Annotated in this window: 49 protein-coding genes, 1 rRNA gene and 1 pseudogene; 23 read left to right on the forward strand and 28 right to left on the reverse strand. The window is 35.6% G+C overall.

Features of this window, described 5'->3' with window-relative positions:
- A 16S ribosomal RNA gene (locus HNR53_RS17905) occupies positions 1-74 on the reverse strand; the annotation flags it as partial.
- 712 nt (positions 75-786) lie between these two features.
- Here HNR53_RS17905 and HNR53_RS17910 point away from each other — a divergent pair.
- Positions 787-2,202: a PQQ-dependent sugar dehydrogenase gene (locus HNR53_RS17910; RefSeq protein ID WP_184528543.1), complete on the forward strand. Its 1,416-nt coding sequence runs from the start codon at positions 787-789 to the stop codon at positions 2,200-2,202.
- Between the two features lie 131 nt (positions 2,203-2,333).
- Here HNR53_RS17910 and HNR53_RS17915 read toward each other — a convergent pair whose 3' ends face one another.
- The 6 genes from HNR53_RS17915 to HNR53_RS17940 all read right to left on the reverse strand — a co-directional run bounded on the left by HNR53_RS17915 (position 2,334) and on the right by HNR53_RS17940 (position 10,501).
- Positions 2,334-2,924, reverse strand: coding sequence for a cyclodeaminase/cyclohydrolase family protein (locus tag HNR53_RS17915; protein ID WP_184528545.1), 591 nt, complete (start codon positions 2,922-2,924; stop codon positions 2,334-2,336).
- A gap of 57 nt (positions 2,925-2,981) precedes the next feature.
- On the reverse strand, positions 2,982-3,938 hold the full coding sequence (locus HNR53_RS17920; protein ID WP_184528666.1) for a tRNA dihydrouridine synthase: 957 nt from the start codon (positions 3,936-3,938) through the stop codon (positions 2,982-2,984).
- Positions 3,939-4,092: 154 nt separating this feature from the next.
- Positions 4,093-6,384, reverse strand: coding sequence for an ATP-binding cassette domain-containing protein (locus tag HNR53_RS17925; RefSeq protein WP_184528547.1), 2,292 nt, complete (start codon positions 6,382-6,384; stop codon positions 4,093-4,095).
- 220 nt (positions 6,385-6,604) lie between these two features.
- Positions 6,605-8,575, reverse strand: coding sequence for an oxidoreductase (locus tag HNR53_RS17930; RefSeq protein ID WP_184528549.1), 1,971 nt, complete (start codon positions 8,573-8,575; stop codon positions 6,605-6,607).
- A 253-nt stretch (positions 8,576-8,828) separates the two neighbouring features.
- The gene (locus HNR53_RS17935; RefSeq protein ID WP_184528551.1) at positions 8,829-10,136 is read right to left on the reverse strand and encodes an ammonium transporter; all 1,308 of its coding nucleotides are present in this window, start codon (positions 10,134-10,136) and stop codon (positions 8,829-8,831) included.
- 5 nt (positions 10,137-10,141) lie between these two features.
- Complete coding sequence (locus HNR53_RS17940) at positions 10,142-10,501, reverse strand: P-II family nitrogen regulator (RefSeq protein WP_184528553.1); 360 nt, start codon at positions 10,499-10,501, stop codon at positions 10,142-10,144.
- Positions 10,502-10,880: 379 nt separating this feature from the next.
- On the opposite strand from HNR53_RS17940, the gene HNR53_RS17945 reads away from it, so the two are divergent.
- The 3 genes from HNR53_RS17945 to HNR53_RS17955 all read left to right on the forward strand — a co-directional run bounded on the left by HNR53_RS17945 (position 10,881) and on the right by HNR53_RS17955 (position 15,013).
- On the forward strand, positions 10,881-12,950 hold the full coding sequence (locus tag HNR53_RS17945; RefSeq protein ID WP_184528555.1) for a carbon starvation CstA family protein: 2,070 nt from the start codon (positions 10,881-10,883) through the stop codon (positions 12,948-12,950).
- 4 nt (positions 12,951-12,954) lie between these two features.
- Complete coding sequence (locus HNR53_RS17950) at positions 12,955-13,155, forward strand: YbdD/YjiX family protein (protein WP_184528557.1); 201 nt, start codon at positions 12,955-12,957, stop codon at positions 13,153-13,155.
- 304 nt (positions 13,156-13,459) lie between these two features.
- Positions 13,460-15,013, forward strand: a complete 1,554-nt coding sequence (locus HNR53_RS17955) for an ABC-F family ATP-binding cassette domain-containing protein (protein WP_184528560.1) — start codon at positions 13,460-13,462, stop codon at positions 15,011-15,013.
- 69 nt (positions 15,014-15,082) lie between these two features.
- Here the strand turns inward: HNR53_RS17955 and HNR53_RS17960 are convergent, their stop codons facing one another.
- From HNR53_RS17960 to HNR53_RS17980, 5 genes are all read right to left on the reverse strand, one after another.
- Positions 15,083-16,672, reverse strand: a complete 1,590-nt coding sequence (locus HNR53_RS17960) for an NAD(P)/FAD-dependent oxidoreductase (RefSeq protein WP_184528562.1) — start codon at positions 16,670-16,672, stop codon at positions 15,083-15,085.
- A gap of 474 nt (positions 16,673-17,146) precedes the next feature.
- A complete protein-coding gene (locus HNR53_RS17965) occupies positions 17,147-18,544 on the reverse strand; it encodes an MFS transporter (protein WP_221452382.1) in 1,398 nt (465 codons plus the stop codon).
- Between the two features lie 256 nt (positions 18,545-18,800).
- Positions 18,801-20,702: an aryl-sulfate sulfotransferase gene (locus tag HNR53_RS17970; protein ID WP_221452383.1), complete on the reverse strand. Its 1,902-nt coding sequence runs from the start codon at positions 20,700-20,702 to the stop codon at positions 18,801-18,803.
- On the reverse strand, positions 20,699-21,010 hold the full coding sequence (locus HNR53_RS17975; RefSeq protein WP_184528563.1) for a thioredoxin family protein: 312 nt from the start codon (positions 21,008-21,010) through the stop codon (positions 20,699-20,701). Before HNR53_RS17975 ends, HNR53_RS17970 begins: the two co-directional genes overlap by 4 nt.
- A gap of 17 nt (positions 21,011-21,027) precedes the next feature.
- Positions 21,028-21,966: an NAD(P)/FAD-dependent oxidoreductase gene (locus tag HNR53_RS17980; RefSeq protein WP_184528565.1), complete on the reverse strand. Its 939-nt coding sequence runs from the start codon at positions 21,964-21,966 to the stop codon at positions 21,028-21,030.
- 701 nt (positions 21,967-22,667) lie between these two features.
- On the opposite strand from HNR53_RS17980, the gene HNR53_RS17985 reads away from it, so the two are divergent.
- Genes HNR53_RS17985 through HNR53_RS18000 form a run of 4 tightly spaced genes read left to right on the forward strand, consistent with a single transcriptional unit; the run spans position 22,668 to position 25,369 of the window.
- Positions 22,668-23,054: a GntR family transcriptional regulator gene (locus HNR53_RS17985; RefSeq protein ID WP_246439667.1), complete on the forward strand. Its 387-nt coding sequence runs from the start codon at positions 22,668-22,670 to the stop codon at positions 23,052-23,054.
- The gene (locus HNR53_RS17990) at positions 23,051-23,959 is read left to right on the forward strand and encodes an ATP-binding cassette domain-containing protein (RefSeq protein ID WP_184528566.1); all 909 of its coding nucleotides are present in this window, start codon (positions 23,051-23,053) and stop codon (positions 23,957-23,959) included. Before HNR53_RS17985 ends, HNR53_RS17990 begins: the two co-directional genes overlap by 4 nt.
- A complete protein-coding gene (locus HNR53_RS17995) occupies positions 23,940-24,680 on the forward strand; it encodes a hypothetical protein (protein WP_184528568.1) in 741 nt (246 codons plus the stop codon). The genes HNR53_RS17990 and HNR53_RS17995 overlap by 20 nt, the downstream gene beginning before the upstream one ends.
- A complete protein-coding gene (locus HNR53_RS18000; RefSeq protein ID WP_184528570.1) occupies positions 24,677-25,369 on the forward strand; it encodes a hypothetical protein in 693 nt (230 codons plus the stop codon). Before HNR53_RS17995 ends, HNR53_RS18000 begins: the two co-directional genes overlap by 4 nt.
- Before the next feature lie 201 nt (positions 25,370-25,570).
- Here HNR53_RS18000 and HNR53_RS18005 read toward each other — a convergent pair whose 3' ends face one another.
- The gene (locus HNR53_RS18005; protein WP_184528572.1) at positions 25,571-26,920 is read right to left on the reverse strand and encodes a serine hydrolase domain-containing protein; all 1,350 of its coding nucleotides are present in this window, start codon (positions 26,918-26,920) and stop codon (positions 25,571-25,573) included.
- A 394-nt stretch (positions 26,921-27,314) separates the two neighbouring features.
- Between HNR53_RS18005 and gloB the strand changes: the two genes are divergently transcribed.
- Positions 27,315-28,016, forward strand: coding sequence for a hydroxyacylglutathione hydrolase (gene gloB / locus HNR53_RS18010; protein ID WP_184528574.1), 702 nt, complete (start codon positions 27,315-27,317; stop codon positions 28,014-28,016).
- A gap of 394 nt (positions 28,017-28,410) precedes the next feature.
- Here gloB and HNR53_RS18015 read toward each other — a convergent pair whose 3' ends face one another.
- The 3 genes and pseudogenes from HNR53_RS18015 to HNR53_RS18025 form a co-directional block, all read right to left on the reverse strand.
- Positions 28,411-31,332 carry a DEAD/DEAH box helicase gene (locus tag HNR53_RS18015; RefSeq protein WP_221452384.1) on the reverse strand — a complete coding sequence of 974 codons (2,922 nt, stop codon included), beginning with the start codon at positions 31,330-31,332 and terminating at the stop codon, positions 28,411-28,413.
- Between the two features lie 339 nt (positions 31,333-31,671).
- Positions 31,672-31,758, reverse strand: a pseudogene (locus tag HNR53_RS23710) (SEC-C metal-binding domain-containing protein); the annotation flags it as partial.
- Positions 31,759-34,348: 2,590 nt separating this feature from the next.
- Positions 34,349-36,547 (reverse strand): hypothetical protein, encoded by a 2,199-nt coding sequence (locus HNR53_RS18025; protein WP_184528577.1) that lies wholly within the window; start codon positions 36,545-36,547, stop codon positions 34,349-34,351.
- Between the two features lie 232 nt (positions 36,548-36,779).
- On the opposite strand from HNR53_RS18025, the gene HNR53_RS18030 reads away from it, so the two are divergent.
- The gene (locus HNR53_RS18030) at positions 36,780-37,529 is read left to right on the forward strand and encodes a helix-turn-helix domain-containing protein (RefSeq protein ID WP_184528579.1); all 750 of its coding nucleotides are present in this window, start codon (positions 36,780-36,782) and stop codon (positions 37,527-37,529) included.
- Positions 37,530-37,708: 179 nt separating this feature from the next.
- Here HNR53_RS18030 and HNR53_RS18035 read toward each other — a convergent pair whose 3' ends face one another.
- From HNR53_RS18035 to HNR53_RS18050, 4 genes are all read right to left on the reverse strand, one after another.
- Positions 37,709-39,466 carry an NUMOD1 domain-containing DNA-binding protein gene (locus tag HNR53_RS18035; protein ID WP_184528581.1) on the reverse strand — a complete coding sequence of 586 codons (1,758 nt, stop codon included), beginning with the start codon at positions 39,464-39,466 and terminating at the stop codon, positions 37,709-37,711.
- A 298-nt stretch (positions 39,467-39,764) separates the two neighbouring features.
- A complete protein-coding gene (locus HNR53_RS18040; RefSeq protein ID WP_246439669.1) occupies positions 39,765-40,085 on the reverse strand; it encodes a hypothetical protein in 321 nt (106 codons plus the stop codon).
- Between the two features lie 22 nt (positions 40,086-40,107).
- On the reverse strand, positions 40,108-40,317 hold the full coding sequence (locus tag HNR53_RS18045) for a helix-turn-helix domain-containing protein (protein WP_184528583.1): 210 nt from the start codon (positions 40,315-40,317) through the stop codon (positions 40,108-40,110).
- A 136-nt stretch (positions 40,318-40,453) separates the two neighbouring features.
- The gene (locus tag HNR53_RS18050; protein ID WP_184528585.1) at positions 40,454-40,666 is read right to left on the reverse strand and encodes a helix-turn-helix transcriptional regulator; all 213 of its coding nucleotides are present in this window, start codon (positions 40,664-40,666) and stop codon (positions 40,454-40,456) included.
- A gap of 607 nt (positions 40,667-41,273) precedes the next feature.
- On the opposite strand from HNR53_RS18050, the gene HNR53_RS18055 reads away from it, so the two are divergent.
- The 5 genes from HNR53_RS18055 (at position 41,274) to HNR53_RS18075 (ending at position 46,945) form a co-directional block, all read left to right on the forward strand.
- A complete protein-coding gene (locus HNR53_RS18055) occupies positions 41,274-43,130 on the forward strand; it encodes a YfjI family protein (RefSeq protein WP_184528587.1) in 1,857 nt (618 codons plus the stop codon).
- Positions 43,131-43,565 (forward strand): hypothetical protein, encoded by a 435-nt coding sequence (locus tag HNR53_RS18060; RefSeq protein ID WP_184528589.1) that lies wholly within the window; start codon positions 43,131-43,133, stop codon positions 43,563-43,565.
- A gap of 80 nt (positions 43,566-43,645) precedes the next feature.
- On the forward strand, positions 43,646-44,875 hold the full coding sequence (locus HNR53_RS18065) for a DUF3987 domain-containing protein (RefSeq protein ID WP_184528591.1): 1,230 nt from the start codon (positions 43,646-43,648) through the stop codon (positions 44,873-44,875).
- A gap of 206 nt (positions 44,876-45,081) precedes the next feature.
- Positions 45,082-45,573 (forward strand): hypothetical protein, encoded by a 492-nt coding sequence (locus HNR53_RS18070; protein ID WP_184528593.1) that lies wholly within the window; start codon positions 45,082-45,084, stop codon positions 45,571-45,573.
- A 373-nt stretch (positions 45,574-45,946) separates the two neighbouring features.
- Positions 45,947-46,945, forward strand: coding sequence for a replication-relaxation family protein (locus HNR53_RS18075; RefSeq protein ID WP_184528595.1), 999 nt, complete (start codon positions 45,947-45,949; stop codon positions 46,943-46,945).
- A 517-nt stretch (positions 46,946-47,462) separates the two neighbouring features.
- Here the strand turns inward: HNR53_RS18075 and HNR53_RS18080 are convergent.
- Complete coding sequence (locus HNR53_RS18080; protein ID WP_184528678.1) at positions 47,463-47,717, reverse strand: hypothetical protein; 255 nt, start codon at positions 47,715-47,717, stop codon at positions 47,463-47,465.
- A gap of 294 nt (positions 47,718-48,011) precedes the next feature.
- Positions 48,012-48,437, reverse strand: coding sequence for a hypothetical protein (locus HNR53_RS18085; protein WP_184528597.1), 426 nt, complete (start codon positions 48,435-48,437; stop codon positions 48,012-48,014).
- Between the two features lie 430 nt (positions 48,438-48,867).
- On the opposite strand from HNR53_RS18085, the gene HNR53_RS18090 reads away from it, so the two are divergent.
- The 8 genes from HNR53_RS18090 to HNR53_RS18125 all read left to right on the forward strand — a co-directional run bounded on the left by HNR53_RS18090 (position 48,868) and on the right by HNR53_RS18125 (position 51,669).
- Positions 48,868-49,341, forward strand: coding sequence for a hypothetical protein (locus tag HNR53_RS18090; protein WP_184528599.1), 474 nt, complete (start codon positions 48,868-48,870; stop codon positions 49,339-49,341).
- A 113-nt stretch (positions 49,342-49,454) separates the two neighbouring features.
- Positions 49,455-49,655 carry a hypothetical protein gene (locus tag HNR53_RS18095; protein WP_184528601.1) on the forward strand — a complete coding sequence of 67 codons (201 nt, stop codon included), beginning with the start codon at positions 49,455-49,457 and terminating at the stop codon, positions 49,653-49,655.
- Complete coding sequence (locus HNR53_RS18100; protein ID WP_184528603.1) at positions 49,652-49,846, forward strand: hypothetical protein; 195 nt, start codon at positions 49,652-49,654, stop codon at positions 49,844-49,846. The genes HNR53_RS18095 and HNR53_RS18100 overlap by 4 nt, the downstream gene beginning before the upstream one ends.
- Positions 49,847-49,916: 70 nt before the next feature.
- The gene (locus tag HNR53_RS18105; protein WP_184528605.1) at positions 49,917-50,126 is read left to right on the forward strand and encodes a hypothetical protein; all 210 of its coding nucleotides are present in this window, start codon (positions 49,917-49,919) and stop codon (positions 50,124-50,126) included.
- A 28-nt stretch (positions 50,127-50,154) separates the two neighbouring features.
- A complete protein-coding gene (locus HNR53_RS18110; RefSeq protein WP_184528608.1) occupies positions 50,155-50,295 on the forward strand; it encodes a hypothetical protein in 141 nt (46 codons plus the stop codon).
- Between the two features lie 307 nt (positions 50,296-50,602).
- On the forward strand, positions 50,603-50,740 hold the full coding sequence (locus HNR53_RS18115; protein ID WP_184528610.1) for a hypothetical protein: 138 nt from the start codon (positions 50,603-50,605) through the stop codon (positions 50,738-50,740).
- Between the two features lie 25 nt (positions 50,741-50,765).
- The gene (locus tag HNR53_RS18120) at positions 50,766-51,041 is read left to right on the forward strand and encodes a hypothetical protein (protein WP_184528612.1); all 276 of its coding nucleotides are present in this window, start codon (positions 50,766-50,768) and stop codon (positions 51,039-51,041) included.
- 328 nt (positions 51,042-51,369) lie between these two features.
- Positions 51,370-51,669, forward strand: coding sequence for a nucleotidyltransferase family protein (locus HNR53_RS18125; RefSeq protein ID WP_184528614.1), 300 nt, complete (start codon positions 51,370-51,372; stop codon positions 51,667-51,669).
- 335 nt (positions 51,670-52,004) lie between these two features.
- Here the strand turns inward: HNR53_RS18125 and HNR53_RS18130 are convergent, their stop codons facing one another.
- From HNR53_RS18130 to HNR53_RS18155, 6 genes are all read right to left on the reverse strand, one after another.
- Complete coding sequence (locus HNR53_RS18130) at positions 52,005-52,574, reverse strand: TIR domain-containing protein (protein WP_184528616.1); 570 nt, start codon at positions 52,572-52,574, stop codon at positions 52,005-52,007.
- Positions 52,564-53,400 (reverse strand): macro domain-containing protein, encoded by an 837-nt coding sequence (locus tag HNR53_RS18135; RefSeq protein ID WP_184528618.1) that lies wholly within the window; start codon positions 53,398-53,400, stop codon positions 52,564-52,566. Before HNR53_RS18135 ends, HNR53_RS18130 begins: the two co-directional genes overlap by 11 nt.
- A 452-nt stretch (positions 53,401-53,852) precedes the next feature.
- Complete coding sequence (locus tag HNR53_RS18140) at positions 53,853-54,728, reverse strand: hypothetical protein (RefSeq protein WP_184528620.1); 876 nt, start codon at positions 54,726-54,728, stop codon at positions 53,853-53,855.
- A gap of 29 nt (positions 54,729-54,757) precedes the next feature.
- A complete protein-coding gene (locus tag HNR53_RS18145) occupies positions 54,758-55,978 on the reverse strand; it encodes a hypothetical protein (RefSeq protein ID WP_184528623.1) in 1,221 nt (406 codons plus the stop codon).
- A gap of 626 nt (positions 55,979-56,604) precedes the next feature.
- A complete protein-coding gene (locus tag HNR53_RS18150; protein WP_184528625.1) occupies positions 56,605-56,823 on the reverse strand; it encodes a DUF7695 domain-containing protein in 219 nt (72 codons plus the stop codon).
- A gap of 512 nt (positions 56,824-57,335) precedes the next feature.
- Positions 57,336-57,503: a hypothetical protein gene (locus HNR53_RS18155; protein WP_184528627.1), complete on the reverse strand. Its 168-nt coding sequence runs from the start codon at positions 57,501-57,503 to the stop codon at positions 57,336-57,338.
- Between the last annotated feature and the right edge of the window lie 168 nt (positions 57,504-57,671).

The following is a 57,671-nucleotide window of genomic DNA, read 5'->3' on the forward strand; positions in this document are numbered from 1 at the left end:
AAAGTCCGCTCGACTTGCATGTATTAGGCACGCCGCCAGCGTTCGTCCTGAGCCAGGATCAAACTCTCCAAAAAAGTGTTTGATTTGCTCATGTTGTGTTACAAAAATAAAACTTACGTTGACGTTTCTGCTTTGTTTAGTTTTCAAAGAACAATTATCTGCTGAATTCTTATAGCGACAAAACGAATTGTATCATTCCGTTTCGGCGAAGTCAACTGTTAAGAAGTAATTTCTTAAATCGTTTCGCATCAGCGACGTTTACTAATATAACATCCAGATTCACAGAAGTCAACTTCTTTTTAAAAGTTTTTTCTGTATTAATCCCTATTCTCTATATTAAAGAAGAACTTCAAACTTAATTTCTAACTATCTTCTTAAAGGAAAAGGGAAATTAATAGTATCATCACACTTAATAGAAAGCAACTCTTTTTGACTTTTAATCCAAAACATTATCATAAAAGAGTGAAATAAAAAAAAGAACCTGCCCTCCAAAATAAAATTATTTGAAAGGCAGGCATGTAAAAATTTTTTATTTATTTTAATTCAACAGCATGGTGTCGCTCTTTTTCCTTCTTGCTTGCTAAAACGAAATAGGCAATACCTCCGGCGGCAATAAGTACAATTCCAGAACATTCAATTTCAATTATCGCAAAATATTTCAAGTAAAATCATAAAAGATCCAATGGTGCAATGTACAGCAAATTCCCAGGTCCTAATACTGTACTATTAGAAAAATTTTAATCATACTCATATACAGAAAAAACGGTAAAAAGGGGGTATAGTGAATTGATAAAAGTTAAAGTGAGTTTACAGCCCATTGTGCGAAATATCAATTTACCTACTGTTTTGAAAACAGCTGTACTTCCAGGTGACTCATTTGAAAAGTTATTTATTGCAACCCAGGTTGGGGAGATTTTTTATGTAGGAAATAGAATGCTAGAGACTTTTTTAGACCTTCGTCCGCGCATCATAAAACTGGGCACTCCTCGTGGTGGATATGATGAACGGGGGCTGCTAGGGCTAGCCTTTCATCCCGGATTTAATTATAATGGTCTGTTTTACCTTCATTATTCTGTAGCTGGAACACAAGGTCCAGGTGCCCTTCAAGGACCTTTTACACCCAACCCCTGTGACCCGGGAACCTTAGACCTAAAGTGGTTAGATAGAGAAAACAAATATGATCATATTGATACAGTTGAAGAATGGATTTTACAATCGAGCGGGCAGCCTCAAAAACGGCGGACATTACTAAATTTAAGAAGACCCTTTATGAATCATAATGGTGTCAATAGCTTAAACTTTTCACCTGAAACAGGAAAACTTGTATTAACAACAGGGGATGGCGGCTCTGGCTATGATCCTTTTAATTTAAGCCAGAATGATATGGAAATAGCCGGTAAAATCATTGAAATTGATGTAGATAAGGGTACATATATCCTTAATCCACCCGTAGTCACACGTTTTAATGAACTCCCTGTTCCAATTCAAGAATCGCTTACGGTCATTGCCAAAGGTGTTCGTAACATACCAGGTATTTCTTTTCAAAGATTTCAAAATCGCTACATTAAATATGTGGGAAATGTCGGACAGGGGCTGGTAGAGTCGATTTTTTCATTTGCGCATTATAAACCAATACCAGTTACTCAGCTTGTTCAAGCACACTTTATGAATTCCGATCCTAACCAAAAGGGCTTTATTAACTTGGGCTGGCGGGGATGGGAAGGTGCTTTTCCTACATCGATACTAACAGGCTGCTCCGAAAACCCGAATTCGAATGAGAAAACAATTACCTATTACAACGAGGCTGTGATCACTTCCGTTCAGCGGATTCAGCCTCTAATTAGTTATTTTCATAAAGATCCCCGCCCCGATAAATTTGAGGGCATTTCACTAACGGGCGTACAATCCTATATGGGAAATAGAATTCCCGCTTTAACGGGAAGTGTTGTGTTTAGCGACTTTGCTCGGAATGCAGGAGCCCAAACGCCGGTTAGAGGAGTTTTAGCCTATACCAGAGCGAGAACAGATGGTCAGCTAAATGATTTTAGTGTGATTGAAACCGATTATAATTTTGGGTCCCAATCGGCATATTATGTTAGCTTGGGTACGAATTTGGATCAAACTAGACTATTTTTAGGCGTTCATGGTTCGACAAATGTGACAGATTTCAACCAAGGCTCCGTTTTTGAAATTATTCCATGAGCGGTAATCTTACTTGAAATAACCTGCCAAAGGTGGAAAAAAGGCGAAGTGAAAACTTTTCATGGCTAAATCGTGCAAGGGGGCTAACTCTTTACTAAGGGGGGCATTTGCAGCCTCACCATTGTACCCCCTTATTTATTCACGATGTTAAGTATCCGTTCTTTCATTTCGATACTATTTTTATAGCTATTCTTCATAATGCCCTGTACACTTTCTTTATAATTTTCATCATGCAGTAAGTGCAGGTTTACTTCCACACCAAGCTTTGCAGAAGCCAGGGCCGCTTCAGCCATGTGCGTACTCCCGATTAATTCGGCAACTACCTTTTTATTACAGACAGGGATCAATTGTTCTATTTCCCTTAAAATGAATTCACAGTTTTTCACTAAGGAAACCAGTGTATCTGTAGCATTTCTTATTGCACACTCATATTTTTCAGGATTCTCTTTTCTGGACTTTGCTGCTCGAACTACCTCTGCCAGTACCTCCATATCTTCAGTTGCAAGCGCTAGGCAATGCTGGCGAATTACTTCTATTTCATTTAAAGCTAAAGGTATATTTCCCCCACCGTTTTTCATCGTTACTTTACAAGACATTTCCAGCAATGCCGCTGCCATAGCTGCTATGGTTGCAGCGGCACTACCACTAGCCGGCCCCGGAAAGCTAGGATCTGCTAATTTTTCAAGATACTCATGAACCAGCAAATAATCAATACGTTCCATAAAAAAAGCCTCCTTCAAGTGGGACATGGGGATATAAAGAACCACGTCCCATCAACATTATTTTCCAAAGCTTTCAAGCAATGCACGTACTTCATCTGTTGATTTCGTATTCATCAATTGATTTCTTAGTTCAGCAGCTCCAGGGAATCCTTTGACATAAATTTTGAAAAAGCGATGAAGCCCTGTGATAGAGCGTGGCAGAACTTCCGCATACCGATCTTGAAGATCCAGCTGCAGTCTTAAGAGATCAAGTAATTCCTTACTGCTATGCTCTTTTGGCTCTTTTTCAAAAGCAAAAGGATTTTTAAAAATACCCCGCCCGATCATAACGCCATCAATACCATATTGTTCAGCAAGCTGCAGTCCCGTTTGACGGTCTGGAATGTCTCCATTGATGGTTAGCAGCGTATTGGGTGCGATACGGTCACGTAATTTTTTAATTTCCGGAATGAGCTCCCAATGCGCATCTACTTGGCTCATTTCCTTTCTTGTACGTAAATGAATAGAAAGGTTCGCAATATCCTGTTTGAAAATATGCGTTAGCCACTCCTCCCACTCCGTTACATCTTTATAGCCAAGTCGTGTTTTCACACTGACAGGCAGTCCGCTAATCTTTGCCGCTTGAATAAGTTCTGCCGCAACGTCTGGACGCAGAATAAGACCGCTGCCTTTCCCTCTCGATGCCACATTCGGTACAGGGCAGCCCATATTAAGATCAATGCCTTTAAATCCCAGATCTGCCAAGCCAATACTCATTTGGCGGAAATATTCGGGATTATCTCCCCAAATATGTGCCACCATTGGCTGTTCATCTTCTGTAAAAATCAAACGGCCACGCACACTTTTTATGCCCTCTGGATGACAATAGCTATCCGAGTTGGTAAACTCTGTGAAAAATACATCCGGTCGGCCGGCTTCACTTACTACGTGACGAAAAACAACATCTGTCACATCTTCCATTGGTGCAAGTACAAAAAATGGCCGAGGCAAATCACGCCAAAAATTATCTATCATTTCAAACTCAAATCCTCTCACTTTGGTACACCTTCAAACTCTCGGTAAAAAAATTATAAAGCCAAATGTTCCACTTCTTTTACACTTATATCATGCTTAATGACCTATTATCAATCACAAGTACATTTGGACATTAATAATTTATGTAAAAATATCACCATATGACCCGTCCGGAATGTTTTCTTACTCCATCTATTAACCATTTCGCTGTCAATGTCTCTGCATGTAACATCGCTTCCGGTGTGCCTTCAAATATCATTTGTCCGCCTTGTTTTCCTCCTCCCGGACCCAATTCTATGATCCAGTCGCTCGCAGCGATAAAGTCTAGATTGTGTTCGATTATGATGACAGAATTACCTCTGTTTACGAGATTTTGAAATACGTCTAAGAGTTTCCCGTTATCTTCTGTATGCAGACCTAAGGATGGCTCGTCTAATAAATAGATTTGTCCTTCTCTTTGTAAGTGGCTGGCAAGTTTTAGACGTTGGATTTCTCCCCCGCTCAGAGAACTTGTTGTCTGTCCTAAGGTCAGATAGCCTAATCCTACATCTTTTAGCGTATTCACTCTTTTTATGATCTTTGGAATTGTAAAATAGTGAATCGCTTGGTCTATTGTTAAAGCTAAAATCTCTACTATATTTTTATCTTGGTAGCGATAACTAAGTGCTTCTTCTGAAAATCTTGTCCCGCAACACGCCTCACAAAGAACGGTCACTGGATCGGCAAATGCTACATCCGGCATTATGACCCCTTTTCCTTTACAGACAGGACATGCTCCCCGCGAGTTAAAGCTGAACAAACCTGCTGGTTGTCCAGTTTCTTTTGAAAATATGGAGCGAATATCATCCATGATTCCCATATATGTAGCCAGGGTCGAACGGTTGGATATTCCGATGCCGCCTTGTCCTACCATGATCGATTCTGGATACTTTTTCGCGAATGCCTCCAATGTTAAAGAGCTTTTTCCTGAACCTGATACGCCGCATATAGAGACTAAGACATTTTTAGGAATATCTACGCTTATATTTTTCAAATTATTGTTGCTTGCTTTGTTTATTGTAAAAGAACTTTTTATTTCTCTCGGATGTTTATTTATTTTCAACTTGTGATTTAAGGCTGTTGCGGTGGGGGAATTTTTTAGTCCTTCTAATTTCCCCTGATAAACAACTTCTCCTCCGTTTACACCTGCTCCAGGTCCCATTTCGATGATTTCATCCGCCACTTTTATGACAGATAGATTATGTTCAATTACAATGACCGTATTATGCTGCTCTTTTAGCCTTTTTAGCATCCCGATTAACAAATCCACTTCTTCTGGATGAAGTCCTGCACTTGGTTCATCGAAAATGTATGTGATATTGTTTAAGCTGCTCCCTAAATGGCGGGCAATTTTTACCCTTTGGGCTTCACCGCTGGACAGGGTGCCCATTTTTCTCGATAGGCTCAAATATCCCAGTCCCATATCAATTAGTTGTTTTATAGGCGGGATTGCTTGTTGGGCTATAGATTCTCCCATAGGCTCTTTGATGTCCTCTAGTTCTACTAGTATTTCCGGAAGCTCTAATTGATCGTACTCCGCAATATTTAAACCATTTATCCTGCATTCTAAAACCTTTGGATTTAAGCCTGAACCTTGGCATGTTGGGCATAGTGAATGTGTTGATACGGTTAAGACGTCATCTTGGGATACTTCTTTTAGCTTTGAGATATCTCTATTGATATAAAGGCGTGTAAATCGAGGCAATAACCCATCCCACTCATGAGGTTGAGGTCCGTTTTTTGTATGAAACGGGGCAAATACTTTTTCACCCTCTGGAGGACCATATATTAGTAGATTGCGTTTTTCTTCGGGGTAGTCCTTTATCGGCAAATCTGGATCGAATAACCCACCGGTTATCATCCATCTTCCTTGCCAGCCTGAGGGCGATAATGGCTTAAATTTTACGGCATATTCCCGAAGTGACTTGTCAAAATCGATCATCTTATTTAAGTCTGGCGCAATGACTTCCCCATATCCGCCACATTCCGGACATCTGCCAAAGGAACTTTGACTCGAAAAATCAGTAGCAGAACCAATTGATGGATTTCCGATTCTCGAGAACAAAAGCCGAATTAATGGATGTATATCCATATAGGTTCCTACTGTTGAACGGGAATTTCCTCCTATAGCTCTTTGCTCTACTACAACAACTGGGCTTAAGTTTTGCATCAGATCGGCGTGAGGTCTTTCGTACCTTGGCATTTGATTTCTGACATAGAGAGGATAGTTCAAAGTCATTTGTCTTCTGCTTTCTGCTGCCAATGTATCAAAAACAACTGAGCTCTTTCCTGAACCTGAAAGACCAGTAAATACGATGATTTTTTCCTTTGGTATATTTAAATCTACATTTTTTAAATTATTTTCTTTTAGCCCTCTTAAAATAATTTCATCCTTTATTTGCGACATTTTACCATCCTTTCTGATTTTATCTACTAACAAAGTACCTTTAGAACATTAGACGCCAACAATTAGTTGTAGATTGCGAACTTCTTGCTAACTACAAGTCTAGCCAGCCGTGACAAGGAGAATACCCTTAAATATGAAAATAAAAATAAGTAAAAACAGTGAGCTTTTGCCATACTCACTGTTTTCATTTTTATTATAAAGATTGCCTGGCTAAATACTTTTACTCACCAGTATTTGTAACAATGGATTCAAGGACATATGCCTTTTCAAAGCCATCTCGGGTAGCCTCACCAAGAGATCCATAGCCTAAAGCATCTCCCAGCACAAACACATTATCCATCTCATTCTTTAATGCTTTCTCTAATGGGTTATACGCCACGATCCCCATTGCAACAATCACATTCTTTGATTCAATTTCAGCTTGTTTACCGGTTGCCGGATCCTCCACAACAACACTCTCCGGAAGGATTTTAACTAATTGGTGAGTCGTAATAACATCCACATTTAATCGTTTCAGCTTATGATGAAGGCGTAATCTCGTATCCTGACCGATTCTTCTACTTGCCTTAGTAAGAATCTCCAGATATGTGACTTGATTGCCGGCTTCAGCAAGGCGGCGGGCGATTCCATGACAGCTCAAACCACTGCCGATGACGGTAATTTTTTGATTCGTAAATCCTCTAACCTGTAATTTAATATCTTCATAGGTGTACACGTGACCCAAATCAATGCCTTCAACGTGTGGGAGACATGGTACTCCGCCTGTTGCCAGCAGCACAGCATATGGATTGAGAGCCAGGATGTCCTGAACCGTCGCTTCCGTATTTAAACGTACGTCCACATTTAACCGATTCATTTCATTGCGGATATAATCAAGATGCCAGGCCATTTTCTTCTTATAAGTCGGCTCATCGACAAGGTTCAATTGACCGCCGAGCTTATTATCCTTTTCAAAAAGCGTTACATTATATCCTTTTAATTTCAGAACCCGGGCTGCCTCGATTCCGCCCGGACCACCGCCAACCACCACAACCTGACGGCTTTCGGCAGCAGGAATACACTTCAGTTCCTGGAACTCGAGTTCCCGTCCCGCTCCTGCATTGAGGGAGCAGCGGACATGCAAGTTACGATTAACAGAGTGAATACAATGGAGGCAATTGATACATTTTCTGATTTCAGCTTCGCGTCCTTCCTTGGTTTTCTTCGCCCACTCAGGATCAGCAATCAGTCCCCTGCCGATAGCCACAAAGTCTGCTTTGCCTTCTGCAAGGATGTTTTCAACAAATTGCGGTTCACGAATGGACCCGACTGTGATAACAGGAATATTGACGACTTTTTTAATCTCCTCTGCCAAGTAGACTCTCCAGCCTTGTTCAAATAATGGGGATTCGATAAGTGTATCAGAAGAGTCATAAGTTCCGCAGCTGACATGCAGCCCGTCTATCCCCAGATTTTCCAGGTATTGAGCAATTTCTTTCCCCAGGTTTAAATCGATGCCCCCTTCGACAAATTCATCCACACTGAGGCGAACTGTAACAGGAAAATCCTCACCGCATTTTCCCCGGATACCCAGAATGATTTCCTCAAGGAATCTCATCCGATTTTCAAAGCTTCCTCCATATTCATCCGTCCTTAGGTTAGCCTCAGGGCTCAGGAACTGATTAATTAAATAGCCGTGAGCACCATGAACTTCGACACCGTCAAACCCGGACTGCTTCACTCTTACGGCAGCCTGAACAAATTTATTTACTAAAACTTTTACTTCTGCTGTCGTTAATTCCCGTGGCACTTCACCGACTGCCGCACTTGGAACACTGCTCGGAGCAACAATCTGTTTCCCATTGATCAGAGTGGAGTTGGACTGCCTGCCTGCATGATGGATTTGGATAAAAATCTTTGCTCCATACTTATGTACTGCATTCGCCAAACGGAACATCCCGGGGACACAGCGGTCATCGTCCAACCTTACTTGCCGGACAAAGCCTTTCCCGTATTCATAATCAATACAGGTAAATTCCACAATAATTAACCCGGTTCCTCCCTTTGCCCTTTCTTCATAATAAGCAATGAGCTGGTCCGTTACTTCACCTTCAAAGCCAGCTAGATTGGTTCCCATGGGGGGCATGACAATTCTGTTTTTTAATGTTAGGCTGCCTATTTTGCCTTCTTTGAATATGTTTTGATAATACATGTTAAAGCCTCACTTTATTCATTTTTGTGAATAAGTTCACATATAAACTTTAGATAATCTATCCCATATTAATTTTAAAGGAACTGACCAGAATTTTCGCATTTTCATTTGATGAATTAATGACAATAATGTGTAAAACTCAAGAAAAAAAGGCAACACCCAAAGGGTAGTTACCTTCACTGTTCAGCATACTTTAACTTTGAATACGATAGAAAAATTCATTAAAAGATACTATTCAACCTTTTTTAAAAACTCAAACCACTCTTTCTTTCCTACTGGCAGCTGGAGCAACCGAAATCCCCGTTGTTTCCTCAAAATCATACAAACCTGTAGGAATATCTGTGAATCGTTCTAATTCGTTATAAGCCGGAATCCCGTGGTAGGACATATCCAAACCTTCTTCTTCCTCCCGTTGACTTACGCGGAAGCCAACAGTCTTTTCACAAACCTTTGCGATAAATGTTCCACCAATAAGTCCCCAAACAATGACTGCTCCTGCACCTAATAGTTGTATTGTTAGAAGAGACAAATCGCCTGTTGTTAAAAGACCTTGAGACTTATCAAACAATCCAACAGCTATTGTTCCGAAGACACCATTAAAGCCGTGAACCGCTACGGCTCCAACCGGGTCATCTACTTTTAAATTGTCTATAAATAAAGTGGCATAAATCACAATCAAACCACTGATAACCCCAATTATAATTGCACTCCATTGCGAAACAAAGGCACATCCGGCTGTGATCGCCACCAGCCCAGCTAATACTCCATTAATCGTCATACTTGGATCTGCTTTTCCAAACTTTTTCATGGTTAAAAATAGGGCGGCTGAACCGCCGCTTGCCCCAGCAAGCATGGTATTAAGGGCAATCGTGGCAAGATCTGTATTAGAGGCATCTAACGTACTTCCTGCATTAAAAGCAAACCAGCCAAACCATAAAATAAATGCACCAGCTGAAGCTAAAGGAATATTACTAGGTGCAAAAACATTGGCACTTCCGTCCGAATTAAATCTACCTTTTCTCGCTCCTAACCGTTTAGCCATTGCAAAAGCAGCAAATCCTCCTACCGCGTGAATCGCACCCGAACCTGCAAAATCCTTTATGCCTAATTCTGCCAGCCATCCATCACTGTTCCAAATCCAATGACCTGAAAGTGGATAAATAACCATACAAACAAGGGCTACAGTGATAATATAAGCTTTAAAATTCATACGTTCAGCTACTGCACCCGAAATAATCGAGACACAGGCTACTGCAAACCCCATTTGAAACAGTACAAACGCTGCACTAGGTAATTCAATAGAAAGAGCAATTTTATCCGGACTGCCAAAAAGGCTCGTACCTATGATTCCAAATGCATCTTTCCCAAACATAATCCCAAAACCAACTACCCAAAAACCTAAAGCCCCTATCGTTAAATCAACAAAAATCTTCATCGTAACATTGACTGCATTTTTCGTTCTTACAAAACCAGATTCTAGTAAACTAAATCCACCTTCCATAAATAGCACCATTGCGGCAGATAACACAATCCATATCGTATTTATATATAATAGTTCCAAAATAGTTACTCCTCTCCACTTACTAAATCATCAATACTATCATCTATATTTCCTGTTCGAATGTTGTAAGCTTCTAAAATCGGATAAACGTAGATTTTACCGTCACCATCTTCTCCAGTTTGGGCAGAATCAACTATTATCTTAATCGTTTGTTCAACCATATAATTCGAAAGGACAATTTCCAATTTAACTTTTGGATGGAGAGTTACTTTGTAATTTTTCCCCCGATAGACTCCCTGGCTTCCTTTCTGTTTTCCTCTTCCAACTACCTGGGATATGGTAAATCCCGTAACCCCAATGCTTTTTAGCCCTTTAATCGTCTCAGTTAGCTTTTCAGGTCTGATAATGGCTTCAATTTTTTTCATTTAACATCACCTTTTATATAAATATTCCAACTTTGTGATCATCATAGTTTTTTAATTTTTAATGCCCTTTTCTTGATATATATACTATTATGTTTTATTAATCTAAACAATATTGATTTTAAATGCAAACAATCTATTTTTGAGATTAATCTTCTTTCATTATGTATAAAAAGCAGAAACCTCTGACATGGTAAAAACCAACAGGCAAAGTAAGCTTTAGAAAATGACAATATGTCTGTACCATCTCTTGTGTAAGTATTAATAATTACTATGAACAGCATATTGCAAAAATATTTTTAAGGGTGGTATAATTTGGGAAATATTTAATATTATCAGAAAATATTAAATAATAAATCTATTAATAAGGAAGGTGGATGAATTGAAAGCGTTTAAATCGATTGTTATCTGGGGATTAATTTCAGCATTAGGAGCTTTGAGCTTTGGAATCTTAGCTTTAAACAGGGGAGAATCTATCAATTCCATTTGGTTGATTACTGCTGCGATTTGCGTTTATGCGATTGGTTATCGGTTTTATAGCAAATTCATGGCTAAACGGATCTTTGAACTAGACGATAATCGGAAAACACCAAGTGAAATTAATAATGATGGAAAAGACTATGTACCAACCAATAAAGTAGTATTGTTTGGTCATCACTTTGCAGCCATTGCCGGTGCAGGACCTCTTGTTGGGCCGATTCTTGCTGCACAAATGGGATATTTACCTGGAACACTATGGATCATTGTTGGGGTTGTTCTTGCGGGAGCTGTTCAGGACTTTATTATTCTTTTTGCTTCTATACGGCGCAATGGGAAATCCCTTGGTGAAATGATTAAGGATGAAATGGGGAAATTAACCGGGGTCATTGCCATGATTGGTATTTTAGGAATCATGGTCATCTTGCTGGCAGTTCTAGGTCTGGTTGTGGTTAAAGCTTTAATAGGCAGTCCATGGGGATTATTTACAGTTGCCTCTACCATTCCAATTGCTATTTTAATGGGAATCTATATGCGGTTTATCCGTCCTGGCCGTATCGGTGAAGCTACTATTTTAGGCATTATTTTATTACTTTTATCATTAATTTTTGGAAGATATATCGGCCAGCATCCAGGGCTGTCAGCAATATTTAATTTAAGCGGGGAAACGATTGCCATCTTAATGATTATTTACGGCTTCGTCGCAGCTGTATTACCGGTTTGGCTATTGCTTGCTCCACGGGATTACTTAAGTACATTTTTAAAAATTGGGACGATTGCAGGTTTGGCAATTGGAATTTTTATCACAATGCCAAGCCTGGAAATGCCTGCTGTTACGGAATTTATCAATGGTACAGGTCCGGTTTTCTCAGGAAACTTATTCCCATTTTTATTTATTACCATTGCCTGTGGTGCTGTTTCCGGTTTCCACGCATTGATTTCATCGGGAACGACTCCTAAAATGATTGAACGTGAAACCCATGCACGGCCAATCGGTTACGGTGCGATGTTAACAGAATCATTTGTTGCGCTTATGGCCATGATTGCTGCTTGTGTATTAACACCTGGCGTTTATTTTGCCATCAATAGCCCTGCAGCTGTTATAGGAACTGATGTTGCGAGTGCTGCGAATACCATTTCCCAATGGGGTTACACTCTGACACCAGATATGCTAACGGAAATAAGCAGTGATATTGAGGAAGAAACCATTTTATCTCGTACCGGCGGTGCACCGACCTTTGCTATTGGGATGGCAACGATTTTTTCTCAAGTGATCGGCGGAAAAGCACTAATGGCATTTTGGTATCATTTTGCCATTCTTTTTGAAGCCTTATTTATCTTAACTACCATCGATGCCGGGACCCGGGTTTGCCGCTTCATGATTCAAGAGATTATCGGAACTGTATACAAACCATTTGCAAATACAGAAGCATGGCTGCCGAATATCATCGCAACTGCACTAAGTGTTTGTGCTTGGGGATATTTCTTATACCAAGGGGTTGTAGACCCATTAGGCGGAATCAACACATTATGGCCGTTATTTGGAATTTCAAACCAAATGCTTGCCGGCATTGCATTAATTTTCGGTACTACTATTCTATTTAAAATGGGGAAAATCAAATATTCGTGGATTACACTTATTCCAACAGTCTGGCTGCTTATTGTCACATTAACAGCAGGCTGGCAAAAGCTTTTCCATTCCAATCCGGCAATCGGTTTTTTGTCCCACGCGAGGAAATTCCGAGACGCATATAATAATGGGGAAGTTCTAGCACCGGCAAAGGATATGGGTGAAATGAGTCAAGTCATGTTTAATGATTATATTGATGCAGCACTATGTGCATTCTTTATGATAGTCGTGATTACAGTATTCATTTCAGCCATCCGGATATGGACTAAAATATCGAAAAAACAAAAAACGGATCTACATGAAAGCCCTTATATTCCTAGAGAAAGTGTTCATACGGAGGCATAGCTAAATGGAATGGATCAAGAAAGCACTCAGTTATCGAAAACAGTTTTTCAGTCTGTTAGTAGGTGTGCCTTGTTACGAAACCTATGTTGAACATATGGAAAAGCAACATCCCGAGGAACCGATTAAGTCTAGAAAGGAATTTTTCTGCCAAGTTCAAGACGAGCGCTATAATGCTAAAGGCGGCAAAGTGAGTAGATGTTGTTAAACATTCATTAATTAAATTGGGCGGCAGCCAATTATTGACTATTGGCTGCCGTTTCAATTTAGAAAAGAAGCAGGAAATTAGTTTAATAATTCTTGCTTCTTTTTTTATAATAAGTGAAATGTTTTACAACTCCAACCTTCAACCACTTTCTACCGGATTATAGGCGGGATACCAATGAACCATTACAAAGACTGAGAGTTAAGAAATCAAATTACATTACGCACAAAAAATAAATTCAAGATAGAAAATCCTTTCTAAATCTAGTATGATATCCACATGTGACATTAGATAAGGGGTTAAAAAAATGAGCGTATTAAACGTACAAAATTTAAGCCACGGTTTCGGTGATCGTGCGATTTTTAATAATGTATCTTTTCGACTTTTAAAAGGAGAGCACGTTGGACTAGTTGGTGCAAATGGTGAGGGTAAGTCTACCTTCATGAATATTGTGACTGGGAAATTGCAACCTGACGAAGGGAAAATTGAGTGGTCCCGAAAGGTTCGTGTTGGTTATTTAGACCAGCATGCTGTACTTCAAAAAGGAACTACGATGCGTGAAGCTTTGAGCACTGCTTTTCAATATCTTTTTGATGCTGAAGCAGAGATCAATGAGCTTTATGCAAAAATGGGTGATGAAGGTGCTGATATCGATGCAATGCTTGCTGAAGTTGGCGAGCTGCAAGAAACTTTAGATAGTAATGATTTCTATCAAATTAATTCAAAAGTTGAAGAAGTTGCTCGTGGTTTAGGATTAGACGATGTTGGACTCGATCGCGATGTGGCTGATCTTAGCGGTGGGCAGCGTACGAAAGTTTTGCTAGCTAAGCTTTTGCTGGAAAAGCCTGAAATCCTATTACTGGATGAGCCTACGAACTATTTGGATGAACAGCATATCGAATGGTTGAAGCGCTATTTACAGGAATATGATAATGCATTTATCTTAATTTCACATGATATTCCATTCTTAAACAGTGTTGTTAACTTGATCTATCATATGGAAAACCAAGAGTTGAATCGCTATGCAGGTGACTATGATAACTTCTTAAAAATTCATGAGATGAAGAAGCAGCAGCTAGAGTCTGCTTACAAGCGTCAACAACAAGAGATTGCTGATTTGAAAGACTTCGTTGCCCGTAACAAGGCAAGTGTTGCGACACGTAATATGGCGATGTCCCGCCAGAAGAAGCTCGACAAAATGGAAATTATTGAATTGGGGAAAGAGCGGCCGAAACCAGAGTTTAATTTCAAAGAAGCTCGTGCAGCCAGCCGTTGGATTTTCACGACTGAAGATCTTGTTATTGGTTACAACGAGCCACTTTCCCGCCCTCTGAATTTGAAAATGGAACGCGGACAAAAAATTGCATTCGTGGGTGCAAACGGGATTGGTAAGTCTACTCTTTTAAAAAGTATTCTTGGGTTGATTAATCCGCTGAAGGGTAAAGTAGAACGTGGTGATTATCAATACATCGGTTACTTCGAGCAGGAAGTTAAACAGTCCAACTACAACACTTGTATTGAAGAGATTTGGAACGAGTTTCCAAGTATGAATCAGGCTGAAGTCCGTGCTGCTCTTGCAAAATGTGGATTAACGACGAAACATATTGAAAGTAAAATTGAAGTTCTTTCTGGTGGCGAAAAAGCCAAAGTTCGTTTGTGTAAAATATTAAACACAGAGACGAATTTATTAATTCTTGACGAGCCTACCAATCACTTGGATGTAGATGCCAAAGAAGAATTGAAGCGTGCTTTAAAGGCATATCGCGGAAGTATCTTGATGGTATCCCACGAACCTGATTTCTATCGTGACATTGCGACAGATATCTGGAATTGTGAGGATTGGACTACGAAAGTGTTTTAAATAAAGATTAAGGGGTACCCAAGTAAAATTTTACTTGGGTACCCCTTTTTTTAATTTGCAGATCAAAAACTAAAGTTCAATCGCCATTAACGCTTCCGCACATTTTATGCCGTCAACAGCACTAGATGTGATACCTCCAGCATAACCTGCACCTTCACCACAAGGATATAATCCTTTGATGTTCGACTCAAATGTCAGCGGATTTCGCTTAATTGTAACTGGTGATGAACTACGGCTTTCTACAGCTGATAAAACTGCATCATGCTTGATAAAACCCGTAAGTTTTTTGTCCATGTCCCGCAGACCATCTTTTAAACTATCAACGATAAAATCATCAAGGCATTCTCTCAAGTCCGTTGGCGTGACACCCGGTGTGTAGGTTGGGGTAACATCGCCAAGTTGTTTACTGCCCTTATTTTCTAAGAAATCACCGACCAATTGGACTGGTGCAAAATAATTTCTGCCACCAAGTTCAAATGCTTTTCGCTCAAGTTTTCTTTGAAACTCTATTGCGGTCAAAACATCGCCATTAAAATCATTTGGTGTAACAGAAACAAGTAATGCACTATTAGCATTTTCGCCACTTCTTGTGCTATAGCTCATCCCATTTGTAACTACAGCATTTTTTTCTGATGCGGCAGCAACAACATGTCCTCCAGGGCACATACAAAACGTGTAAACACCTCGTCCATTAGGAAGATGTGCATTCAACTTATAATCAGATGCACCAAGCAGCGAATTATTTGAACAGCTGCCGTATTGCTGAAAATCGATGTCTTTTTGGTGATGCTCAATACGCACACCTACAGCAAAAGACTTCGGTATCATGTCTACACCCGAATCCTTTAACATATAAAAAGTATCTCGAGCACTATGCCCTATCGCCAATACTACAGCATCTGTTTCTAGGGCATCTGTTTTCCCTTGTCTATCTAGCAGCACGCCTTTAACTTCTCCATTTTCGATAATAAGTTCCTTCATTTTCGTTTCGAAACGAAATTCTCCACCTAGTCGTTCTATTTTTTTACGAATATTTTTTACAACAGTTATCAAAATATCAGTTCCAATATGGGGCTTTGATAAATAAGATATCTCCCTAGGGGCACCAGCTTCTACGAATTCCTTTAAAATTTTCGGAATTCTAGTATTTTTTATGCCTGTTGTTAATTTACCATCTGAAAATGTTCCTGCTCCACCTTCACCAAATTGGACATTACTATTCGTGTCAAGTTCTCCGTATTTCCAAAATTTATCAACAGCAACTTTTCTTTTATCAACGTCCATTCCCTGCTCTACAACAACTGGATTTAAACCATGTTCGGCTAAGACCAAGGCACAGAACAGCCCAGCAGGTCCACTTCCTACTACTACAGGACGGATAGTTTTTTGGGTTTTCGTGATTACATATTCTATTGGTTGATAGAAAGAAACATTCTTTATTCCTAAATATGATCCCTCTTTTTCAATTTCAACATCAACAGAATAAACAAGCTGGACATTATTTTTTTCCCTTGCGTCAATCGACTTCTTTGCAATTCTAAATGACAATATTTTGTTCTGTTTGACCTTAAGTATTTTCTGGATTTTCTGAGCTAAAAGTTCATTTTCCTTACCTGGATCAAAATCAGCACGAAGCTTAATATTACTTATTCTTAACATGTTAAATTCCATCCTAATTTTATTCTACCAACATTCTTTACTGGGTTAATTACAGTTTCGTTAATATCATTTAGTTATTATTTGCTTTATAAATCGCTCTTATTTCTGTTCAGCAATATTAATGTCCTGCTGCTCCACCCCTCTTCAACCCGCATGCCTAGGATTACCAATTTTGGCCATTTGAAATATTATCCTTCACACTTTCATTCAAACGTTGATAGGGCAAAGATTATCAGGCTTTCCCCTCACATTTTCATCCATGCAAAAAAGGATGGGATTCCTGTTCCCACCCTTTTTATTCTTTGTTTTTTCCCTGCCTTTGTCAATATGTTTTCAACAGGCATGTCAGAACTTTATTGTATCTCCTCTAGAAATATAAACCATAATCAATATTGATGATCCAAAACCGTTTTGTTTTACCACTAAGCTAAAGACTTACTGGATAGTACAAAACAATTATATTTCTAAAGTACATTAAGAGATTTCCTCAAGAGACCTACGGCCAGTTTTCATACCCCATAGCAGTAAAACAGCTACTGGCAAACAAACCATTATAGCAATCAGATTGTATACTCCAGAAAACTGATAATGGGCAAATACGATTGGAACGTACAATTGTAAGACAGAAGTTGCTAAACGCCCTGCAGCATTATGAATACCAGTAGACGTGTTCCGCATTCTTGTCGGGTAGTTCTCTGCAATATAACTGTAAGTAATAAAGTTTAACGCCATACATGCACCAATCATGAAGAATCCGCAAACCACAATAGGAACGAATCCTTCTAATTTCCCAAAAATGACTGATAAAACGGCTACAGTGATCGCCATAGCTGCCATTGGGATTTTCCTTCCACCTTTATCAGCAATCAAAGAGGCAAAATAACATCCTGCTGGAACACCAAACATTAACAGGGTAGAAGCCGTTAATGTAGCATCAACGCTTAATCCTCTCTGACTCAAGAGTGTCGTTGTCCAGGTAGTTATAACAAAACTTGCAGGCACTGTTAACATAACAAATAATAAGATGACAAAAGTTCTCTTACTATATTTTGGTGAAAATAACCCGACTATGACTTCCATTGTTTTTACTTTAGGCTCTACTTTGGAAGCCACTTCACTTAAATCGACTTTAGCTTTCGTTAACTCCTCGATAACTTGTTCGGCTTCGTCTACTTTTCCTTGTGCCACTAACCAACGTGGAGATTCTTTTAAGTATTTAAGACCGGCAAAGAACCCTATTAAACCGATTCCACCCAGAAGGAAAATATGCCGCCAAGCACTTGGACTCATCGGAATCACAACACTGCACAAAATCCCAATAAAAGGAGCCGCTATGAAACCTATTGACGCTGTTAGGCTTTGCCATTTTCCTCTAGTGGCACTAGGTGCCATCTCAGCAATATATACTTGCGAACAAACCATCAAACAAAAAATACCAAATCCAGTTATGGCACGTGTTATCGTAAATATTAAAAGATTAGGTGCAAATCCATTAGCTACCGACGCTAGAGAAAAAATAAATATGGAGGCAAGGAATGTTTTTCTTCGACCAATAAAGTCCGAAATAACACCACCTGTTAAACCTCCAAGGGTCATTGCCACGAAATAAGCGAAATTGATCTTCCCAATATCCGCCATCGTTATACCCCAATCTGCCATCAATGAGGGGGCAATAAATGCAAAATTCCAGTTATCCATCTGTTCAAAGAAATAAGCAAACGTGATAATGAAAAATAACATCTTATAGGGTCCAGTAACTTTCAAACCATCAAAGTAATTATTTTTCGTTTTACTATTTTTGGCATCTGAGTTTTGTTCAATCCAACTATTATCCAATTTAACTGCCATGGTACTCTGCCTTTTAACTGCCATGGTACTTTCCTTCTTTCAAAATATAAGTCATTCAATAAGTTTTTTTCTATACATTTTTCACTATTTGTAAAATTTGGTATATTCATGAGCTTCCATCAGTGGGGGGGCTTCTTCACCCACTGATGGAAGCTCACCCTGAGCCTGATTGTTAATTTAGGGCTTTACAGGCAGTTAATCCCCCACCTATCCAAATAACTCTTGAGGTGGGGGTCTTACTGCCCGTTAATACGTGATACATTCACACTTAGCTATTCATTTAAGCTTTGATTGTGATACCTGTATCATATTTCTTGTCATCCACAATTACTTTTACTTTATAGTCTCCGTCTAAACCTTCTTTTGAGACGACCGTTCTTGTTTCACGGTCGTCTTCAGGCAAGAAGGTTCCTGTGCACATTGCACCACGTTTCCCTTTAGATGTAGAGATAAAATATCTACGTGTTTCTTTGTCAGATTCTAGCAGCACCATGACCAATTGTCCCTTTTCGAATTTTGATTCAAAGGTCAACATATCCACTTCATCTGTTATATGAGCTTCGTGTTTGTCTGGCAGGATTTCACCTGTATCTTCTGCAGGAATATCGTAATCCATCTGAGGTGTTTCACCTAATGAACCTAGAAGTTGTCCTTTACCAAGTGAAAGATTATTACCATCTTTAGAGTAAAGCGTGAACTTATTCGCACGATAATAGTTGGAATTAACCTTTAATTCTAATACCTTCTTATCATTAATGGTTTCAACTGTAATAGATTCTAGTTTCACATTTGGATCATCAATTTGAGCAAATGGACCCAGTTCCTCAGAAGCGTTTCCGTCACCGTCAAAGGCCATACCACCCGAATGTGTTAAGTAATGACCTTCGTTATAGTATAAGACATTACAAATATATGGGGAGAAAAATTCCTTGCCGCGTTCTTTTCCGTATTGCCATAATTGCTCAATTTCCATCTTATCTGTATCAATACGATACTTCACGCCACGAGAGTAACTATCATTCGCAGCAAGATAGTTGTCAGGATTTTGTGCTCCAAAATGGTGATTATCAAAACACATAACATCGCCTAAAGGTGTAATTAAATTGGCATGTTGTTCATACTGCCACTCAAAATCCCCTTCACCAATTGGTTTAAACATGTATGGTTGATATTCCTCTGGCCAGCCTTCTGGATCTGAGATAATCCAATTTAATTCCTCTGTATCAAAATCAATATTCACCATTGCGTTTATATGCCGTCCCGAAAACGTTAGTGAGTTCGTATGTTCGTCATACCACACAGCATTACAATGGAACCAGTCTTCATCTGACCATGAACCAGACTTTTGAGATCCTTGCTTAATAAAGTTAGAGAAAGTAATGGTTCGTTTTACATGGCCTGTATCCTTATCGATAACAACAGCTTGATCTTCCACTGTCCCATTGTCTAAATCACAACTTAAGGCGACGATATCTCCATTCGGTAATGTAATTTGGTCATGGTGATAGCCACGCGGTACACGATACTCTTTATAAATTTTTCCAACTGGGCTCATTTCATAAATACCTGAAACAAAGTAAGGCATCTTCATTAAGCGTTCAGAGCCAAGCAGGAGATTGCCATTAGGATGACGTTTAATATCCCAAACCATCGGGACGGTAAAGTTTAACCGCACATCGCCTGCATAGTCAACCGCAATAGCCAAATCATTTACCGCAGGACAGAGGAACACTACATCATCTTGCATATGTTCCGGTGTTGTTTCCATGGATTCAACCAGTTTAGCTCCTGCCACTTCAGGTGTTTTAATCGTATGAACAACTTTTTGATTATATTTTTGATAGGGATAGACTTCAATTTTATTCTCATAATTACTATATAAACCTAAAACAGGAATGATATGTTCTTTGCCTTTAGGAAAAGTATGATAAAAATCCGCTTCTTTTGTTTTCCCTAGTACACGAATCGTAATGGCAGTTTCTTCTTCCGTTCTAAATAACATAACTGCTGCTAAATCGTTCACGAAGTATGGGTTGTATTTAATTAAAGGGGCTTCCAGTGTAAATTGTCCTTGTTCAAACTCCTTTAACATGGCAGCCTCTGCCTTCGCTTGTTTATGGATTAAATGTTCTTTATAGTTGTAAGCAACTGTCTCGCTCCTTCTTGCTGTTGCCATAATCATAAAGCCTCCTCAATCATTTTGATGATGACTGGTTTCTGTTGTAAACCCGATTTTCTTGATACTTCTTTACCATCTTTAAACATCACTAAAGTTGGATACCCTTCTACACGATGTTCTTCAATTAAATCCGGATTATCTTCAAAATCAACTTTAATAATCTTTACTTTTTCACCATATGTTTTATCAATATCGTTTAATATAAAAGAAAGCATCTTACACGGTCCGCAAGTTTTAGAGTAAAAATCAACTAAAACGGATCCTTCAGATAAATCTGCGGTAAGTTCTTCTTTGACTAGTTCTTTTATCATATTAATACCCCTCTGTATTATATTTCTTGTCTTCTTAAGGCTTTAATATATGAACTTGCTTCTTGAGCGGCAATAGCTCCATCAGCAGTGGCTGTTACTACCTGGCGCAAGTGTTTGCTAATACAATCCCCTGCCGCGAAAATCCCAGGAATTTTTGTAGCCATTCGTTCATTGGCCTCTATAAATCCATGACCTTCAAGTAAGTTTGTCCCTTGAAGAAATTCTGTTGATGGGATAGCACCGATATATTCAAAGACACCTTCACATTGAACAATCTGCTCATTCTCGCTCGTTTCTTTATCTGCAAATTTGACCCCTTTGAATTGGCCTCCTTCGCCTATAAATTCTACGACACGCTTATACGGATAAACGGTCACATTCGGTAATGAACGTAAGTAATCTGAGGAAACAGGATCGGCCGTTAAATCGAAATCAGTAATAATGGATAGTGATTTAGTAATAGTTGCTAGATAAGTTCCTTCATCTACTGCACTATTACCGCCTCCTATGATGGTCACATCTTTATCACGGTATTTAGCACCATCACAAATTGCACACCAACTAATAGCAGATCCTTTATACTCTTCTTCACCCGGAATATTTAAAGTTCTTGGACGGGTTCCTGTGGCAACAATTACAGTTAAGGCCTCAATAACATCCTTATCTTCTTCAGTGTATATTTGTTTAATACCTTCCAGACTCTCGATTTTGGTTACAGTACGGTAATCAAAATCCACCCCTAATTCTTGAGTCTGCTCAAACATCTTTATGGCTAATTCAGCGCCGTTTACCTTACCTACCCCAGGATAGTTTTCGATTTCATTGGTATTGATAATTTGTCCGCCTGGAGCTAATTTATCAAGCAATAATACGTTTAAATTTGCTCTCACAGCATAAATGGCAGCTGTCATACCAGCTGGACCTGCACCAATCACTACTAAATCATATCTACTCATCGACTTTCTCCTACCCTTTTGATATTTAATAGACAATTTAATATTTTCTTCCTTTAGCTTAATCATTTCCTGATCATAAGCCGGACATGATATATGTCACCCGCTAATAACAAATATTCAGGAAAGATATCTCCTTCATAAAAATAATAAGGATTAATTTCATCGCTGGTATTGGTAGAATTAGCATATTTCATTATCCGTTCTAGGATAAAGCCAATCCTGTCAATTTTATCTCCTTGCTGATAAATTACTTGACCGTGCTGAAGTATCACTATTTGATAAAATGGGAACAAGAATATATTTATTATTCATATATATATGATTAGTCCAACTGGACAACTATGTTAAAGACAATATTTTTGCAATATTACCCTAGATTCCTTACCGATCTGACAAAATCATAATCAGTGACAATTCCATTTTTCCCTGCATTTTAATACCAAGTAACTCTATGTGTTTATGATATGTTATATTAACATAAAATTCATATAACAACAATTTAATTTATTCAGATACAGCCAATAATATTGGTTCCATTTACTCCGACACCAACACCGAAGTGGAATGCTTGAGCATATTGATCCGAGGTTCGAGCATTGTCGCAGCCCCTGTCTCTGTGTCTTTCAGGGGCTTTATTTTTGTTGAAAAAATTCACGAATTATTATATAGTACATTACAACAGTAATGTACTATAGTAGGGGATGATGGCAATTCTTAATACAGATGGAACGAAGCCTATTTATATCCAGATAGCCGAATGGATGGAAACAGAAATTATGAATGGGCATTTCAAGGCAGATGAGAAGGTATATTCGCAGTATCAATTAGCAGAAATGTATACCATTAACCCCGCTACTGCTGCTAAGGGGCTAAATCTACTTGCGGATGAAAATATTCTCTATAAAAAGAGAGGATTAGGAATGTTTGTTACAGCAAATGCTGAAGAAAAAATATTAAACAAGAGGAAAAATAAAATCCTCAAGGGATTAATCGAGGAGGTTGTACTGGAGGCAAAGCGGCTGCAGATCAGCAAAGAAGAAGTAGTAAGCATGATTAAAGAAAATCATATTTGGGAGAGGGAGCAATGAAAACGGTTGAATGCAACAACCTGACAAAATTCTTTTTTAGAAAAGCTGTCTTAAATCAACTTTCTTTTTCACTGGAGGAAAATAAGATTACTGGTCTCATAGGAAGAAATGGAGTAGGAAAAACAACATTATTAAAAATGATCGCTGGTTTTATTAAAGAAACGTCCGGTGAGCTGAAGGTATTTTCGCAACGGCCTTTTAATAGTCTTAATGTCTCATCCAATACCATCTTTGTTGACGACCAAATGAGTTTTCCCCCTGCATTACAGCTATACGAGCTATTAGAAGTCTCAAGTAAATTTTATCCAAATTGGGATATGGATTTAGCACAGCGCCTTTTTGATTACTTTTCTTTTGACCCAAGGAACTATCACAAGCGCTTGTCTAAAGGAAAGAAAAGTACCTTCAATGCCATTGTTGGGATTGCCGCACGCGCACCGTTAACCATTTTTGATGAACCAACGACGGGAATGGATACGGCAGTTCGCAAAGATTTTTACCGAGCACTTTTGAAGGATTATCTAGCTCGCCCAAGAACCATTATTCTTTCTAGTCACCATCTGGAGGAAATGGGGGATCTATTAGAGGATATACTCCTACTGAAGGATGGACAGGTGAAGCTTCATATGCCGATGGAGGAGTTTAAAGAATGGGCCATTGCACTAAAGGGATCGGCGGATTTGGTTCTTGAATGGGCAAAAGGGCGTGAGCTAATTTACAAAAATAATCTTGGGGTAAATTCCATCTACGCGGTTATGAAGAATGACTTCTTGCCAGAAGAACTCATGCAGGCAAAGGAAAAGGGAATAGACATTTCAACGGTCCAGCCGAGTGATCTTTGTATTTATTTAACTGCATCGGCTAAGTCAAAGGAGGGAATTGATCATGTCTTTCATCACCGTTAATCCCGCAGAAATCGTCAAGAAGCAATATTTCTTTAAGCTTAGGGCCAATATTGATGCGTTTAGTTCCCTTGTGGGTCTTCAGCTTCTGGCTATCCTCATCTCATTATGGGGAACCAGTTCTTCAGGCATTTATTCGGGGGCATTGTCGATTGATGTTAGAAATTATTCGTCCGATATAGTGATTGCTTTTACAATGATTTGGGGGTTTACGACTGCGATTACCATCACAACGAAGCCCTTTCGCCACCATGACTTTACGTTTGTGACGAACCGGGTTACCAGCGGGGTTTCAAATGTGCTTTTCCTGCTGACAGCAAGTGTTGTCGGCGGTATTCTAGCCATGCTGGCGAGAAATTTAATTATTTTAATCGTATATTCCTTTTTTAACCAGGAGTTGTACGGTTCTCCAATGTCAGACAAGGGCTTTTTCCTCGGCTTATTTGTTTCAATCCTTTATATCTTCTTTGTCTGTTCAATAGGCTACCTGATTGGTACGCTTGTTCAGGTAAATAAGGCAGCCGTGCTGATTATCCCTGCTTTGGTGATTGGGTCTATTTTTTTCGACGCGGGGATGCAAAGAAATCCAACAGTGATGAACATACTGGAATTTTATTTTTTAGAATCATCCCCATGGACTTTTGCACTAAAAGCATTGATTACGGCCGTCGTTCTCTATTCGGCTTCCATTGCGATCACGAATCGAATGGAGGTTAGAAAGTGATGACAACGCTGCCGATAATTATATTAACTGTCATTTTTATTGCCGTTCTCTTTTTATATATTAAAGGGAGCAGAAAATTTGTAACCGTAAAGGTCACTCATTGGTTATTGCTGATGTATACCGGTGTATTAGTATTTTCGATGATCGCAAATCCATTCGTAATAGATGTGAAAGGGAAACAGATACAAAAGGTTTCAGAAAAGGAATCGGAAAAGGTAAGACAAGACTTTTATGACAAAATTAGTAAGGGGAAGATTGAAGCATTAAGTAATCGAAGCCTGCTGAAACACAGCAGTTTTGAATTCCATCAGCCAACTTTGAAAATTAACTGTACGGGAGTGGAACCTCCCTTGGTCTATGTTGAGAAAACGAAGGCTGCTGATCATGGGATTGAAGCTTATGCCTTTGTGACTGGGCTGTTTATTAATGGGATTGATTTTACGGAAAAAATAACCCCTCCAAGATTCTCGGTTTCCGACATGGATGGATCCATAACAGTTCATAATGCTGAACATCAGACGATTGATGTAGCCATTTTAAAAAATGAATTCACGATTACCCAGTTTTCAGGCGGTGCTAAGATGTTCAGTCTCATTAATCATGATGCACCGGTTATCTATTTGAGGGTTCCAAAGCATATCAAAATCACAAGTGAAACAGATATTGTGCCGATAATGGTTGAAGAGTAAGTTCCCTTGATAATAAACTATGGTTTCGTAACGATATATGGATGAGTAACTGGGGATAAATAATTGTATTAGATCAAAAAAGCCGAATTTCTCTATGAATTAGATTAGAGAAATTTGGCTTGCATTTATTAATTAAATAACTTTATTCATATAATAAAAACCAGAATTTATCTAGGACATGATAAAGGGCTTATTGCTTTATTATTTTTTCACAAGTTTCCAGATTGAAAGCAGTGTACATAAACACAGCAGGATAACACCACTTGCCATACTATATGGCGCCCAAATTGAAAGAATCGTCCACCATGAAGCTTGAAAAATCAACGGAAATATAATAAGTACGGCCACAGTAAGGATCAACAACATACTTCCGATAATGATATTTGCTAATTTACACAGTCTCCTCTTAAGAATCATAAATAAAGCAGCTGCTATACAAAGTACAGTTACTCCGGTAAATATGAAGTCTATTATTCTCCAAATGTCATATGAAAAAAGCGGCTTTCTCTCACCTATTTTCTCCAAAAAAAGTGCATTACAAAGGGAATCAACTGTTCCTGCCGCATTCAAATTCGCAAGTACGCATACTCCGATCTGCTTATCTTTATCAAATACGATTCGCGATGAATAATTAGGCGTACCTCCCGAATGGCCTAATGCACCATAATTAGTAAGTTCCCATCCACCAAAATATTCTTTATCAGAGACCATCTGTATTTCATTTATCGCAGAAGCAAGAATTTCAGGTACTGTAACCATTCCCATCTGTATCTGAAGCCATCTGCCCATATCCACTATATTTGAATAACAGTATCCTGCCGGAATCATACCTTCTGAAATATTTATTTCATACGGAAAGTTCATAAGAAATCCCTGTCTGCTGCCCGTTACAATTCCATCCGCATTATCCGTTTTGCCGCAATAAGTCTGATTCAGTCCCAACGGAATCAGCACATTTTCTTCCATATATTCCTTATAAGAATGTCCCGATACTTTCTCAATAATCAGACCTAGAAGGTTATAATTCACATTTGAATAGGCATATTCCACTCCGGGACTGCTCTGTAGTTCCTTCCCCGAGATACTCTTCGCCCAATCCTCGAGCGTCATATTTTCAGCAGCAGACGGATACAGTTTCTCGGAATTAGTATAACCACTGGTTTGTGCTAAAAGCTGGTCAACAGTGATTTCAACTGAATCACCCCGATAGTTCGCCGTAAATCCTTCTATATATGTACTTACCGTATCATCAAGACTGATCTTTTCGTTATCAACCAGAAGCATTATTCCAAGAGCCGTATAAGCCTTTGTCATAGACCCAATCTGATACAAACCTTTTGTATCCCTATTACCCCCATAGCTAACCTTATCACCTGTTACTATTACAACCGACATATCCGTAATATTAGCCCTTTGCATCACCGCTTTAATTTGCGAAGCGTCCGATACTTCTGACGCCTGTATTCCTTTGGCAGGCATCCATATCGCAGTGAGCAAAATGACAAAAATAAAGCAAATACGCCAAATAATATCTACTAGACTATTTTTCATAAAAACTATCCTTTTTTATTAGATTCTGACTGACAGCAATCCCTTCTTCACTCCCCCGCTGTTCATCAATATTAATGTCCTGCTATTCTATCCCCATCCCCCCCCACATTCATCCTACATTGCTTAATTTCCCCCACTTAGAATAAAGTCCTGCATACTTCCTGTAATTCCCTGAATTTCTTCTCAAGTTTTTTTACCACAACTTTATTTTTTATAAAAATAAAGTTGTGGTACAGTTAACGGGATTTAAGATCAAGAATAGGATTATCCCCTGCATGTATATTAATAACCTTCATGTTATGATAGTGAGGTAAGGCAAAACTTGTCAGCGGAAGGGGGAAAGACTAGTCCCCAAGCCGCAAATCTGATATATGAAAAGAGGAGGATTCATAAGGTGATTATTCATTCAATCAAAGCCTTTTCTGATAATTACATATGGTGTATTCAAGATGAAACAGAGGCAGTTGTGGTTGATCCGGGAGAAGCGAAAGGTGTCCTTGATTACCTCGGAGAAAAGCAGCTTCGTTTGGCAGCCATTCTTTTAACACATAAGCATGACGATCATACCGGCGGGGTACGGGAGATTGTAGCGAGATATCCGGAATGTCCTGTTTATGGACCGAAAGAAACGGAGGCCTTGGTGAATCATGTTGTAGAGGAAGGGGACTCCTTTAACTTGTTGGGCCAAACTTTTCAAGTCTCCGAAACGGGAGGTCATACGCATGGCCATATCAGCTTTTTAATGGGAGATCATCTCTTTTGCGGGGATACCATGTTTTCAGCAGGATGCGGCCGGGTTTTCACCGGCGATTACAAAGCTCAATATGAAACTTTAAAGAAGTTTAAGCGCTTGAATGATGATATAAATGTTTATCCTGCTCACGAGTATACCGAAATTAATTTACGTTTTGCATACGACATGCAGCCGGATAACGAAAATATTTCCAAATCATTGGAAGAAGTCCGGGAATTGCGTGCAAAAGGACAGCCAACACTCCCAACAACGATCGGCAGGGAGAAGGAAATTAACCTCTTTCTGCAAGTGGAAACATTGGAGGACTTTATCAAATTGCGCAACACCCGTGATGACTTCTAGAGGGATTCGATTCGGAGTGTAGAAAAGGAGTTCAAAACAATTACTGGGTTGCTTTTTGCCGAATGAAAAATAGCGAAGATTGAAAAAACAAAAATGATAAAAAAGCAAGGTATCGAAAAAAGTAACAGCACCTTGCCGGAAGAAATCAAATCGAAGTTACAGCAGGCGGCACATCAATAATTCATTATCGGTTTGCAACTCCTAATATTGCATAGAGGCAAGAGGTCTAAGCTTTCTTGCCTCATTTTTTTCACTTTAAAATGATCTGCGCCACATACTCCACATGCGTGGAGTGCTGACGGTAGATTAAAATACAAAAGATTAATGAGATGTAGTGGTGCATCATTAATTTGGTATCGGATCTAAGCTTAAAATAGAGTTTTAAATTTAATAATTATTTACTTCCCCATATCTCAAGGCTCTTTACTTTTCCAGAGTTAGAAATATAATATCTTGTAGCTGCTAATACCTCTTGTATTTTATCTGGCATATAAGTATCTCTACTTATTGAAGGTTGAACTATAACAATCTTCCCAGTGATTTGTTTATCTTTACTTCTTATTTCTTTTCTAAAGTCTTCATATTCACCGCGTAAAAAAATACAGTGATTTGACCTTCTTCTCTCTTCTACTTTTTTTAATAGTATTGATTTAGTTTTAAGCCATATAATAGATTTTATAGATTGTCCTGCAACTTCATAAATATCATTGACATCACTGTTGTAATTAGCCGCAGACATTTTCTTAACATGAAAAAAAGTAATTTCATATGAAGTATTGTTTTCTAAAACTGTAATATAATCGGCCATTTCCCCTCTAGAATGATCATATATTATATATTTATAAGCTCTGTTGTCCTCTAAAATTTCTTGCAAAGAAGACTGAATTGACTTCTCATGCGGATGATACTTTGAGTCGTTTACTTCTACAGTAATATCCGTATTGTATTTTTCAATCCATTCAATTGGCACAATGTTGTCCTTACTAAAAACAATTGCTTCCGGATCACCCTTACTAAATTCAATACCTTGAATCATTACATCATCGGTTGTACGGAAAACCAAAGGATTGTTATTAAGATATTCCGATAATCCGATTTGTCTACGACCTTCTGAAACTAAGATTTTACTTTCAACTGAAGAATACTTTGAATTAACATCACAAATAATTTCCTCTTCTTTTCCATCTAAGGATAGTATAAGTTTGATGTTATCTTTATTTATTTTCATTATTTTTATTGAGATATCCATCATAATTCCTTGAATACCTTCAGTTTCTGACAAATATATCGCTGGAGGATTAACATACGTCTTCCAAGAAAAATCACACATAAATATATTTGATGGGAAAGACTCTAATCTACTTGGTATAGGTAAGTAATCATAATTAGTATTGGTTTTTACGGTAATTTTACTATTGGAAATCTTTAACCCATTGTAGTCACACCATTTAATATAATCTCTTATTGTTGAATAGGTACTGCTCCACATTTTAGAACCACTACTATAACCTATTGTTATAGCACTTTCTTCAGTCAAAGCTTTACAAAAAACATGTCCAGCTGAATATAACTTTCCGGTGCTAGGATCAATAGATTGACTTACATCAATGCCTGCAGAAATCCTATATGACTCACCTGAATCATTAAACCTATTCTGCATGCCAGAATTGAAAATTTCAAATTCCCGCAGATTACCAAGAACTCTGTTCATTTCATGCTTAGGAATCTTTTCATAAAATGTACAGAACGCACTAGCTATTCCTTCATACAAAATCTCACTCTTAATCTGGGAATAAATAAATAATAAATTTGTTTCTTTTTGATAGTGAACTATGAATAACTGATTTTCAACATCCTTAACGCTCTCCCCTATAAACCACTTTGGGGACGTGTTATTCTTTCCAATCGCGACAACCGTATTATCTTTTTCATTTATATACGGACCGAATTCAATGTTACACGCATCAGGAAATTCGGAGGTTTTGTTAAATCCAACAACTTTGTAAATCTTAGCATGACAATTTAATCTTATACCATGCAATGATAAATCATTAATAATTTCCACACTATTTCCTGCGTAATTCTGATAATCACCAATATATTCCTTTATAGATTCTTCCTCATTAATTTTGCTCTCACTCATATCAATTATCATATCTTGCCAAATTGAATCGCTAGTATATAGTGCTTGATTTTCTATAAGTAGCTCTCTATCATTCATTGCAATAAATTTAGCTACGCCAATATTTTCAGCATTAGTCCTTGCAAATCTTCCAATAAATTGTAATGTACTGGCTAATGATTTATGCGGTGCGTGGATAGCAGCAATCTTTAAATTAGGAAAATCAAACCCTTCTCCCAACATATCCACACATATTATTCCATCTAAACTTCTCTCTCTTAAATCTTCTATACACTTTTTCACTGTTAAATTTGACATAGAACTATCTATTCTTTTCAACTTTAAAGTGGTAATCTCACTATAGAGTTTTTCTAGTTCTTTTGCATGTTTCTTAGTATCAGTTCTAATCATTAAATAGTGATCTAATCCTTTTTCTCTATCCAAAAAAAATACTTCTTCCGCCTTTTTAGCAATCAATTTGTCTTTTTCGAAAAATTCCTCTATAGGAATGTATTGTATTTCCCCAAAAATCCCATCCTTATAAGCTAAAGAAAGTGGATAATTATAAATTAAGTCTCCCTTAATTTCTTTATTATCCAATCTAAATGGAGTAGCGGTAAATAATATCTGTTTCGCATGTTTCATATTTATAAGTATTTTCTGCCAAGTTTTCGCTGGAACATGGTGAGCTTCGTCTATTAGAACTAAATCTATTAAAATATTCAAGTCGTCATCTTTGGTTAATGATAAAGCACATGCTGGAGTTGCTATAATTACTTGAGCAGCCTTGATTTCATCAATATCATTTTCACTGAACAAATGCTCCAACTCAAATACATTTGGTTTAAGAATTTCCTTATTAAATACATTTGCTTTAATAAGTGTTCTTAATTGACTGTAGTCTTCAGTAATTTGCCCTCTAACCATTTTACTAGGAGTAACAACAAGGACCTTCTTAGCCTCTAACACATACGGAGCCATCATCAATACAGAAGTTTTTCCTGAACCTGTCGGCATAACAATAATTGCTGCATTGGAACTTTGAACTGTAAAATAGGACGAAATTGAATGAATTGCTCCTATTTGAGCATTTCTAAGCCCTCGTTTGTTTTTTGATTCTTTAGGATAATTAATGTTATTGTACCTTTCGGCAAAATACATTTCGGGATCAATTACGTTTTTCGTTTTATTCAATCGTCTAACCTCACCCTTATTGTTTATAATAAACTTGTAGACTATTAAATGGAAATTCTATTTTTGTTCGTATCCCTCTATTATACAGTTTTCTTTTATAAAGTACTTTATATTTCAGAACTAACGTTCCTTAATAACCTTAATCAAAACATTCTGGGGTGTATTTGGCAGTCAAGAGGATTTTTGATAGCAGTATGTTTTTGTATATAAAAAAATAAGGCTTTATATACGAGCTATGTATAAAATCCTGTATATAAGGCCTTATAATTTAAAATACCCATTATATTAGAGCGCCTGATTATTGAAGAAAGATTGATCTTATTAATCACTATGGCATACTTATTTTTGTACTCCACAACACTTTTTGTACTTTTTACCACTTCCACAAAGACATGGTTCATTTCTACCTATCTTTTTACTATTTCGAGTATTTGATTGAAATATTTCATTATTTAAATTTTCATATGGATCTTTTATTAGAATATAGTCAAAAAAACTAATATTATTATCTTCATCTTTTATTTTCATTAGAGGTTTAAATACTCTCTCATAGCAATTTATAAATGGTTTTATAGCTACTGGACATTGTAAAAATAACTTAAACTCTTGAACTGTTGGATGATCCCCTTTCCAAAGCTTTTTATAAAGTGCTTCATTAATTTCACTTCCAATTGTAATTCCTTTAATCTTAGGTGACATAAAAAACTTTAATAGTGAAGATGAATCTATTATCTCTACACCTTCACAGATAATAGTTGAGAAGTCAAATATATTTGTACAAAGTAGTTTTATAACTTTATTAGGTGGTTCTTCTGGTAATTCAAAACTGCATTCTTCTTTTATTTTTTCCCAATCATGCTTTATTATATCCTCCCTTCTGTTGATTTGTTCAATACCAAAATCTATAGTTCCTAATGCATTCTTCTTAATTCTATCTGAAAAAGGAATCTGTAAGTGTTTAAATTCTATTAATAATAAATGATCTTCAAATAATCCAATAAAATCAAATTCGACATCTCTGCCATCATAAGCTTTAAATTCAATTTTATTTGTATTAACTTGAATAAATGGATTAAATGATAGAATAAACCTTAATTGTTTTTCGAATACTAAACCCTTATTAGCAATATCTATTCCCCATTTAGCGACTAACATTTCAATTATTCTTACAATATTCATTTGTAAAATTAAAGTTGGGCAAAATATTACTTTATTTTTTCCTACATAAATCAATGGCTGGGAAAAAACATCTAATAGTGGATCATTAGTAAAGGTTAATATGTTTATAATCTTTTCTGCAACTTCATTTTCTATATTATATAAATAAGAAAGTTGATTAATAAAATTCACTTTGTCCATTATTGGTGATAACTTCTTATAATGGCTTATATCATCCTGATCAAATTTTTTTAATACTGTACTTTGATAAATCATTGCTATTGTAAAAAGGTATTCGAAACCTTTAAAAAGATCAGTTATTTTTATGCCATCATGTTCAAGATTATAATAAATATCATCTAATGATTCTAATTGTCCAGCAAGTATATTTTTTATTATTGTATTAGCTTGAAAAAACCTTTTCTTTTCTAGTTTAAATATATTATGTAAATCATTTAAATCTAAAGCACTTGAAACATTATCTAAATCTCTAGCAGATTTTTGGTTTTCTTTTAAATGTTTTAAGTTACTTTTCTGAACATTAATATGATCTCGATAAATATATCTATTTATTGCAATTCGTTCTTTTTTATAGTCATCTTCTGAGCTAGGAACGAAAATATGATATTTAATACCATCTTCTTCTATTACTTTAAGTCCCCATTCTCTATATTTGAATTTCCCCCAAATATCAACAAGTATATTCCTTTGAAGTGAGAGGTACATTATTTCTTCTAAACTTCCTATATTGTATGGAGAAATATTTTCATGATCAAATTCTACCGCATTTTCAATAGACTTCTCACCTTTATAATATAAGAATCTAAACAAGGTGTTTGCTATTTCGATTAATGACTCTAGTCTATCTGATTCAGAAATCTTGATACCCTCTACATCATCTACTTCGAATTTAGCTACCTCTTTCTCCATACCAGTTAGAAATTTCTTTTCATTCGTTTGCATTTCTTTAGCTAATCTATGTTGATCCTCAATATAAATACAAAACATTTGTAGCTGTTCAGAAAGAGAATATTCAAAAAAACTATTCTCATTTAATCTTTCCTCGTTACTTTTAGAATTTTGGCTTATAATATTTATTGCCTCAGATAATTGAATAAATTCACTAGCGTACTTTGAAATATCAACATTTTTGTCAATTAATTGCTTACCAGCAAGAAGGAATGCTAGGCGAAGTGTTTTTAATTTCTCATTAGAAAATGATTTTCCCATAGGTTCAGGTAAACTATTACTTAAAAGTAAACTTTTCTTAAATTTATCTGGTTTTTCTAAGTATAAGTTTACAAGAATAGCAGCAGCTTCTGTTGCATTAGAATCAATTAAAGCGTTTTTAAACTTCTTTAAATTCATTTTTAAATTCCCCTTAGTAAGATGCATTAAGTTAATTATTTGCATAATACAAATTATAAAAATAATATATTCCGTTATAAGATATCTATTATGATTACCTAAATCAACACAAAATCCTGCTATAAGACAATGAACCAAATGAATAAGTTTCTTAAATTGAAAATAATAATCTAATCAGTCAATCTTTTAAGCGTTTTCCTTTTAATAATTTGTTTATAGAATTTAAAAGATTAATCTTATTACCTCGTGTTAATCCCTTATTAATGAATAAAGAGACTATTTGAATTTTTGTTGTATCCACAACAATCTTGGCCTTTTAATTCAATACGCCACCTTCACAAGTTTGTATAAATATTAGTGGTTATACAAGAATTCACTTTATATAAATTCTTTATTTTTATAAACATACTGTCAAATCATACATCAATTAATTCCGGAAACATGGGGTAAAACATGAATACTAATGCTGAAGATATATCTTTTAAAAACCTTATAATTCTTTAAACTTACGTGAATTCCCTATCTTCTCTCTAGTATTTTTAAGAAGTTTATATGACGACTCTGGTAACATTTGAAACTGTTCAGGACCTATAACATGTGTTATCACTTTTGTTAACTCTTTATTTTTGTTCATTCCCACCAATACGCAATACGCTGGCTCATCTTCAAAAACAACTCTCTCCATTAAAAACCGTTTACGTTGAACTACATCCTTAAATAATTTATTGGACGCGTGAAGTAGGAATATCATTATAACGGGTAATTCACTGATTCTATCTTCCTTTTTAAAGTTGAATGCCATATATGGAGTTAATATTGCTTTGCGATTTTTAAATTCTGCAAGCCTTTTACTTCTTGATAAAAGAAACTCATTAATATTATCCCTCGAATATGAATCTAATAAAAGAAGGTATCTTGCAGCTCGTATACACAAATGATCTTTTGTACCATCTAGTAAATTAATTAGTTGTTCAAACATGAAATCCATCTCTTGTTTAGGCTTTGGTGCAGGTCCAATTAAGAGATCAAGAAAACTTTCCCCTTCACCATCATCAAGATCGGAGTTGATTTTTCTTGCCATGTAGGCATCAATTTCATCTCTATGACTAGCAATAAATATTTCACCTATGTCTTCTTCATCAGCAATCTCTTGAATACGCGTAGAATAGTCATTATATGCAAAATACATCCCTATATGGTCCAATTCATCATTAACCTTTATATAAGGATTCTTAGCAGCATGACTCCTTTGATATAGATAATTTAAGAACAAACTTGGAGAATCAAAAAGCTCAGGGTATACTCTCAAATCGTTAACAGAAACACACCAAACAGGCAGATCGCTATTTTGAATAAATTCCGTCTTTTCAATTTGAGATGCAATTTCGTTAAAATCATCTAATGTGACACAACAAGCTTGTATAAATTTAATATTTTCAATAGAAGTAATTAATTTATAACGCTTTTTAGTCTCTTTTTGATAAATTTCTAACTTCCCTACCCTTCTATATTCTTCAAAAAGTCGTAAGGATTGTTCATAAGGATTTTTTGCTAAGTCATTTAATGATTTTTTGTAGGCTTCTTCATCCGAAAAAGGTGAAACGGGTGACAATGCCCCACCCTTCACTTCTGTAATAATCATTACATCATCAAATAAAATAATACCATCACATTCACACCATTCATTTTTTCCATTTGCACCAACTGGAGCTTTGTAAAAGATATTTTGAAACATTTGAGATGTGGGCAAGATGGTTTTAAAAAACCTAAAAGGTAATGACTCCGATAGATCCTTTTGAATGTCATTAATCCTATTTGAAATACTACTTTTCTTTCTACGCATAGCTCTTAATACCGTTCTATAAAAGTTATCAATTAAATTATCTATGGAAAAACAGTAATATTTACCACCAATACCAATGAAGGGATTGTATTTTATCGGAGGCTCCTTTAGCATCACTTGAAGGTCACTTTTGTAAAAGTCTTTGTATTCGCCTTGTTGAAGTGATAATTCCCGAATAAATTCTATTGGCCATCCTGTAATATCTTTAACATTAAAGTATTCGGCTAGATTTAACAATTCACCTTCTGATACTTCTTCTGGCGAAATGCCACTATCTATCAAAGCTTCCATAAATCCCATAGTACGTAAATTTCTGCTGATTGCTAAAAGGCCTTCTACCAGATCAAAGCTTGTTATGCCAAAGATATCATTTAAAAGATCTGTGTACGGAGATAACATATCTGTAAAATGTTCTTTTTCAAAAAAAGGATACAATGATCCAGAAACGTTCATTTGCATACCTTGTGAATACTTAATTAATTCATCCTTTGGTGCGAAGTTTACATAAACAGTTGCAGCAGTAAAAAGCTTCTCTAGTTCCTCTATATAGCAAGTTATTTCATCTAAATTTAAGCACACAGTTCCTACATTTACATCACTAGTCACTAAAAGACTTTGTGTGAAATCAAGCAATTTGTTCTCATAAGGCTTAACATTACCGTGAACCGATGCCTCTATGTCCCCAAAATGGTTAAAAAACTTATGCCCATGCAATTGAATCAAAGTAATTAAAGGATTGGCTTTAGAAATTGTGCTTCTTATCTTTGTAAGACTTTCAGCTATGTTTTTCTCCAACTTTGTTATATCCATAAAAGGCAACATATCTATTGAATCATTTACTGACATCGCTCCGTCTCCTTACCCTTTACTTTTATTATTTCGTTTGGAACATCCGATTAAGTTTATTAATGTTCCCCCTCAACAATATGCATTCCGTACACTTCTCCCAACTAAAACTTACCTATATACTTACTATTATACGGAATATTACCAGAAAACTACATATAAAAAGGAACAAATGTTCTGTAACTAATTTAATATTATTAATTTCAATGACATCTAATTACAGAGGTGAACTATGGGAAATAAGGAGAATAGCTACTCTTTTGAGGACTTAATAATCAAAATTATTCATGAAGAAATGCTTATGCTTAGAAACCATTTGTCCCAAATGAAAAATCCTACTTCAAAAAGGTATATAACAATGAACGAGGCTGTAAGTTCCACAGGAATCAGTTCATCTGTATTGCGGCAATTAACATACTCAAGGGCAATGCCACATTTAAAGGTAAAAGGGAGAATTATCTTTGATGAGAACGCAATAAAAGAAACTGTTTCTGAATACAAAGAATTTGGTTGGTCAGATCCAGAAGACCAATGGGCAGTTGCAAATGTACAATCTGAAATTCTAGCTTTTGAAAAGAACAAGGAGGATTCAAAAATGATTGAAGATATACTAAGAGAAATAATAAGAGAGGAACTTGATAAATTTTCTACAGATTTATATGCAGAAGCAAAAAAAGAAAAAACGCGTTACTATGGAAGAACAGTATTAACGGTAAAAGAAGCAGCCGAGTATTTCAGATCAAGTCCTGCTACGATATACAATTTAATAAAAGAAGAAGGAATGCCCCACTTCAAAATTCAAAGCAGATCATTTATCGTTTTGGAAGAGGCGGAAGCTTTTTTATGGCGAGAGACAGCAAAGTCTTACGCTGAAAAAGGGAATATTTATTGGCAACGTATACTTCAAAATCTTGATTGGGAAGAAAAGGAGCGAAATGCAGCCTATGCTAGAGCTTTAAAAAGACTTGAAGAGGATTTCTAAAACATTAGGTCCCTTCCTTATATATTTTAAAAAAGGAATGATTGGAGACGATATATATCCATTTAAAAGAAGCCCGCATTTGAGCTTCTTTTTCCTTGCTAAATAGCTTTTTAAGGGGGGCTTAATCCGATAACAGTATTTACCACTAGATAACTCAAGAGGGTTTAATTTGGCTTAATTCAGGCATAGTAAAACTTGATCTTTTTATAATGTGGTATCTCATTCCTAAGAGCTGTACAAATATTACGATAGCTTGATATATTAAGTTCCCTAGCTGCCTCAACAGATGAAGAAAAAGTACCCAATATATTCCCATCGAGATCAGTCGCAATAATTTTACCCTTATTCTTACCTTTCTTTACCTTACTTTTTCGTATTATTTGTTCAATTCTAGCTGTTGAAAGAGACCCATATAATTCTGATATATGTTTTTGTATTTTAATTACTTTTAAGCCCCTTTTACTTAGTTCGATAATTAATTTATCTCGCTCATCCTTTATTTCTTTTCTCAAAATTTTTGTATCTTCATACTCATGACTTAAATCAATGTCTATATATGGTTTTAGAGTTTGATTATTTAGGATTCTTCCTATTTGCCTTCTACTCAGATCGACTTTTTTGGAAATTGCCTCATGTGATTCACCGCTTTTACGCAAATTAAAGACCTTTATGCAAAGGTTCGTATAATAATTTTGAGATTCCTTTAATAAAATCACGGGATCCTGAAGAATAGATTTAAATTCCCGTACCTTTCTAAGTAATAGTTCCTTATTAATCAGGAATTTTTCATTTTGATCAACCCATTGAAAAATGCTCAGTTTCTTAAAACCTTCTGAAGTGATTTTATTATATCCTTCTTCTCCCAATAAGAATACAACTTCTAAATCATAGTCTTGATATTTCTTTATCTCCTTGTACAATCTAGTATGGATACTTAGTTTAATTTCAATTACTTTTTTATCTATTTTACATACTATATCTAGTCGATTATTCTGATCTTTTTGCTGAAAATCAAAATAGTCGCTATGCTCTTTTATCATCCTTATTATACAATGCTCAACATAAATACCTAATATTCTTCTATCCTCAAGGTTATAATAGTCTTTTAGATCCTCACCACAGAAGGTTAAGAACTTATTAAAGGGCATTATATTTGTTATTGCAGCATAAAGATCTTGATATTTTTTTCTAATTACAGATGTAGTTAATGTTTCTTTTTCTTTGATTAGGCTAAAACATGCAATACATTGACTTTTAGTCCAGAAACCGTCCATTTTCACATTTGGTAACTTTTGTTGGAACCAGTATGATGCCAAAGTCTTTTCATTCACTTTATTTTCTAACCTAGAGACGAATAATAAAATCTCTTTTGAAATTCTGCTTTTGTGGTGAAGTGGTAAATATATTTGATTTTTCTTATTAGGTGGCTTCAAGACGTACCCAGTTTTATCCTTCGCTTTTATGGAATCAGCTTCAATTTTAAACATTCCTTCATCATAAGCCTTCTTTAGATTATTAAGGAAATCAATAAAATTTACTTCTTTAGTTGGCCTGCACTTGTCACAAACTTCGGGCTTCCCTTTAATCCTTTTATCATAATGCAGATAGTACTTGCATCTGAATATTTTATTACATGCATCACAAATACATAATATTTCAACTTTAGAGTTCGGAAGCAAGTCACTCGGACTTACTAAAAACTCATCATTAGCTTTGGTAAACGTGTACCCTTTTTCTATATAATAGCTATTATATTCTTTTCTTCCAATCCACTTTGTTGGATACAGTTTTGGAAAAGTGGATTGATTACTCGTAAGGTGTTGTTTTGCCACTTCAAAATAATCACCTAAATCTGTAAACCTATATCCAATAGATTCAAAGTGTTCTTTATTAGATTCAGTCCAATTCATTAATCCATGATCCGTAACTAATGCCATAGTATACCACCGTCAAAATTGATTTTTCTATATTATTGGCGTGAATGGTCATTTTAATACATTGAACTAGAGGATGAGTATGTTTTTAATTTTATTAATAAGAAAAGCCCCATAGATCCTTCTCCATGAGACTTTCCTCTAATTTAATTTATGGTGGTTCTCAATGTTTTATCATTGTTAAAACATTACCCCCAAAACTTCAATCTGTTCCTCTTCTGTTTTTGGACCTATCTCATGATAAATCATATATTTTTCAAATACCTTTTGACCTTCTGTAAATAACATAATAATCCCCATCCTACATTCCTTTAAATCTAATTTTTAATGCTTCCATGACCAATTGTTTATTGGTTAAATCGAGATAATCGATATCATTTAAATCCACCTTCACCTCGCCGTTGAACAAATGAATGGCAAGCCGCAACATAAACTGTTCACTTTTTGACCACGGTTTCGATACCTTTAATAACTGCTTCACATGAATAAAACCATGATTCAAATCGAAATATTTAGCTGTTAAATAGTTTTGTAGTTTGCTATGGTTTTGAAATAAATTCAATACGGATGCCCATTCTGCATTAACATTGGCCATATGAGCCACATCTTCTTTGGATATCATTTTCTTCTTTTCACTCCTTCATCTATTCAATAATAAATAAACCGTTGAATTCCATTTGGAGTTTTTCGGTTATCTTCTTTGCAACATCCGGAGATGGATGTTTCTTCAGATTAATAATTTGATTAAGATATGCTTCACTCGTGCTGATTTCCTTTGAAAACTGACGCTGTGAGTAACCCTTCTCCATCAAAATGATTCTAAATTGAACTGGATCCTTTAACGATATTTTCATTTATGTCGCCTTTCTTTTAAAAAGTAGATGCTTTGTTTTAACTCTTGATTACATATTATTACCGGATACCTCTCTCAACAAATGGGAGTTTGAGAGGCTTAACTTAAACTCTCATTTGACAAATTTCTTGAATGTGCTATTTAGTAATTTTAAATACATCATGAAAATTAAGCTTTAATACAGAGACAATTTTCTTCGCAACCGAGGGACTAGGATTCTTCTTGTCATTCATTATTTGATTTAGATAATTCTCACTCATCCCTAAGCTTTTTGAAAAAGCCCGCTGAGAATAACCTTTTTCAATTAAGGCCATCCGCAGCTTCTCCTTATTCTTTAGTACAATCTTCATTTAGAATGGACACCTCCTACAAATAGAAAAGGGATAACCGCCAATAGATTCGTAGCTTTAAACTACTCGTCTTTGAATTGGGGTTATCCCTTTTTAAGAACTATATTTTGTTTTGTATGATCTTTTGTATGAATACTATAACAGGGGTTGTTTCAGATTTTAATAGTTTCAAACATATTTTTTAAAAAGACTTTTATTTATTTTAACTGTTGCTATAAGAATGTATTCTTTTTTCTTTTCTTATTATATCCACTGCATTCTTATATTTTAAGAGATAAAAGCAAACGATTATTTTTTGAAAGTTATCTATTGCCAAATGTATAATTTTATATTACTATAACGATAACTTAATAAACGAGATAAGGGAAAAACCCAATCGATAGACGCCTATACAATAATATAGGTCCTATTCGGTTGGGTTTTTTTGTCGTCTATTAAGGAAAAATGCGAAAGTAGTGATGTGGTATGTAGCATACAAAAAAAGATTTAGGGGCATTAGGGTACTCGCTTAGATTTATCTACCCCTGACCCAAAGCCTTGCTAATAAAGGGATGCTGATCCATTAGGGGAATTAAGGTACAAAATAACATTAGAAGGAGCAATCACGATGCAAGATAATCAAAATCAATTATTGCATACAACTAAAGCACCCGGACTAGATGGAAAACGGAGAAAAACAAGTGGTGGTGCTGGTGAACACCTAGCCAACGAACTTATTGAAACATTAAACAAAGATCCTGATATTTTAGCTTATGAACAGGCTAAATGGGAAGAACCAGTCACATTTGATAAATATCCTGTTCCTCCCTTTCCAGTAAACATTTTTAATGAACCGATGAGAAGTATGGTAAAACATGTTGCTGAATCTATCCAGACACCGATTGACTTACCAGCAGTAGTTGGACTAGGCGTTTTATCAACTGCACTTCAAAAAAAATTTAACACCTCCCCAAATTCAAGTTGGTGTGAGAAATCAAACCTTTATTCCGTCTCTTTATCGGATCCATCAACTCGAAAATCGGCTGCTTTTTCGAAAATGACAAAACCAGTTCGTCAACATGAAAAAGAACAACAAGAAAAAATGGAACTTTCCGTTATAAATCGAAAAGCAGAACGTTCAGCGTTAGAAAAACGAAAGGATGCATTGGAACGTGAGTATGCTAAGGATCAAAATCCTGAGTTTCTGGAGGATATTAAAAAAATTAACAAACACTTACAGGAAATTCCTGAGTTATATCTACCGACCTTATCAACAGACGATGCTACGCCAGAAGCTTTAGTTTCTTTAATGCATCAGAATGGTGGAGAAATTTCAATTTTATCAGCTGAAGGCGGATTATTTGAGCGGTTCAGAAATAGAAATATTGATCAAATAAAATATGACGTGTATTTAAAGCCATATAGTGGAGATTCAATACAAATAAATCGTCAAACAAGAGACACACAGATTATAGAAAACCCAACTATGACGATTTGTATAACAGCCCAACCAAGTGTTATTAAAGAACTTCCAAGCCCCGTACATGAGCGAGGATTAATGGCAAGATTTTTTATTTCCATTCCAAATGACAATCTAGGCCATCGAAAATCCAGAGTGCCAGAAATCCCTAAAGATCTTATTCATAAATATGAATCTTTTATTCGAAAACTACTAAATTGGAAAACAGATGAAACGATTACCTTAAAACTATCTGATGATGCTCTCAATCTTTTATATGACACAATGGATGAAGTAGAGGCTGAATTTCGAGAAAACGGAGCATTTCATGACGATTTAAAAGCATGGGCCGGAAAGTTAATTGGTCAATTACTCCGGGTTGCAGGATTACTTCACGTATCTTATCAAGCAACGAAAGCTAAAAACATTACAGAGGTTGATACAACTATTAGCAAGGACACATTAGCTTCAGCCTTCCAGTTAAAAGAGTATATGATTTCACATGCTGAAAAAGCCTTTGGTGTTATGAAGCAAAACCAAGACTATGATGACGCAGAGTATCTATTAAAACATATTCTTAATCAGAATAGCCCTATTGTCGCAAAACAAACGATTCATCAAATTGTGAAGAAAAAAATAAGGGGAATAGAACGAATGCAACGATCATACGACATTCTTGAATATCATTCTTATATCCAGCAAGCGTTAGGTGGTAAGTCAGGCATTAAAGGTTTAATTTGGGTAAACCCAAGCGTACTTAAAGGTGCAAAAGGTGCAAAAAAGTCCCATAATTCCCCTAATCAAGATGAAATCGTTGAGAACACTGTAATAGAAGAAGGGGAAAAAGAAACCCTAGTGTCCCCTAACGCCCCTAATAAAACTATAGATGTGGAAATAAGCGAACAAAAAGAAGAGAAACAGGAGTCTCCTACAACCCCCGTTTCTCCGAAAAAACCTGAAAAAAATAAATTAATTGAAGCTAATTATACAACATCCCAGAGCGATTATAAAGTGGTGAAAGTATAAGTGAATCTTACAAGTTTTCTACATTTCTTAGACGATCACCATATCGATATTTGGGTCAGTGAAGATGATTTACTCGTTGGAATGGAGGAAGGCAATGCCCTCCCAGACAGCGCTCATGATTATATCCATGCCCATAGACAGCAAATCAGAAAGCGATTATTAAATAACATCTTTGCCCAAAGCCGGCAATGGAATGTTGCGAATTTCGGTGAGGTTTATTGTTACCATTACAGTTCCACAGGATACGTCTTTATTGAACGGAATGAAGATGAAACCGTTGATGTGTACCGTTGCAAGTTCGATATGCATCAGCAAGCTACAAATATAAAAGGGCTGCACGAAAATATCCCTTTTGCAAAGGCCTATCAAAAGGCAAAATCCTTTTTAAAGTGGTTTTACTCTGAGAACCCCCACATAAAGAAAGGTAAATACTAAAGTCTGCATGATAGGGAGGTCCTCTCCCTATCATGCTAAATAGTTAACAAAAATTAAAAATAGAAAGGTACGATTAATAAATGAACAAGTTAAATACTGAAAACTATAATTATAAAAATAACAACTCATTAGATACGGTTTCTCTACCTCCTTTTCCAACAGGAGTATTTCCTAAACCAATACAAGATATGATTATTTATCAAGCTGAAGCAAATCAAACCAATCATGATATTCCCGGAATGCTGACATTAGCTATTTGTTCAATTTGTCTTAAAACAAACTTTGAAGTAAAGGTTAAGGAAGGTTGGAAAGAACCACTGAACCTTTATACGGCTATTCAAAGTGAATCCTTCCCGCGTCGAAGTTCTTTCTTTAGTGATATGTTAGAGCCAATCGCAGACTATGAAAAAGAATGGATAGACAAAATAAGACCTCTTATTAAAGAACGAGATATGTTGGAAAGCAAGATTTCATTTTATAATAACCAATATGCTAAGAATGGAAATCTTGAACATTTGAAGAAGGCCAAAAGATTAGATGAGCAAATACGCGATTTATCAGGGATCCACCCACCAGTATTAATGGTAGATTCCGTTACACCAGAAGCCCTTGTTCATATTATGTATAAAAATAATGGTCAGCTATCAATTATATCGGACAATGGAGATCTATTTGATTTCTTGAAAAATGAAAAATATATGAGGATATTTTTAAAGGCCTACAATCAGGACCCTATTTATTTTAACCATCGGTTGTCGAAAGTCCAAACCCAAATCAATAACCCAAATATGAGTATATGTTTATCAACACTTACTAGCAAGATTCATGACCTTACTACTCTGCCATTCGGAGACCGGTTAATTTCATGCTTTCTTATTAGCTACCCAGAAGAAAAACTTGCAAAACGACAATGTTGGATTCCTGAAGATCTTTTGAATTGCTCTGAATGTTACTACCCTTTCATTCAGAAATTGCTAAATTGGCAGACAGAAAAGCCCATTCAATTAGAAATGGCTAAAGATGCGATTGAACTTTTATATCAATTAATGAATGAAGTAGAAAAAGTGTTCTTCGAAGGTAGTGTTTTTCAAAAGGAATTGAAGTCATGGGGTGGAAAAATTGTTAGCCAATTACTTCGTATCGCTGGGCTATTACACGTTACTTCTCATGCAGTAACAGCAAAATTAATTAAAGACGTACCAATTACGATTAGCAAGGACACATTGGCAGCAGCAATACGGTTTAAAGACTACTTCATTGCACATAAACAAAAAGTATACGATGAGATTAATAAATATCAAACAGAATGATGGCATCTTATAAAAAAACATTATTCATAATATTTATTGCCAACTCAAAGGGGTACGGGCGATACGAAACCGTACTCTTCCTCTTCAATTGGATTTAACAGAATGGTACTTATCCCCAAAAAACTGGGCTTAAAAAGAACTTTATTAAGATGGGAAACCGTCCTTCAATTTGTAAATAACACGTAACAATATCGGGAGGTATATGAATGTTCCAATTAAATAGTCAAAACGAATTATCAAAAACTCATTATTGCCGGGCATGTCCATTTCAACATCAAAACATTATGATTGAAGATCATTACTATCGTAAAATCCTCAAACTAACCAAACAGGACTTTTTAGATGGTGGCGGCATTCACATCCACGCCTACTTTAAAGAATACGATCAGTTGCTGTTCAATTACATCATGGACAACCTTCACCAGTTTCACGAGCAGGATGATTATGGTTCTTGCGGAGAGATGGAACAAAATATTTTTTTATGGGATGTAACGAATGATCCTGTCATCCCTTATCTCGTGGGGCTTACACCTAAGATATTTAAACCTTATTTTGATAGTCTGCATGGTCCGATTAATTCTATCATCATCGAATTAAAATGTGATTATTATTTTTATACTGAAGAAATTGTTTGGGGAATGATGATGCTACAAATAATCCCTGAAGAAACCATCTGGACGAACGAGTGCAATTACTAATCATTCAGCATATTATTCTCGCAAATAAATAATATGGTAAATCAATATGAAACTAAATAGTATAACCTTTTAAATGGGGCGTGTATTTTTTAATACTTGTCCCATTTATGTTTGGAAGGACTAGAAATATCAACATTTGACAGTAAACTATTTAAAAGAACACTTCTTTTTCACTTCTAACTACTCAAATAATGTAGTTCGAAAACAAAAAATAGATCTTCAAACCCTATTATTCAGGGAAAGTGTATTATTCATAGGACTCATCTCTATGTAATCCACTTTTTATATAGCCGACACTAATAGTGAAAAATGAAATCTAAAAAGTGTTCTTTTAAACAAATATCATTCACCCATGAGGAAAGGAGAAAAACAAATGCAAGATAAAATCATCTTAAAGAAAAATGCAAGACAACGGTTGGAACTGACTAAATCCGATTTACAGTTATTAGTATTTTTGGAACAGCAACGAATGTTAACGCTGCAACAATTCTATCAAGCTGCTAAACACTTATTTGAAATGAAAATCACTGAATATAGCTTTAAGAATCGAGTTCGGAAATTTGAGGACTATCATCTGATTCGTGGCGAACATTATAGTGAAGGGTTTGACGGAGAGCGGTTCAAATCCTTGTGTATTGGAAGCAAGGCTGTTGATTTGCTGATAGAGAACCATTTATTGGATAGCACATACAACAAATCAAAAATCTATAAATTTAATCAAAAGAAGAATATAATGCACTATTTAGCAACCCAACAAGCAGTGATCAATATATTAACTCGCTTCAATGCTAAAGCAATAAAAGATCCAAATACTAATGAAATGAAATACCCAGTTATATACAATAAAACATCATTCTCCCGTTCTCCAGCAATGTATCCATATACGGAGTGGATAAGGAAACACAAAAACCTACATCGACAAAACAGCGGTGCATACCATGCAAAGATTGCAAAGCATATGACAGGAAGTAAGTCTAGTGCTGAGATATATGGTACGACAATAACCATCGTAAAACCAGATTGGATTATCGAATTAAAAGGAAGAAACGGGCAGAAAGATGCAATTATAAATATCGAGCTTGATATGGGAACGGAATCCATTGAAACATTGATAGAAAAAACTTTCAATTATGCAAAGCTTGCAGAAAAGAACCCAGATGTTCTTCATATTATGGACATCGTTATTGCCGATAATAGTTTCTCAAACCGCTCTAAATTTAGTGATGGAATTGGGAGAACAAAAAATATCGTTAAACAATTTAAGACTGATTCAGCGGTTATAAGAAGGATAAGAGAATCCAGTTTAAAAATTATCGTTCGACCTTTAAGACTTAACGTTAAAGCGGTATGCGAAGCACTACGTAAATACTGATTAATACTATTAACACACAGTCATTCATTTTGAATGGCTCGTATACATACAAGCTACAAAGAAATAGATAAGATTACATCATTTGTAACCATTAATAGATACCATGACAAAACGTTGTAATATCAATTCATTCCTCATCCTACCTTTCTTATTTTTCTCTTCTATTTAACTATTCGTTGCGAGCAATAGTAACCATTAAACAGAGTAATACACTAATTCGTTCATTATTCACTTCAAAAATAGATCTGTCATAGGTTTGGTAACGATTAATAGATACCATAACGAACATTAATAAATCAGCTTTTCTTTGACTTATTTTCCTGAACTACCATCCGTATCTACTATTCGTTACTATTAATCGTTACCATAAACTACTTTGACAAGCAATGAAGAATGAAATAGATGGTTGAATGATATTATTCAATTAAGTAATTACCAATAAATATGCACAAAAAAAAATAACTCCTGTCAGAATCCAACAGAAGTCATTTTTTTCATATTTTTTTACCCTTCATTGCTACCACTTTTTAATACTACACATTGTACCTGCACTCTTTGGAAGTACCAATCGTTGTTTTTCATCAAATATCAACTGTTCCTTTACTTGAAAAATGTAAAATGCCTCACCCTCTGTCATAGCTTCCTTCTCAACTTTATACCGAACTTCAAAGATTGCCTTCGCTTCGCCCAGCGACATTGCATCAATCACTGCAAATTGTTCATCTTTCTCCTTCGTTCTTTTTACAACATAATACGTTAGCATTTGATTCATTTGGTTCCCTCCATATGGATTTTTTATATAAAAAAACATCGGCAAGAATACAACGATTGTTTCGTCATACATCTTACCGATGATTTTTATCCGATTCCTCGACCAAAAAGGTCATTCTATTAAATTAGTTTGTAAAAGAAAAAGTAAATAAAACCTATCATATACTATTATTCTATCGTACACTTTACCCCTTTTTAACCCCTGTTATCAAATAGAATAAGTCCACTCGACTTATTCTATTACTTATTGATGCAATTTGGATGGACTTTTCACCAATGTCCATACTTTGACATTCTAATCTAAATCTTGCTGTTCTAACATCTTTCGTAAATTTTGCTTTGTGTCATTAGGAATGATCTCTAAGAATCTACGCAAACCGGTGGCATGTAAACCGAGCAAAAGCATATTTTCAGCTCCTTCTAGTTTCCCCCTTTTAACATACATCTCAGGTAGTAAGCATTGTGAAGGCAATCCGCTCGTAATGCATTGCGGTTCGGTTGATATCTCTAAATTTTTGGCACACAGCCATTTTTCATAGTTCTTTCTAAGTTGACGAACTTGTTGCGGATCTAATTTAACCTTTTCCGCAATTGTTTCATCGTCATAATTAGTTGTCTCCAAATAAATTCTTGCAACTTCTTCTCTGACTTCTTGCTCCGCTTCTTTTTGTAATTGCTCTTTAATTTTAGTTCTAAATTCCTCCAAATAATCTTGTCCCATTAAGCCTTACCTCCATTTAACATTATGATTAATAAGGATTACGGGGCAGTTGGTTACCGGTTACCCTTCCCAATTGATAAGTTTAGCAGAGATTTCAATACTCTCCAAAGAACCTTCATAGATATTTACAAATTACTCCGATAACCTGCAATCAATGTATCCTTCCCCTGTATCCTTATGTGATTAAACCCACTACTGTCCACTTTAGCTTTCTTATTCATTTTAAAACAAAAGGAATCGCCAATAGAATTGGTTTTTTTATGTCTTTAAACAAGCCATTCATGACTGCAAACTGACTTTTCAAGGATTTAGGGTATATATTTCACACATTAATACTTATAATAGCTTTTGATAAATAAATAAAAGCGCTGTGAAAATACGAAGGAACAATTGGGTTTACTATCATTCATTAGTAAAGTGAGGGAAATAAATGGGTACGTATTACGCTCTTGGTATCGTGAAAAAATTTACAGCAAAATCAACTCAATCACTCAGTCAAACTGATTGGAAGAAGCACTTGAATGAAAGGCTTAATATGGAGCAGTACTCCATAAATTTCAGGGATAATGCAGTAATAGGAGAATTGAAAAAGGAAGTATTTGAGAAAAATATTGAAGACTTTTACCACAAGCTTGTCAAAATAACCAATAACGAGCAAATTGCCATTGACTTTGAAGATTCAGGTACTGATATGGAGAAATATCAAGATTGGGTTACAGTAATGACAGTAAAAGAGCATAGCCCTAATATTAGCTTACGGGCTGAATTTGCGATACTTTTTATTGAAGGAAAAGTTATAGCTGAGGAATTTAGCATCGAACCACAATTAATGAATTGGCTGTTTAGACATGTTGACCTCTCTAATCCGCTTAGTGGATGTATTATGGCGGATATAGTGGGATAGTATTCTTTAATTTTGAATTGGCTTACGAAAAGAAACAAGATTTAGTGACATAAGACAATGATCATTAAATAAATTGTCCAAAGAAGTTAGACAACAAATTACAAGGAGAAAAAATGAGGAAATTAAAAGATAGTAAAGAGTACTGTCCTTACTGCAAAGCTGATTTACAAGGAGATCCTATTCCTTTAGAAATGCAACGCCATTATGGCAATGCAACACACTTTACTAGAAAAATCGGGATTTCCAGTATGGAGCAAGACCGTATAATCAAATGGCAATGTCCTGACTGTGGGAAGGAATGGGAGCGGGAGTGAAAAGATACGTTGTGATTGGTTTTGATATTAGAGAACATATCGTCATAGGTAAAGTATTTGAAGATATTGAAGAAGCAAATGAATATCTTCAATATTTAAATAACGAAATGATTGGAAAAGTTATAGAAGAAGAACATCGCCTCCTAGAATATGCAGAGATGCACGAGATGGATTATGTTCCTTTAAAATAACAGCCAATGACGAATATATGAAAGGAAATCTTTACTATGAAAACTAGAAAAAGAAGGTGAAGAAGATAGAATGGATTTCCACAAACTGATGCTTTTTGTCAATATCCTCGGCATCTGCCTGCCAGTGGCATTAACCTATTTAGTTATCGCTAGTAAGGTCACTGGACAACAAATCTATCCATTTACCATTGCTGGACTAGCTTTTGGCTATGCAGTCATGATTAAACGAAATTTGTTGTTTCAGGAGCTATGGAATAAATGGTTCAAGAAGAATAGGTAACCCTTAGAACAAGTTGGGAGACTGCTCTATGGACACTCAAGCAAAGTGGTATTTCGAAGATTTGAATAATCTAACAAAAAAACAAGCAGATGTTATTGAACAATTACATCGTTTAATGATAGAAAAAGAAAAGCACACTATCCCATTAATACCAACCAACCGTTCGTAAATTAATTAAACACGGTTTAAGTCGGGATGAAATTGTAGAAATAATAAATATTCTATCAAACGAATTGGACCGTTTCATTTCTGAAAATAAACGATGTCAACTACCCTATATTTATTTAAAAGATGAAGAATCATAGGAATTTGATCAGCTACTTGGAAATATTCATCAATCAAAAGATATACAGGAGCTAATTGATGCGGACAGTGAAAAGGATCGTATCAAGTTCATCAAAAGTATCTTAATTCTATACCAACAGGAGGCTGATTATATTCCCACTGAAAACAACGAAGACCACAGGGCTAAGATTATGAAACACTTAGAAAGGGCAGCAAAAAATGAACAAGCAAAATCCTCCTATGCTGCATTAGTTCGTATTTTTGGAAATGAATTGAAAAGACAGCGAGAAGAAGTGCTAATTAAGAAATCAAATGACAAAGAAGATTGATTTTTCCGGGAAGGAGGTTGCTAGAATGAATGAAAATATACAAAATGAGGTAATCGAGCGTTTTAAAGCTCGTCATTTTCTATTTAATACTATGCATATCCAAGAGCTGAATCTGGCATTTAAACCAAATAACACTCTGGATATTGTCATTAAAATGGGACATGGACACAATACTGATAAAGATAGAGATGCATTGGCTGTCTTTTTTGCAGCAACTCTTGGATTGCAGTTTGACTTTACCTTTTACATTATTGAAATCGATACATATGAGGAAAAAAATAAATTAGTAAGAATAGAGTAAAATCATTAATAATAACAAAAATTACTTTTCACCAATTCAAAACTTTAACAGACTACTTTCATCTAGTTGTAACAGCAATACATATATTGTTCATCATATTCCAATTGCGTCATAATATTGCACATTCAATGATATTAAAATCGATGTAGTAACAGAAAAAACGATACCATTAGCCCAAAAAAGAACAAGTAAACGTATGACGGACTAATTGGACATTATCATGCCTGAAATAACGATTAGGACCTACCCTTTTATTTCTGGAGAATATATAAAAAGAGTAATGCCACAATGAAAACAAATATCCAATATTGAAAATGGTGGTGATGGTATGTTATCGCAACAAGAAATCCTAGATGTATTATCAAAAAACCTAAATACATGGAGAGAAAAATATGGTGTTAAGCGAATTGGATTATTCGGTTCGTACAGCCGCGAAGAGCAAACTGAATGCAGCGACATTGATGTGCTAGTTGAATTTAACAGTTCGGACCTATCTTTTAATAATTATATGGACTTAAAATTTGAACTTGAGGATCGTTTTCAGAAGCCAGTAGATTTTGTCATATTAGATGATATCAAATCTGCTTTAAAACAAAGTATTTTAAGAAGTACAAAATTTACAGAATAAGCCGAGAGTTTACTAGAAGGTATTTAATTAGCGACAGTTTTGTGAAGAAAATAATCAAAATAGAGTACACATTCATTAACACTTTGATATCATTATATTTACTTAAATCTGTCTGGATAATATGTTTAACCTCGTAATTCTTTATTTTTAATGATACCTGTCTATAATGAACAATAAATAATTTGTGATTGGGTTATTATACGCCTGTAGCTTTTCTTATTCAATTAGAAGTATTAGACACTTCTCTCTACAGGAAGAGTTGAGAAGGAAGCACGAGACCATCCCTGCGCTTCCAGACTTTTGACATAATACCAAGATGACCTTGTATTGTTTTATTAGCAAGAATAAAAATATTGATCAGCAGTACACTTTGAATTAATCATAAAGTCTTTATTGTTCAGCGCTTTTCTTATCAGTTCCTTTTTATTCGGTATATGTAGCGTTGGGACACTGTTCATAGAATCCCGAAAAGCAGGCAATTTATCCCACAAATTCTTTATCTGTTGTTTAAAGGTTTTCGAACTGCAATTTATAATATCACTCTTATCACTATACTCTGGATAAACCACGATAACCGGTAGCCCTAATGTACCAATTCCATAGTTTATTTCTTCCCTTAATGCTTTGCTATTTTTAGTTATTGAACTTAAAAACAAAATAATATTCTTTGAATTATTAAGCCTATCATGTAAACGGGGTTTCAAGGTCTTTTCCCAATCACTTCCATCCCTTACATTATAGTTTTTATTATGTGAGTCAATGAACGGAAAAGTGCTATCGTTAGATTTCCAAGCTTTTAATAGATTGTAAGATACAAAATCCTTCGTGGCTGATGCGCCCAAATTACTTTCATTAAAAGGTTCACTTACATAAAACGCTGCGTAATTACCATTCCTATAAGCCATTCTCTACACTCCTTAATTTATAAAAATTAATTTTATCCTTTATAGATTCGTGTATTACTATTGAAACATGAGAAGGATAGGTAAACTTGATTCTACTTACTTTAAATGACCATATTAATAATTCTAGCAATTCTTGCTCAGATACCATATTATACTCTTTAAATCTTGTCATTCCTGAACCTAACAGTGGTATTGACACTGTACGTCCTCCATATACAATATCTACTTCATTCCAAAAGTTAATTAAGAAATTAATATAATCATTCATATATAAATAGGCTCTATCGTTATCGTCAAACTTGGTAAAAGCAGTGAGCAAGTAGTTGCCATGTTGAAAAATTGTTCCGAGCTTATACTGCTTCTTTTTGCCAACTTCTCTATCTTCATTAATAGAAGTAATTTTTTCATTTAACTTTTTATCCGTATCAATTAAATAATCAAGTTCTTGCACGGCATCTACTTGTTGTTTAATATATATACCGTTAAGAGTTCTTTCTGAAATGATCTTATTATCAACACACGTGTCAAAATACTCATTGAAAGAGATTACTTTTAATTCTTCCTCTTCAAAAATATCTCCTATCTTAACACGTACGGTTGAATTATTGATATTTAATGTCACGTGGTTAGTAAGATTAGCTCGAATCCACATAATAAAGTAAATAATAAGTAAAAACAGAAAGACTACTATTCCCGTGATAGGCTTATATTTATTAGGAATATTAATCGCAATTAAGACAAAAGACATTAAAATACTTATTACTGATAAGACTGAAAAATAATTTTTCAATAAATTTTTATCAAAAAAGTTCACCTTTATTTTCATTTATATATCTCCAATTTAATTAATCATAATAATCATATCATAAATTTCCAAGTAATTTTAATAAATAGGGTAATTCAAATGATGATTATGGAATAGTTTCTTTCCTTTTTTTATAAAAAAGAAAAGCCCTGCAGATTACCTTTCAGGACCTTTCATCAAGGCTAGGCTACACTATCCCTTTCAAAACAGTATTCAATAATCTCGCCTGATCGATTAATAAAACAGAAGTTATTTCTTTTCTTTATCTGTCTATAAAACTTTATATAAAAATGCGAGTTCAGCTTCTTCTATACCAAGTGGTAATTTCCCGTTTTCTCCCCTACAGGAACACAGTTCGTTTTTAGTTGAGATCGTTGCTTCAACTTTTCGGAAAAATATTGAAGAAGAATCCCTGATAGTATTAGCCCCTGCTACCATTACGGCGGCAGGGGCTGTTTTTGTTATCTTACTCGCTACCTTTTTTTGTTATTAGTCGGAATATCTGTCAACGATTCTCTAAATCTTTTATCATCAATAGGCATGTATTGTTCGTTTATGATTAGCTCACTGCCCAATATTTCTGATAAAGCAATTGATTCCCACTCTTCCAATAAAGCAGGATTTTTCTCTAATATCATGTTAATGTTTCCGATAACATTGGGGTCACTTAGTCTCTCGACCATTGCTTTTCCTTCAATAAATTGGCCTGATGGATTTGCAGTATCTACGATATTTGCATGTAATATTTTCCATACCTTTCTTGCTCGAATAACAGAAAGCATGAATATATCAAGAAGTTCCTTTTGTGCTTCTTCGCTTGTCATATTAATAGTGTACTGTTCGTAAGCATTATCAAATTCAACTGTTGCCGAAGCTGACATCGTCTTACTTGATGTTGCATTCTCAGAACTTCGAGTTTTGCTTTGTTCATCTAATATCTGCTGTGCTTTTGTTTTTCTTGTATTGATACTGACAGTTTTTTTGTTCTTATTCTTATTCTTTTTCTTTCTATTCTGCAACCATTGATCAAAACTTGTAATAGCTTTATCTGTCAGATATTCAGTCAGATATTCAGCTGTCTTAATTGCCAATGTTTCCGAAACATCAATAATAAACTGGCCAACCGGCGAGATATCCTTATACCTTTTAGGATCTCCACCTCTATCGTTAGTTCTAGTCAATTGAGTTTTGTCATCTATGATTTCAAGGTCATAGGCTACACCAGAATATGTACCATCACTTCGACGATAACCGCCTGCACCCAACTTATCACTGGTTATATCATTTCCTTTTTTATCTTTCTTTGGAACCTTACCAATGACTACATCATAATCCTTGTTTTCATCCACTTTCCATTACTCCTTACCACTTTTCTACTCTAATTCCATTCAATTTCGGAACTCATCTCCGCTTCATAATAAGAACGTGCCTCATTTTCATATTCTGCTACGGCATCCAGCATTGAATCACAGCGATCTAAAAAGTTAAGCAATGAACGCATATATTCATATGCATTCTTTAAATCTAGCTTTTTATCATTAATCCTGTATTCCAAACTATAAGAGGTTGGATATCTAAAGTTGTCCCCATTTTTATCTATATCATTTATTGCGAACAACTTCTGCTCAACGACATCTATTAATTCTGTATCCTGTCCTTGTTCATCAGCATAGTATTGTATTACTGGTTTTACATTTTTCCAAAGGTCCTTCTTTATGAGATGACTCTTCCTTTTTGAAAGGAAAACATGTTGTGGTACACCATTCTTGACCATGCTATAAAAAAGTCTCTTTAAACATAATTCTATTGCATTTCGCAGCATGAATATCAAGGGATATGTCTTTTCTTCTTTGGATAATTTATCGGTCTGGAAAATGAAGTCAGCAACTGCAATATAGCCTGTTACCTTTACATGAAAACCATCATCAGACAATCGTTGCCAAAAATAACAGTTCCCAATTCCATGAGATGCCATTATAAAGAATTGCGGTTTGAGCTTGTCATCAAACTCATCTATTGTATCAATAGCACCACACTCAATGCACTTTTTTATCAGTGCAAAAGCCTGCAGCATATTATTTGCCACATCAACATTATCAATAAACTTACCTCTATATTGAGAAAGAAAATCGTCCTCGAAAGGAAAACGAAACATATCTGACTTCGCATCCACCAATTCCAGCGATGTTAAATATGATACGATCCATTGCTTTTCTTCATCAGTTAAGTAATTCTCTGCATTGCTCTCAACGTACTTGCCCCATAGCATCGGCAAGTCATGGCAGCATTTTTCAAAAACATCCTGCATATCTCTTTTCTTGGTGTTGACCCTGCACAACAGAGCTTTTATTCCAAGTTCCATACTTTGTCTAAGCATAAATATGCCCGGTAGAAACCACATATCTGATTTTACATTATCATGCCCACTTTCAATAACATTCTTGAATATATGAAAACCACAATTATAGAATTTATATGACAGCTCTTTATAATCCAAAAAAGGATTTAAAGACCACTTTATTTCAACTTGATATTCTGTATCTTCTATTTTCCAAAAATCCATACCAGCTGAAGGCCATAGCCATTTTCCTAAATCCATGCTTACCTCCTTAACAACCATCTTGCCGCTGAAAATCTTGACAACCAATTGGCTCACACAACCTGACCGATTTTGGGTTCAAAGTTTCCGTGGAACTGTTTCCGTGAACAGAAAAACAAAGGCAGACTGGCACTTTTTTCCAATCCTATCCTGCCTGAAAATCCCTTTAATTCAAGGTCCTTTCATAATCTTATTTACCCGCTTTTGACATCAATACTATCGTCTCAACATGCGTTGAGTATATGTGACAACATAAGGAGTTAACAGATGTACTAGACTACTCATTATATGGTTTTTATGGGCCGTATGCCGTTACTTATAATCGTAACTATTAATGGTATCTATTATTAGTTACGAAACAATTTTCACTCGTAAAAGTAAAATAATTTTGTAGTGAATTATACTAATAGAGACGAATAGTGGTATCTATTAATTTTATTGCCCCCACTAAGCCTGCCCAACTTTTTGGCTGAAGTAAATATCAATAAAGACGATTAAGAGTCTCTGATAATAGTAACTAATGTTGGTCTCTATCAGTTTTTTTTCCCATAATCAGCACAATCACACGAAGCAACTAATTGCAATGCTTGTGCAACATTATTAAGTATGATTTTAGCAGTAACTTTTTAGTCCTCTTCATAAATCGAGTAACTAAAATCAATAAATTCATCTATGTCTAATTTTTCTTCGGTTTGTTTTATTCCCCAGCCAAAACGTTGGTAATCAGTTCCTCCATCAATGAAAATGCTGCCACAGGAACACAACCTAAAATCATGTTCATGTTTCGATTCAATAACCTCATCACACTTTTTACAACGTATTTTATTTACAAGAATTCTTCGCATAAAATCACCTACTGTGTCATGGCTATTAAAAAGGTTAATTTTTCCAATTTACCACAATCTCTATAAATTTCAATATATCTACGTCGATCAAACATTTAAAGAAATAATAGTATTAATAGCTATCTCCGGTATTAATAGCTAATCTCTGTTGGTTAAGTTCATACAGTTTATGTTCTCTGTAGCTTATAAAAACCTTTTGTTATCTTCCCAGAAATCATAACAAACTCCCTATTTTTACACACAGTTTCATATGTTTAATTGGGTATGTTTAGGTATACCCAATTAAGTGTATGAACGACTTCATATATCTGAAGGGATACAACCATTGATATTACTGCATTTTCCGCTATCAATCAGGACCCTTTTTCGCCGACTAATATATCTCAGGAAGTCCAATGTTACCCCAAAAAAGTGCAGATAATTCCGGGGTAACCTAGAGGATCATTTGCTGTTATTTCAAGAAAGATTTTATCTCATACCACATGCATCTCTACAAAGCATTAAATAATTATTTATTGATCATTTGATTCAAACTTTGCGAGTATTTCCAGTACCTCTTCTTGGGATATTTTTAAATCAGATGATATTTCATTAACTGACTTACCAGCCAGATGGAGCTTAATAACGTTTATTGCAGTATTTCGAGCCTTTATTAAACTTTGCTCAATGCCACTAATCATGAAATAATCCTCCTTCAATTACCACAAACTATTGGAAACAAAGAAGCTTTTTTATATCAAATGACTTTCTCCCTAACTAGATCCCAACGATTTGTTCCATTTTCACTTCTTCAACAATATAATGTTGATTTACCACATAAACATATACTGATCCATTTAATTCTTGGT

The organism is Bacillus benzoevorans (genome assembly GCF_014207535.1).
Lineage (GTDB): Bacteria > Bacillota > Bacilli > Bacillales > Cytobacillaceae > Bacillus_BD > Bacillus_BD benzoevorans.

What these genes read in the sequence shown, in the direction of transcription:
- HNR53_RS18080 (WP_184528678.1), bottom strand. Translation starts at nt 47,717, where the DNA reads ATGAATCAAATGCTAACGTATTATGTTGTAAAAAGAACGAAGGAGAAA.
- HNR53_RS18065 (WP_184528591.1), top strand. Translation starts at nt 43,646, where the DNA reads ATGAACAAGTTAAATACTGAAAACTATAATTATAAAAATAACAACTCA.
- HNR53_RS18095 (WP_184528601.1), top strand. Translation starts at nt 49,455, where the DNA reads ATGAGGAAATTAAAAGATAGTAAAGAGTACTGTCCTTACTGCAAAGCT.
- HNR53_RS18045 (WP_184528583.1), bottom strand. Translation starts at nt 40,317, where the DNA reads ATGAAAATATCGTTAAAGGATCCAGTTCAATTTAGAATCATTTTGATG.
- HNR53_RS17915 (WP_184528545.1), bottom strand. Translation starts at nt 2,924, where the DNA reads ATGGAACGTATTGATTATTTGCTGGTTCATGAGTATCTTGAAAAATTA.
- HNR53_RS17990 (WP_184528566.1), top strand. Translation starts at nt 23,051, where the DNA reads ATGAAAACGGTTGAATGCAACAACCTGACAAAATTCTTTTTTAGAAAA.
- HNR53_RS18075 (WP_184528595.1), top strand. Translation starts at nt 45,947, where the DNA reads ATGCAAGATAAAATCATCTTAAAGAAAAATGCAAGACAACGGTTGGAA.
- HNR53_RS18145 (WP_184528623.1), bottom strand. Translation starts at nt 55,978, where the DNA reads ATGGATTTAGGAAAATGGCTATGGCCTTCAGCTGGTATGGATTTTTGG.
- HNR53_RS18050 (WP_184528585.1), bottom strand. Translation starts at nt 40,666, where the DNA reads ATGAAGATTGTACTAAAGAATAAGGAGAAGCTGCGGATGGCCTTAATT.
- HNR53_RS18120 (WP_184528612.1), top strand. Translation starts at nt 50,766, where the DNA reads ATGAATGAAAATATACAAAATGAGGTAATCGAGCGTTTTAAAGCTCGT.
- HNR53_RS18035 (WP_184528581.1), bottom strand. Translation starts at nt 39,466, where the DNA reads ATGGCATTAGTTACGGATCATGGATTAATGAATTGGACTGAATCTAAT.
- HNR53_RS18125 (WP_184528614.1), top strand. Translation starts at nt 51,370, where the DNA reads ATGTTATCGCAACAAGAAATCCTAGATGTATTATCAAAAAACCTAAAT.
- HNR53_RS17985 (WP_246439667.1), top strand. Translation starts at nt 22,668, where the DNA reads ATGATGGCAATTCTTAATACAGATGGAACGAAGCCTATTTATATCCAG.
- HNR53_RS17925 (WP_184528547.1), bottom strand. Translation starts at nt 6,384, where the DNA reads ATGTCGCAAATAAAGGATGAAATTATTTTAAGAGGGCTAAAAGAAAAT.
- HNR53_RS17940 (WP_184528553.1), bottom strand. Translation starts at nt 10,501, where the DNA reads ATGAAAAAAATTGAAGCCATTATCAGACCTGAAAAGCTAACTGAGACG.
- HNR53_RS18105 (WP_184528605.1), top strand. Translation starts at nt 49,917, where the DNA reads ATGGATTTCCACAAACTGATGCTTTTTGTCAATATCCTCGGCATCTGC.
- HNR53_RS17995 (WP_184528568.1), top strand. Translation starts at nt 23,940, where the DNA reads ATGTCTTTCATCACCGTTAATCCCGCAGAAATCGTCAAGAAGCAATAT.
- HNR53_RS17975 (WP_184528563.1), bottom strand. Translation starts at nt 21,010, where the DNA reads ATGATAAAAGAACTAGTCAAAGAAGAACTTACCGCAGATTTATCTGAA.
- HNR53_RS18055 (WP_184528587.1), top strand. Translation starts at nt 41,274, where the DNA reads ATGCAAGATAATCAAAATCAATTATTGCATACAACTAAAGCACCCGGA.
- HNR53_RS17980 (WP_184528565.1), bottom strand. Translation starts at nt 21,966, where the DNA reads ATGAGTAGATATGATTTAGTAGTGATTGGTGCAGGTCCAGCTGGTATG.
- HNR53_RS18135 (WP_184528618.1), bottom strand. Translation starts at nt 53,400, where the DNA reads ATGAAAATAAAGGTGAACTTTTTTGATAAAAATTTATTGAAAAATTAT.
- HNR53_RS17950 (WP_184528557.1), top strand. Translation starts at nt 12,955, where the DNA reads ATGGAATGGATCAAGAAAGCACTCAGTTATCGAAAACAGTTTTTCAGT.
- HNR53_RS17970 (WP_221452383.1), bottom strand. Translation starts at nt 20,702, where the DNA reads ATGATTATGGCAACAGCAAGAAGGAGCGAGACAGTTGCTTACAACTAT.
- HNR53_RS17965 (WP_221452382.1), bottom strand. Translation starts at nt 18,544, where the DNA reads ATGGCAGTTAAAAGGCAGAGTACCATGGCAGTTAAATTGGATAATAGT.
- HNR53_RS18030 (WP_184528579.1), top strand. Translation starts at nt 36,780, where the DNA reads ATGGGAAATAAGGAGAATAGCTACTCTTTTGAGGACTTAATAATCAAA.
- HNR53_RS18130 (WP_184528616.1), bottom strand. Translation starts at nt 52,574, where the DNA reads ATGGCTTATAGGAATGGTAATTACGCAGCGTTTTATGTAAGTGAACCT.
- HNR53_RS18110 (WP_184528608.1), top strand. Translation starts at nt 50,155, where the DNA reads ATGGACACTCAAGCAAAGTGGTATTTCGAAGATTTGAATAATCTAACA.
- HNR53_RS18090 (WP_184528599.1), top strand. Translation starts at nt 48,868, where the DNA reads ATGGGTACGTATTACGCTCTTGGTATCGTGAAAAAATTTACAGCAAAA.
- HNR53_RS18155 (WP_184528627.1), bottom strand. Translation starts at nt 57,503, where the DNA reads ATGATTAGTGGCATTGAGCAAAGTTTAATAAAGGCTCGAAATACTGCA.
- HNR53_RS18085 (WP_184528597.1), bottom strand. Translation starts at nt 48,437, where the DNA reads ATGGGACAAGATTATTTGGAGGAATTTAGAACTAAAATTAAAGAGCAA.
- HNR53_RS18025 (WP_184528577.1), bottom strand. Translation starts at nt 36,547, where the DNA reads ATGTCAGTAAATGATTCAATAGATATGTTGCCTTTTATGGATATAACA.
- HNR53_RS17955 (WP_184528560.1), top strand. Translation starts at nt 13,460, where the DNA reads ATGAGCGTATTAAACGTACAAAATTTAAGCCACGGTTTCGGTGATCGT.
- HNR53_RS18115 (WP_184528610.1), top strand. Translation starts at nt 50,603, where the DNA reads ATGAAACACTTAGAAAGGGCAGCAAAAAATGAACAAGCAAAATCCTCC.
- HNR53_RS18040 (WP_246439669.1), bottom strand. Translation starts at nt 40,085, where the DNA reads ATGATATCCAAAGAAGATGTGGCTCATATGGCCAATGTTAATGCAGAA.
- HNR53_RS17960 (WP_184528562.1), bottom strand. Translation starts at nt 16,672, where the DNA reads ATGTTAAGAATAAGTAATATTAAGCTTCGTGCTGATTTTGATCCAGGT.
- HNR53_RS18005 (WP_184528572.1), bottom strand. Translation starts at nt 26,920, where the DNA reads ATGAAAAATAGTCTAGTAGATATTATTTGGCGTATTTGCTTTATTTTT.
- HNR53_RS17920 (WP_184528666.1), bottom strand. Translation starts at nt 3,938, where the DNA reads ATGATAGATAATTTTTGGCGTGATTTGCCTCGGCCATTTTTTGTACTT.
- HNR53_RS18150 (WP_184528625.1), bottom strand. Translation starts at nt 56,823, where the DNA reads ATGCGAAGAATTCTTGTAAATAAAATACGTTGTAAAAAGTGTGATGAG.
- HNR53_RS18070 (WP_184528593.1), top strand. Translation starts at nt 45,082, where the DNA reads ATGTTCCAATTAAATAGTCAAAACGAATTATCAAAAACTCATTATTGC.
- HNR53_RS17930 (WP_184528549.1), bottom strand. Translation starts at nt 8,575, where the DNA reads ATGTATTATCAAAACATATTCAAAGAAGGCAAAATAGGCAGCCTAACA.